Origin of the sequence: Bacillus carboniphilus (assembly GCF_020524035.2) — a bacterium.
In the GTDB taxonomy this organism is placed as follows: domain Bacteria; phylum Bacillota; class Bacilli; order Bacillales; family JAIVKR01; genus Bacillus_CC.
Window position 1 is genome coordinate 1,038,084 of the sequence record NZ_CP129013.1, and the last position, 57,671, is coordinate 1,095,754.

General features: G+C 36.8%; 57 protein-coding genes, 6 pseudogenes and 1 other annotated feature (2 of these 64 cut by a window edge). Of the genes and pseudogenes, 3 read left to right on the forward strand and 60 right to left on the reverse strand.

The window, feature by feature from the left end; translation table 11 throughout:
- From smc to LC087_RS05280, 12 genes and pseudogenes are all read right to left on the reverse strand, one after another.
- A protein-coding gene (gene smc, locus LC087_RS05225; protein WP_443111814.1) for a chromosome segregation protein SMC crosses the window boundary here: on the reverse strand, positions 1 to 190 show its beginning. It extends 2,273 nt beyond the left edge of the window; 190 of the gene's 2,463 nt are visible here — the first part of the coding sequence; the start codon lies at positions 188 to 190; its stop codon lies off the left edge, out of view.
- 154 nt (positions 191 to 344) lie between these two features.
- Complete coding sequence (rnc, locus tag LC087_RS05230) at positions 345 to 1,052, reverse strand: ribonuclease III (RefSeq protein WP_306020238.1); 708 nt, start codon at positions 1,050 to 1,052, stop codon at positions 345 to 347.
- Positions 1,053 to 1,256: 204 nt separating this feature from the next.
- Complete coding sequence (locus LC087_RS05235) at positions 1,257 to 1,490, reverse strand: acyl carrier protein (RefSeq protein ID WP_226538362.1); 234 nt, start codon at positions 1,488 to 1,490, stop codon at positions 1,257 to 1,259.
- A 92-nt stretch (positions 1,491 to 1,582) separates the two neighbouring features.
- The gene (gene fabG, locus LC087_RS05240) at positions 1,583 to 2,323 is read right to left on the reverse strand and encodes a 3-oxoacyl-[acyl-carrier-protein] reductase (protein ID WP_226538363.1); all 741 of its coding nucleotides are present in this window, start codon (positions 2,321 to 2,323) and stop codon (positions 1,583 to 1,585) included.
- Positions 2,323 to 3,263, reverse strand: a pseudogene (fabD, locus tag LC087_RS05245) (ACP S-malonyltransferase). Before fabD ends, fabG begins: the two are co-directional and overlap by 1 nt.
- 37 nt (positions 3,264 to 3,300) lie before the next feature.
- Positions 3,301 to 4,290: a phosphate acyltransferase PlsX gene (plsX, locus tag LC087_RS05250; protein WP_226538365.1), complete on the reverse strand. Its 990-nt coding sequence runs from the start codon at positions 4,288 to 4,290 to the stop codon at positions 3,301 to 3,303.
- Between the two features lie 15 nt (positions 4,291 to 4,305).
- Positions 4,306 to 4,872 (reverse strand): transcription factor FapR, encoded by a 567-nt coding sequence (gene fapR / locus LC087_RS05255; RefSeq protein ID WP_226538366.1) that lies wholly within the window; start codon positions 4,870 to 4,872, stop codon positions 4,306 to 4,308.
- Positions 4,873 to 4,998: 126 nt separating this feature from the next.
- Positions 4,999 to 7,049 (reverse strand): annotated as a pseudogene (gene recG, locus LC087_RS05260) (ATP-dependent DNA helicase RecG).
- Positions 7,033 to 7,923 (reverse strand): L-serine ammonia-lyase, iron-sulfur-dependent, subunit alpha, encoded by an 891-nt coding sequence (gene sdaAA, locus LC087_RS05265; protein ID WP_226538368.1) that lies wholly within the window; start codon positions 7,921 to 7,923, stop codon positions 7,033 to 7,035. Before sdaAA ends, recG begins: the two are co-directional and overlap by 17 nt.
- A 15-nt stretch (positions 7,924 to 7,938) precedes the next feature.
- Positions 7,939 to 8,601, reverse strand: coding sequence for an L-serine ammonia-lyase, iron-sulfur-dependent subunit beta (sdaAB, locus tag LC087_RS05270; RefSeq protein ID WP_226538369.1), 663 nt, complete (start codon positions 8,599 to 8,601; stop codon positions 7,939 to 7,941).
- A 211-nt stretch (positions 8,602 to 8,812) separates the two neighbouring features.
- Entirely contained in the window at positions 8,813 to 10,483 is a 1,671-nt protein-coding gene (locus LC087_RS05275; protein WP_226538370.1) for a DAK2 domain-containing protein, read from the reverse strand.
- A gap of 15 nt (positions 10,484 to 10,498) precedes the next feature.
- A complete protein-coding gene (locus tag LC087_RS05280) occupies positions 10,499 to 10,861 on the reverse strand; it encodes an Asp23/Gls24 family envelope stress response protein (RefSeq protein WP_226538371.1) in 363 nt (120 codons plus the stop codon).
- 387 nt (positions 10,862 to 11,248) lie between these two features.
- Here LC087_RS05280 and rpmB point away from each other — a divergent pair, with 387 nt between their 5' ends.
- The gene (gene rpmB, locus LC087_RS05285) at positions 11,249 to 11,437 is read left to right on the forward strand and encodes a 50S ribosomal protein L28 (RefSeq protein ID WP_226538372.1); all 189 of its coding nucleotides are present in this window, start codon (positions 11,249 to 11,251) and stop codon (positions 11,435 to 11,437) included.
- A 74-nt stretch (positions 11,438 to 11,511) separates the two neighbouring features.
- On the opposite strand, the gene spoVM is transcribed toward rpmB, so the two are convergent.
- A complete protein-coding gene (gene spoVM / locus LC087_RS05290) occupies positions 11,512 to 11,592 on the reverse strand; it encodes a stage V sporulation protein SpoVM (protein WP_226538670.1) in 81 nt (26 codons plus the stop codon).
- 38 nt (positions 11,593 to 11,630) lie between these two features.
- Positions 11,631 to 12,287: a thiamine diphosphokinase gene (locus LC087_RS05295; RefSeq protein ID WP_226538373.1), complete on the reverse strand. Its 657-nt coding sequence runs from the start codon at positions 12,285 to 12,287 to the stop codon at positions 11,631 to 11,633.
- A gap of 104 nt (positions 12,288 to 12,391) precedes the next feature.
- Here LC087_RS05295 and LC087_RS05300 point away from each other — a divergent pair, with 104 nt between their 5' ends.
- On the forward strand, positions 12,392 to 12,571 hold the full coding sequence (locus LC087_RS05300; protein WP_226538374.1) for a hypothetical protein: 180 nt from the start codon (positions 12,392 to 12,394) through the stop codon (positions 12,569 to 12,571).
- A gap of 344 nt (positions 12,572 to 12,915) precedes the next feature.
- On the opposite strand, the pseudogene rpe reads toward LC087_RS05300, so the two are convergent.
- The 14 genes and pseudogenes from rpe to LC087_RS05370 form a co-directional block, all read right to left on the reverse strand.
- Positions 12,916 to 13,564, reverse strand: a pseudogene (gene rpe, locus LC087_RS05305) (ribulose-phosphate 3-epimerase).
- A 6-nt stretch (positions 13,565 to 13,570) separates the two neighbouring features.
- Complete coding sequence (gene rsgA, locus LC087_RS05310) at positions 13,571 to 14,443, reverse strand: ribosome small subunit-dependent GTPase A (RefSeq protein ID WP_226538376.1); 873 nt, start codon at positions 14,441 to 14,443, stop codon at positions 13,571 to 13,573.
- A gap of 24 nt (positions 14,444 to 14,467) precedes the next feature.
- Entirely contained in the window at positions 14,468 to 16,435 is a 1,968-nt protein-coding gene (gene pknB, locus LC087_RS05315; protein WP_226538377.1) for a Stk1 family PASTA domain-containing Ser/Thr kinase, read from the reverse strand.
- On the reverse strand, positions 16,429 to 17,193 hold the full coding sequence (locus LC087_RS05320) for a Stp1/IreP family PP2C-type Ser/Thr phosphatase (RefSeq protein ID WP_226538378.1): 765 nt from the start codon (positions 17,191 to 17,193) through the stop codon (positions 16,429 to 16,431). Before LC087_RS05320 ends, pknB begins: the two co-directional genes overlap by 7 nt.
- A gap of 4 nt (positions 17,194 to 17,197) precedes the next feature.
- Complete coding sequence (gene rlmN, locus LC087_RS05325; protein WP_226538379.1) at positions 17,198 to 18,286, reverse strand: dual-specificity RNA methyltransferase RlmN; 1,089 nt, start codon at positions 18,284 to 18,286, stop codon at positions 17,198 to 17,200.
- A gap of 3 nt (positions 18,287 to 18,289) precedes the next feature.
- Positions 18,290 to 19,639, reverse strand: a complete 1,350-nt coding sequence (rsmB, locus tag LC087_RS05330) for a 16S rRNA (cytosine(967)-C(5))-methyltransferase RsmB (protein ID WP_226538380.1) — start codon at positions 19,637 to 19,639, stop codon at positions 18,290 to 18,292.
- On the reverse strand, positions 19,629 to 20,579 hold the full coding sequence (gene fmt / locus LC087_RS05335; RefSeq protein ID WP_226538381.1) for a methionyl-tRNA formyltransferase: 951 nt from the start codon (positions 20,577 to 20,579) through the stop codon (positions 19,629 to 19,631). Before fmt ends, rsmB begins: the two co-directional genes overlap by 11 nt.
- Before the next feature lie 37 nt (positions 20,580 to 20,616).
- Positions 20,617 to 23,024, reverse strand: a pseudogene (priA, locus tag LC087_RS05340) (primosomal protein N').
- A gap of 2 nt (positions 23,025 to 23,026) precedes the next feature.
- Complete coding sequence (gene coaBC / locus LC087_RS05345) at positions 23,027 to 24,232, reverse strand: bifunctional phosphopantothenoylcysteine decarboxylase/phosphopantothenate--cysteine ligase CoaBC (protein ID WP_226538383.1); 1,206 nt, start codon at positions 24,230 to 24,232, stop codon at positions 23,027 to 23,029.
- A 167-nt stretch (positions 24,233 to 24,399) separates the two neighbouring features.
- Complete coding sequence (rpoZ, locus tag LC087_RS05350) at positions 24,400 to 24,594, reverse strand: DNA-directed RNA polymerase subunit omega (protein WP_226538384.1); 195 nt, start codon at positions 24,592 to 24,594, stop codon at positions 24,400 to 24,402.
- A gap of 1 nt (position 24,595) precedes the next feature.
- Positions 24,596 to 25,210 (reverse strand): guanylate kinase, encoded by a 615-nt coding sequence (gene gmk / locus LC087_RS05355; protein ID WP_226538385.1) that lies wholly within the window; start codon positions 25,208 to 25,210, stop codon positions 24,596 to 24,598.
- A 6-nt stretch (positions 25,211 to 25,216) separates the two neighbouring features.
- Positions 25,217 to 25,480 carry an extracellular matrix/biofilm regulator RemA gene (gene remA, locus LC087_RS05360; protein WP_226538386.1) on the reverse strand — a complete coding sequence of 88 codons (264 nt, stop codon included), beginning with the start codon at positions 25,478 to 25,480 and terminating at the stop codon, positions 25,217 to 25,219.
- Positions 25,481 to 25,550: 70 nt separating this feature from the next.
- A complete protein-coding gene (locus tag LC087_RS05365; RefSeq protein ID WP_226538387.1) occupies positions 25,551 to 26,426 on the reverse strand; it encodes a YicC/YloC family endoribonuclease in 876 nt (291 codons plus the stop codon).
- A 140-nt stretch (positions 26,427 to 26,566) separates the two neighbouring features.
- A pseudogene (locus tag LC087_RS05370) lies at positions 26,567 to 29,240 on the reverse strand (cation-translocating P-type ATPase).
- Between the two features lie 169 nt (positions 29,241 to 29,409).
- On the opposite strand from LC087_RS05370, the gene LC087_RS05375 reads away from it, so the two are divergent.
- Entirely contained in the window at positions 29,410 to 31,116 is a 1,707-nt protein-coding gene (locus LC087_RS05375) for an Rqc2 family fibronectin-binding protein (RefSeq protein WP_226538389.1), read from the forward strand.
- Between the two features lie 20 nt (positions 31,117 to 31,136).
- Here LC087_RS05375 and LC087_RS05380 read toward each other — a convergent pair whose 3' ends face one another.
- The 32 genes and pseudogenes from LC087_RS05380 to sigG all read right to left on the reverse strand — a co-directional run.
- On the reverse strand, positions 31,137 to 31,667 hold the full coding sequence (locus LC087_RS05380; protein WP_226538390.1) for a precorrin-2 dehydrogenase/sirohydrochlorin ferrochelatase family protein: 531 nt from the start codon (positions 31,665 to 31,667) through the stop codon (positions 31,137 to 31,139).
- Between the two features lie 21 nt (positions 31,668 to 31,688).
- Positions 31,689 to 32,444, reverse strand: a complete 756-nt coding sequence (gene cobA, locus LC087_RS05385; protein ID WP_226538391.1) for a uroporphyrinogen-III C-methyltransferase — start codon at positions 32,442 to 32,444, stop codon at positions 31,689 to 31,691.
- A gap of 2 nt (positions 32,445 to 32,446) precedes the next feature.
- Positions 32,447 to 32,662 (reverse strand): DUF3906 family protein, encoded by a 216-nt coding sequence (locus LC087_RS05390; RefSeq protein WP_226538392.1) that lies wholly within the window; start codon positions 32,660 to 32,662, stop codon positions 32,447 to 32,449.
- The gene (locus LC087_RS05395; RefSeq protein WP_226538393.1) at positions 32,659 to 34,272 is read right to left on the reverse strand and encodes a nitrite/sulfite reductase; all 1,614 of its coding nucleotides are present in this window, start codon (positions 34,270 to 34,272) and stop codon (positions 32,659 to 32,661) included. Before LC087_RS05395 ends, LC087_RS05390 begins: the two co-directional genes overlap by 4 nt.
- 48 nt (positions 34,273 to 34,320) lie before the next feature.
- Entirely contained in the window at positions 34,321 to 34,920 is a 600-nt protein-coding gene (gene cysC, locus LC087_RS05400; RefSeq protein ID WP_226538394.1) for an adenylyl-sulfate kinase, read from the reverse strand.
- Positions 34,920 to 35,306, reverse strand: coding sequence for an inorganic phosphate transporter (locus LC087_RS05405; protein WP_306020257.1), 387 nt, complete (start codon positions 35,304 to 35,306; stop codon positions 34,920 to 34,922). The genes cysC and LC087_RS05405 overlap by 1 nt, the downstream gene beginning before the upstream one ends.
- Positions 35,275 to 35,631, reverse strand: a complete 357-nt coding sequence (locus LC087_RS05410) for an inorganic phosphate transporter (RefSeq protein ID WP_306020259.1) — start codon at positions 35,629 to 35,631, stop codon at positions 35,275 to 35,277. Before LC087_RS05410 ends, LC087_RS05405 begins: the two co-directional genes overlap by 32 nt.
- 7 nt (positions 35,632 to 35,638) lie before the next feature.
- Positions 35,639 to 35,947 (reverse strand): inorganic phosphate transporter, encoded by a 309-nt coding sequence (locus LC087_RS05415; protein WP_306020260.1) that lies wholly within the window; start codon positions 35,945 to 35,947, stop codon positions 35,639 to 35,641.
- Between the two features lies 1 nt (position 35,948).
- Positions 35,949 to 36,665, reverse strand: a complete 717-nt coding sequence (locus LC087_RS05420; protein WP_226538396.1) for a phosphoadenylyl-sulfate reductase — start codon at positions 36,663 to 36,665, stop codon at positions 35,949 to 35,951.
- A 195-nt stretch (positions 36,666 to 36,860) separates the two neighbouring features.
- Positions 36,861 to 37,001 (reverse strand): hypothetical protein, encoded by a 141-nt coding sequence (locus tag LC087_RS05425; RefSeq protein WP_226538397.1) that lies wholly within the window; start codon positions 36,999 to 37,001, stop codon positions 36,861 to 36,863.
- A gap of 54 nt (positions 37,002 to 37,055) precedes the next feature.
- On the reverse strand, positions 37,056 to 37,679 hold the full coding sequence (gene pyrE / locus LC087_RS05430) for an orotate phosphoribosyltransferase (RefSeq protein ID WP_226538398.1): 624 nt from the start codon (positions 37,677 to 37,679) through the stop codon (positions 37,056 to 37,058).
- A complete protein-coding gene (gene pyrF, locus LC087_RS05435) occupies positions 37,680 to 38,381 on the reverse strand; it encodes an orotidine-5'-phosphate decarboxylase (RefSeq protein ID WP_226538399.1) in 702 nt (233 codons plus the stop codon).
- The gene (locus LC087_RS05440) at positions 38,350 to 39,285 is read right to left on the reverse strand and encodes a dihydroorotate dehydrogenase (RefSeq protein WP_226538400.1); all 936 of its coding nucleotides are present in this window, start codon (positions 39,283 to 39,285) and stop codon (positions 38,350 to 38,352) included. Before LC087_RS05440 ends, pyrF begins: the two co-directional genes overlap by 32 nt.
- Complete coding sequence (locus tag LC087_RS05445) at positions 39,282 to 40,064, reverse strand: dihydroorotate dehydrogenase electron transfer subunit (protein ID WP_226538401.1); 783 nt, start codon at positions 40,062 to 40,064, stop codon at positions 39,282 to 39,284. The genes LC087_RS05440 and LC087_RS05445 overlap by 4 nt, the downstream gene beginning before the upstream one ends.
- Positions 40,064 to 43,270, reverse strand: coding sequence for a carbamoyl-phosphate synthase large subunit (gene carB / locus LC087_RS05450; RefSeq protein WP_306020266.1), 3,207 nt, complete (start codon positions 43,268 to 43,270; stop codon positions 40,064 to 40,066). The genes LC087_RS05445 and carB overlap by 1 nt, the downstream gene beginning before the upstream one ends.
- Positions 43,249 to 44,346, reverse strand: a complete 1,098-nt coding sequence (locus tag LC087_RS05455; RefSeq protein ID WP_226538403.1) for a carbamoyl phosphate synthase small subunit — start codon at positions 44,344 to 44,346, stop codon at positions 43,249 to 43,251. The genes carB and LC087_RS05455 overlap by 22 nt, the downstream gene beginning before the upstream one ends.
- Positions 44,343 to 45,629, reverse strand: coding sequence for a dihydroorotase (locus LC087_RS05460; protein ID WP_226538404.1), 1,287 nt, complete (start codon positions 45,627 to 45,629; stop codon positions 44,343 to 44,345). Before LC087_RS05460 ends, LC087_RS05455 begins: the two co-directional genes overlap by 4 nt.
- A 14-nt stretch (positions 45,630 to 45,643) precedes the next feature.
- Complete coding sequence (locus LC087_RS05465) at positions 45,644 to 46,522, reverse strand: aspartate carbamoyltransferase catalytic subunit (RefSeq protein ID WP_306020269.1); 879 nt, start codon at positions 46,520 to 46,522, stop codon at positions 45,644 to 45,646.
- A 212-nt stretch (positions 46,523 to 46,734) separates the two neighbouring features.
- Positions 46,735 to 47,280, reverse strand: coding sequence for a bifunctional pyr operon transcriptional regulator/uracil phosphoribosyltransferase PyrR (pyrR, locus tag LC087_RS05470; protein ID WP_226538405.1), 546 nt, complete (start codon positions 47,278 to 47,280; stop codon positions 46,735 to 46,737).
- A 167-nt stretch (positions 47,281 to 47,447) separates the two neighbouring features.
- Positions 47,448 to 48,368 carry an RluA family pseudouridine synthase gene (locus LC087_RS05475; RefSeq protein WP_226538406.1) on the reverse strand — a complete coding sequence of 307 codons (921 nt, stop codon included), beginning with the start codon at positions 48,366 to 48,368 and terminating at the stop codon, positions 47,448 to 47,450.
- Positions 48,355 to 48,834, reverse strand: a complete 480-nt coding sequence (gene lspA, locus LC087_RS05480; RefSeq protein WP_226538407.1) for a signal peptidase II — start codon at positions 48,832 to 48,834, stop codon at positions 48,355 to 48,357. The genes LC087_RS05475 and lspA overlap by 14 nt, the downstream gene beginning before the upstream one ends.
- Positions 48,835 to 49,026: 192 nt before the next feature.
- Positions 49,027 to 49,323, reverse strand: coding sequence for a TraR/DksA C4-type zinc finger protein (locus LC087_RS05485; RefSeq protein ID WP_226538408.1), 297 nt, complete (start codon positions 49,321 to 49,323; stop codon positions 49,027 to 49,029).
- A 102-nt stretch (positions 49,324 to 49,425) separates the two neighbouring features.
- Entirely contained in the window at positions 49,426 to 50,184 is a 759-nt protein-coding gene (locus LC087_RS05490) for a MerR family transcriptional regulator (protein WP_226538409.1), read from the reverse strand.
- A gap of 103 nt (positions 50,185 to 50,287) precedes the next feature.
- Positions 50,288 to 53,060: pseudogene (gene ileS, locus LC087_RS05495) on the reverse strand (isoleucine--tRNA ligase).
- A 43-nt stretch (positions 53,061 to 53,103) separates the two neighbouring features.
- Positions 53,104 to 53,328: a binding site (T-box leader), on the reverse strand.
- Positions 53,329 to 53,427: 99 nt separating this feature from the next.
- Positions 53,428 to 53,919: a DivIVA domain-containing protein gene (locus LC087_RS05500; RefSeq protein WP_226538411.1), complete on the reverse strand. Its 492-nt coding sequence runs from the start codon at positions 53,917 to 53,919 to the stop codon at positions 53,428 to 53,430.
- A gap of 139 nt (positions 53,920 to 54,058) precedes the next feature.
- Positions 54,059 to 54,835: a YlmH family RNA-binding protein gene (locus LC087_RS05505; RefSeq protein ID WP_226538412.1), complete on the reverse strand. Its 777-nt coding sequence runs from the start codon at positions 54,833 to 54,835 to the stop codon at positions 54,059 to 54,061.
- A 50-nt stretch (positions 54,836 to 54,885) separates the two neighbouring features.
- On the reverse strand, positions 54,886 to 55,158 hold the full coding sequence (locus LC087_RS05510; protein WP_226538413.1) for a YggT family protein: 273 nt from the start codon (positions 55,156 to 55,158) through the stop codon (positions 54,886 to 54,888).
- Positions 55,159 to 55,165: 7 nt separating this feature from the next.
- Positions 55,166 to 55,600, reverse strand: coding sequence for a cell division protein SepF (locus LC087_RS05515; protein ID WP_226538414.1), 435 nt, complete (start codon positions 55,598 to 55,600; stop codon positions 55,166 to 55,168).
- 6 nt (positions 55,601 to 55,606) lie between these two features.
- Positions 55,607 to 56,290 (reverse strand): YggS family pyridoxal phosphate-dependent enzyme, encoded by a 684-nt coding sequence (locus LC087_RS05520; RefSeq protein ID WP_226538415.1) that lies wholly within the window; start codon positions 56,288 to 56,290, stop codon positions 55,607 to 55,609.
- 2 nt (positions 56,291 to 56,292) lie between these two features.
- On the reverse strand, positions 56,293 to 57,117 hold the full coding sequence (gene pgeF, locus LC087_RS05525; protein ID WP_226538416.1) for a peptidoglycan editing factor PgeF: 825 nt from the start codon (positions 57,115 to 57,117) through the stop codon (positions 56,293 to 56,295).
- Between the two features lie 77 nt (positions 57,118 to 57,194).
- The gene (locus LC087_RS05530) at positions 57,195 to 57,452 is read right to left on the reverse strand and encodes a YlmC/YmxH family sporulation protein (protein WP_226538417.1); all 258 of its coding nucleotides are present in this window, start codon (positions 57,450 to 57,452) and stop codon (positions 57,195 to 57,197) included.
- A 156-nt stretch (positions 57,453 to 57,608) separates the two neighbouring features.
- A protein-coding gene (gene sigG / locus LC087_RS05535; RefSeq protein WP_226538418.1) for an RNA polymerase sporulation sigma factor SigG crosses the window boundary here: on the reverse strand, positions 57,609 to 57,671 show its 3' end. 717 nt of this gene lie beyond the right edge of the window; only the last 63 of its 780 coding nucleotides appear in the window; the start codon falls outside the window, past its right edge — the gene reads right to left on this strand; it ends in the stop codon at positions 57,609 to 57,611.

Consider the following 57,671-nt stretch of genomic DNA (forward strand, 5'->3'; position numbering starts at 1 on the left):
TATCCTCCATCTTGGTTCCTCTTAAAGACTTAGCGGATTGCTCTCCTAAAACCCAGCGAATACTTTCTGTTATATTACTTTTCCCACTACCATTAGGACCTACGACCGCAGTAACTCCGTTGACAAAGTCAACCGACATTCGTTCGGCAAATGACTTAAATCCGATAATTTCCAAACGTTTCAAAAACAAATTGTACCCTCCTCTCATCACAAATGTTTTATAAATCAGTAAAAAGTGCTAGGAACAACGCATCTGATAGAAAAAGACTACTACAGATGGAGTACTAGCACTTACTCATCATCAACTATTGCATTTAATTCATTATGGTTGTTCAATTCAAAAATTATTGTAACGCTTTTAAAGCTTCTTGTGCCGCCCTTTGTTCAGCTTCTTTTTTCGATCGACCATTTCCTGTTCCAAAAATCTTATCATTAATAGAAACAGTAGAAATAAACTCTCGACTGTGAGATGGGCCTTTCTCTTGAACAATCTTATATTCAATTAAACCCTTGAAATCTCGTTGAATAATTTCTTGAAGCTGACTTTTATAATCCATCACATGAGAAAAAGCACCGTCATCAATTTTAGGAAAAATAAACTTTTCAAGAAATGTCCTAACCTCATCTAGACCTTGATCTAAGTACAGGGCACCAATAAAAGCTTCAAAAACATCAGCCAATAAGGCCGGCCGATTTCTTCCACCGGTCATTTCTTCTCCTTTTCCTAATAGGACTAATTGACCAAAATTAAGAGATTGGGCAAATTCCATTAAAGAAGGTTCACAAACAATTGAAGCTCTGAGCTTCGTTAACTCCCCCTCACTCATAAGTGGGTATTTCTTATAAAGAAAGTGTGAGATTGTCAGCTCTAGTACAGCGTCACCTAAAAATTCAAGTCGTTCATTGTCCTCATAAGGTTTTCTACGATGCTCATTCACATACGATGAATGAGTAAAAGCCTGATATAACAATTTTTCTTGCTTAAAACGAATACCGATAACTTTTTGAAGGTCCTTAAACTTTTCAATTTTCCTATTTTGTCTTTGCCCCATATTTACCTCCATCAAGATATAAATAAAGCGTTCAAAAAGGAGCAAATCAAGAGAGCAATAAAGCGAAAGCTATTATTCAACTGTTATTGTTTCAATCTTTTTGAACAACCTCTTAATATGACTGTTTCATGTTACATATAGTTATCTTTTAAATAAAATGCAAGAATTAAAGAGGATGGTATTTTTACCAACCTCTTTTCTTATTTATGATTGACCTTGTATGTATTTCACTGCATCTCCGACTGTTGAAATTTTTTCTGCATCTTCATCGGAAATTTGCATGTCAAATTCATCTTCAAGTTCCATCACTAGCTCAACTACATCTAGGGAATCTGCTCCAAGGTCATCTTTAAAAGAAGCCTCAGGTGTTACTTCAGATTCGTCAACGCCTAAACGATCAACAACAATCTTCGTAACACGATCTAGTACATCTGCCATCGTACCTCACCTCCCCTCAAGTATTATAAAAGATTTCGAGTAAAAGAACAAACTTTTTCATTCTGTTCAAACCATTATTAATACAACCTCTTTTACATCACCATACCACCATCAACTTGAATTGTCTGTCCAGTAATATATCCACTATTTTCAGATGCTAAAAAAGATACTATATGTGCAACATCTTTAGGATCTCCAAAACGTTTTAAAGGAATTTCATTTAACATTTGATTTTGTACATTTTCAGGTAATTTTTCAGTCATATCAGTAACAATAAACCCTGGGGCAACGGCATTAACAGTAATGTTTCGACTAGCAAACTCTTTTGCACAAGATTTTGTTAAGCCAATAACCCCCGCTTTAGCCGCAACATAATTCGCTTGACCTGCATTTCCACTGATTCCAACTACCGATGCTAAATTAATAATTCTTCCATTTCGCTGTTTCATCATTTGCCTTGCAACGGATTTAATGCATAAGTAAACGCCTTTTAAGTTTGTTTCAATAACGTCATCCCATTCAGTCTCATTCATTCGCAGTAATAAATTATCTCTTGTCACACCTGCGTTATTAACTAGAATATCAATCGTATCGAACTGTTCTTTTACAACCTTGATCATTTCTTTAACATCATTTTCATTCGATACATCGGCCTGAATGGACATTGAGTTACGCCCTAACTCTTTAATGGCATTTACCACTTCATCGGCCTTCTGTTTATTTCCAGCATAATTAACGATTACATTTGCACCTTGGCTAGCAAGCTCCAATGCAATTGCTTTCCCTATCCCTCGAGAGGCACCCGTTACAATGGCTGTTTTTCCGGTTAGCATTAACTTTCCTCCTTTAATTGACTGATTGCTTTAACCATTGATTCAACGTCTGAAACAGTAATGGTCGTTATTTTCCGATCAATTTTCTTTATTAAGCCTGATAGCACTTTACCTGAACCAATTTCCACAAATGTTGTCACACCTTGATCTAGCAAGTATTGAATAGACTGATGCCACTTAACAGGAGAATATAACTGTTCAATTAGCTTTTCTTTTATTTCTACCGGCGTGTTCATTGGCTCTGCAGTGACATTTGAGATAACAGGTACTACTGGATGATTAAACTTTAGTTTATCAATGATTGAAGCATAATTGCGTGCGAAGCAGGCTCCATAAGCTTAGAATGGAAAGGTCCGCTTACGTTTAACATCATCGTTCGTTTTGCGCCCTCTTCTTTAGCCAATTCACAGGCCCTTTCAACTCCTTGTTTTGTGCCCGATATAACGATTTGACCGGGACAATTAATGTTACCTAACTGTACTAAAGAACCTTGCGAAGAAATTTTTTGTACAATTTTCTCAAGAACTTCTTCATGTAACCCTAGCACTGCAGCCATCGCCCCTTCTCCAGCAGGTACAGCTTCATTCATTAAGAGTCCACGTTTTCGAACTGCAATAAGAGCTTCTTCAAAAGTTAAAACACCCGCTGCCACTAATGCTGAATATTCGCCTAAACTATGGCCTGCAACATAATCAGGAAAAATTTCATGTTTTTGTAGCTGTTCAAAAAGTGCAATACTCGTAGTCAACAAAGCTGGCTGGGCATGATAGGTCAACGTTAACTCCTCTTGGGGGCCAGAGAACATCATCTCACTTAATTCAAAACCGAGAAGTTGATCTGCTTGTATAAATCTACCTTTACTATCATTTTCAAAAAAATCTTTCCCCATTCCGACCGATTGAGATCCTTGTCCTGGAAAAACAAAAGCCATTTTAGTCATATCTTAATACCTCCTTCACCCTTTATGCCTTAGTTTTTCATCTTTCATTTACAGCAGACTCGATTAATTCACAAACATTATTAGTTACCATTTCACTTGCTTGCTGAATGGCACTAAACATTGCTTGACCATCCGAGGATCCGTGGGCTTTTATGACTGGGTATTTAAGTCCAAATAAGCCTGCTCCTCCGTATTCACTATAATCTAGTTTCGCCTTTAAATTTTTGAGTTGAGGCTTTAATATAGAAGCGGCTAATTTACTAGGAAGGGAGCTTGTTAGTTCCTCTTTTAACATTGAAAAAATCGACATAGCTGTTCCTTCAATTGCTTTTAAAGCAACGTTCCCAGTAAATCCATCCGTGACTACAACGTCCGCTACACCATTTAGAAGGTCTCTCGCTTCTACATTTCCTACAAAGTTTAAAGAAGATTGACTAAGTAATTCATACGCATTTTTCGTCAACTCGTTTCCTTTATTCTCCTCTGTTCCGATGTTTAATAATCCTATTTTAGGTTGTGCTATACCTCTCACTTTTTCTGAATAGATGGAGCCCATTATCGCGTATTGAAGAAGATGAGAAGGCTTAGCATCTGAGTTTGCTCCAACATCAAGCATCAAAAATCCCTTTCCATCAATGGTAGGGAAAGTAGGAGCAAACCCTGGTCGGTCAATACCTTTAATTCTTCCAACATTGAATAAACCTGAGGCAATTAACGCTCCTGTATTCCCTGCTGAAATGCAAGCATCTACTTTTTGCTCCTTGACTTCTTTTGTGGCTAAAACCATTGACGAGTTTCTTTTTTTGCGGACTGCTTTTACTGGGTCGTCGTTAGAGTCTATTTTTTCATCCGTATGTATTACTTTAATTTGCGTTTTATACTGTTCAGGAATCGAATCATCGATCAATTGTTTATCTCCAAATAGAGTAATTTCAATTCCTTTAATCTTATCAATTGCCTTGATTGCTCCGTCCACTACTGCTTGTGGAGCATGATCTCCTCCCATTGCATCAATGGCGATCTTCATAGCTAACACCTCTTTTTATACTTGGTTCGAACGAAACATTTCAAATGTTCCTTTAAATACAACTTTATTATGTACAAAGCTCTCTACTTGAACAATCGATCTTCCCTTGTTATTTTGGCTTTCAATCACCTTTGCTTTAGCAACTACTTTCTCTCCTTCTTTTACTTGACTAGTAAAATGAATATTTGCTTTAGCTGTTAAAGCAAGCTCATCATCAATCACAGCTACCGCTAACGAGTTTGCTTGTGCAAATAGGTGATGTCCCCTCGCAATTTGATTTCGGCTAAAAACATGTTCTTGGCGAATAGGTAAGATAGAAATAGCCGAATGATCTAATTGTAGGTCAATCATTTCTCCGATTACTTCATCTATAGGAAGTGATTTAACTTGTTCATCCAAGTTTTTCTCCGCAACATGTTTGATTCTTTCCCTTAACTCTGGGATTGAAAGCTCTAAGCGATCCAGACGAATCGTTTGGATACTTACGTTAAATTTAGCTGCCAATTCTTCATCTGTAATAAAAGGTGTTGAATCAATGGTTTCTTTCAATAAATTTTGTCTTTCTTTTTTACTTTTTCTCATAATAATTAGATCACCGTTCGTTTCATATATATTCCAAACTCTTTTATCAAAGAGTAATTATGACTAGGTACTAATAGTAGTATATAATCAATTTGGTTTTTATGCAACATTAATTCTAAACCTCTTTTAATTTAGCTTTTCTTGACTCATCACATCAGACAACTGCATTCTTAATAGGCGATATTCTTCCCCATTCCAAAACTGTTCTTGATTAACTAACATACTCGCATCTTCTCTTGCGACCTCTAAAGCACGATAATCGTGAACTAAATCCGCTACTTTAAAGTCTGGCATTCCACTTTGTTTAGACCCAAAAAAGTCTCCTGGACCTCGAAGCTCTAAATCTTTTTCTGAAAGTACAAAACCATCATTTGTATCACACATGATCCTCATTCGCTCTTTTCCCGTTTCTGATTTTGGATCAGATAATAATATACAATAAGATTGCGCTTCTCCTCTACCTACTCGCCCTCTTAATTGGTGTAGTTGAGAAAGACCAAAACGATCCGCATCATAAATGAGCATAACGGTTGCATTAGGTACATTCACACCTACTTCCACAACAGTCGTTGATACTAAAACATTTATTTCATTGTCACTGAATTTCCTCATAATGCTATCTTTTTCTTCTACAGGAAGTTTCCCATGCATGAGCCCAATGTTCCACTTTCCATTCCAATGCTCATTTAGCAACTGATAAACATCCAAAGCGTTTTGTAAATCCAGTTTTTCTGATTCCTCTATCAATGGACAAATAACATAGGCTTGTCTTTTTTCTTTTAACTCTTTCTCTATAAAAGAGACAACTCTTTCAAACATGTCTTGTTTCGCCCAATACGTATTAATTTTCTTTCTTCCTGCGGGCATTTCATCAATTTGTGAGACATCTAATTCTCCAAAAGCGGTAATCGCTAGAGTCCTAGGAATAGGAGTCGCAGTCATAAAAAGAACGTCTGGAGCCGTTCCTTTAGATCGTAATTTTTTTCTTTGTTCAACCCCAAACCGATGTTGTTCATCTATAACGACAAGGCCTAAACGAGAAAAATTCACTTCCTCTTGAATCAATGAATGAGTCCCAACAACAATATTTATTTCTCCCGTTTGTAACTTCTCTAATATTTCTCTTCTGCGTTTTCCTTTAACTGAGCTTGTTAATAAGCTTATGGTTAGTCCATAATTGTCAAATAACTTTATTAACGATTCATAATGCTGCTCAGCTAATATTTCAGTCGGTACCATCAATGCTCCTTGGTAGTTAGACAAGATGGAGGCATAAAGAGCGATAGATGCAACTAATGTTTTTCCAGATCCTACATCCCCCCTGTAATAAGCGATTCATTGGAAATGTAGATTCCATGTCTTGAAGTATTTCATTGACTACCTTCTCTTGTGCACCTGTCAAACGATAAGGAAGCGTTTGAATTAACTCTTCTAATTTAAGGGTGTCAAATTTATGATTAATTCCATTTATTTTCTCTTTTTCTACCCTCTTAAGTGTATAAATTTTCAGTTGAAACAATAATAGTTCTTCATAGACCATTCGCCGACGAGCCTGTTTTAATTGCTGAGGGTTTTCAGGAAAATGCAAAGATTGAATAGCGTCTCTTCGACTAACAAGCTTATACTTTTGATTAATATTTACTGGTAAGGTCTCTTCTACTTCTTTTCTGTATGTAGAAAGGGCATTTGCAACAAACTTCCTCAACATTTTAACCGTTAAGTTTCCTCTAACATGATAAATGGGCTGCATTTGATCTTTTTTTTGCAAATGACCAAAAACAACTTCATCTGCATTGATCGATTGTCTGTGCCTATCCCATTTTCCTGTTATCAAAAGGGTATCATGAAGTTGAAGTTTCTTTTTTAAATAAGGTCTGTTAAAACTATGAATCGTAACTAAAATGTTTTTAACAAGCAGGCGAAATTGCAACCGTGATTTTTTACGACCATAATAGACAAGAGAAGGCTCGCTATGAACCTTCCCCTTCAACCGTCACTCTTTCTTGATGATTAGCTACCGATAAGTCTTTTTCATAGTATTCGTCATAACGATAAGGGAAATATTCAATTAAATCCTGAATGGTGAAAATCCCTAAACTATTCATGATAGCTTCCGTTTCAGATCCTACTCCTTTTAACATAGAGATAGGTTGATTTAAATTAGATGGTTTGATCATTTAGAGACACTCCGAATATTTTTGCTTCTAATTCTCTACCAGTAGGAGTAGCAGCAAGTCCTCCTTGAGCCGTTTCTCTTAATGCAGAAGGCATTGTTTGACCAATTTTATACATAGCGTCAATCACTTCATCACAAGGGATTCTACTTGTAATTCCTGCTAACGCCATATCTGCTGCTACCATTGCATTAGCTGCTCCCATTGCATTCCTTTTCACACAAGGTACTTCAACTAACCCCGCTACAGGATCACACACTAAACCAAGCATATTTTTTAAAGTAATGGCCATTGCTTCTGCAGATTGGCTAGGTGTGCCACCTAATAATTCAACAAGGGCAGCAGAGGCCATTCCAGCAGCTGAACCAACTTCTGCTTGACATCCACCCGCTGCACCGGATATAGAGGCATTGTTGGCAACAACAAATCCAAACGCTCCCGCAGTAAATAAGAACCTAATCATTTCTTCCCTTGAAGGATTGATTTTTTCTTTGATGGCAAATAATGTACCAGGAACTACCCCAGCTGAGCCTGCTGTCGGTGTAGCGCATATTGTTCCCATTGCCGCATTCACTTCATTGGTTGCAACCGCTTTACTTACTGCATCTAACAAAACATGACCACAAATAGAATTGCCACTTTGAATATATTGTTGGAGTAATACAGCATCTCCACCTGTTAAACCGGAATGTGATTTAACTCCTTGCAGTCCTTTATGAACGGCCTCTTCCATCACGGTTAAGTTTTTGTCCATTTGCTCCATCAATTGTTCTTTTGATTGATTCTTTACTTCACTTTCTTGTTCAATCATAATATCGGATATTTTAAGTTGTCTGCTCTCCGCAAGCTCTATCAACTCTGAAACATTTCGAAACATACCATACCTCCTTAATCAATCAGCAATTTTTGTAACTTGAATAATATTGGGCAACGTTTCTAACTCATTTAAGATTTTATCATCTACATTTTGATCAACTTCGATCGTCATTAACGCCATTTCACCTTTTTCCTTTCGAGAAACCTCCATATGACCAATATTAATTGTATGCTTCGCTAACACATTCGCAACTGCCGCTATTGAACCATAGCGGTCATTATGGACGACTAAAATAGCTGGGTGATTACCAGATAGCCTTAAAAGAAATCCGTTTAATTCAATAATTTCGATCTTTCCCCCACCAATTGAAATCCCTACTAGTTCGATTTCACCTTGATCATCACCTAAAATGACTTTCGCCGTGTTTGGGTGGTCTGTTTGGGCTTCTTCTTTCACGAAGTCAACCTTTATTTGTTTATCTTTTGCCATTTGAATAGATGATTTGATTCTTTCATCAAATGTATCAAAATCAAGGATTCCTCCAACTATCGCGACATCCGTTCCATGTCCCTTGTATGTTTCTGCAAACGATCCATAGAAAGAAATTTTCATCCACTTCGGTTCTCTACCGAATAAACTTCTCGCTACTCTTCCAATTCTGGCTGCTCCCGCTGTATGAGAGCTTGAAGGACCAATCATAATGGGTCCGATAATATCAAAAACACTTCTATATTTCATATTGACACCTCTGTAAAAGGATGTAATAAATCTTATATCTTTATTCAAAACCTCTAATGGAGGGAATTTTAAGAAAAGCTGGCATACAAGTAACAACTTGCTACTATCTGCCAGCTTTCGTTATTTTCTAGTTCAGACGCAAGGTTTCTTGAGGCGCCTTTGTTCTACTGTGAATAAAAATAAGCATGTGACAACCACACATTTTGTTATTTTATTCTACTGCAAAGATGTAAGAATATAAAGGTTGTTTCCCATCATGTATCTCAATTTCTATATCTTCATATTGGTCATTAATAAAGCTTACGATCGCATCAATTTCTGACTTCTCAGCTGATTGACCAAATAAAATCGTTACTATTTCCGAATCCTCATCAATCATATCCGATAATAATTGTTTAGCTGTTTCTATGCGCTCTTTAGCTGTCGTAACAATTTTCCCGTCAAATATCCCCATATAATCATCTTTGTTTATATCTATTCCATCTATATTTGTATCTCGAACCGCATACGTAATTTGACCAGTCTTGACGTGCTGAAGAGCACTTTCCATTGATGATTTATTGTCATCAATACTAACCACAGGATTAAATGACAATAATGCCGACATCCCTTGAGGAACCGTCTTAGATGGAACGACAACGGCATTTTCTTCTACAACTGAAGCCGCTTGTTCAGCAGCCATGACAATATTCCCATTGTTAGGAAGGATGATGATGTTTTCAGCATTTACATTTTTTACAGCGGCGACAATGTCCTCCGTACTCGGATTCATCGTTTGACCACCTTCGATGACGTAATGTGCACCAATACTTTTAAACAACTCTGCTATTCCTTCACCCATTGCTACAGTAACAATACCGAATTTTTCCTTTTCAGCAGGAGAAACAGGTTGCTTTTGAATATGTGTATCTTGATCGTCTAAAAGGAGCTCTGCATGTTGCTCTCTCATATTTTCAATCTTCATTTTGATTAAGCTTCCATACTGCTGTCCATAAGATAATACTTGCCCTGGCTCTTCTGAATGAATATGTACTTTAGCAATTTCATCGTCTGATATGACTAACAAAGAATCTCCATAAGAACTTAAATCTTCACGGAAATTTTCCTCATTAAAAGGTTTTTTCTCGTCTTCAAATCTGACCATAAATTCTGTGCAATAGCCGAATTCAATATCCTCACTGCTCATATGACTCTGAACATTTTTATGATGTTCTGCATTAACCATGTCTGTCATAGAAGGACCAGAAGTAGATAATGAAATTCCTTCTCCCTTAAGTTCCGCTAAAAAGCCTTCATAAACATAAACTAATCCTTGACCTCCACTATCAACTACTCCAACTTCCTTTAATACTGGAAGTAAATCTGGTGTTCGATTAAGGGCTTGTTTCGCTTCTTTTAACACTTCTTCAAGAAATAAAACAAAATCTTGCTCAGCTTGAGCGATTGTCACAGCCTTTTTGGCTGCATCTTTAGCAACTGTTAAAATCGTCCCTTCCACTGGTTTCATCACGGCTTTATAGGCAGTATTGACACCATGCTGTAATCCTTCAGCAAAATCTTCAACAGTTAATGTTTCCTTTGTTTCAATCGCCTTCGAAAACCCTCTGAAAAGTTGGGATAAAATAACACCTGAGTTCCCTCTAGCTCCCATCAACAAACCTTTTGCCAGAGAAGCTCCAACTTTTCCAGCATGATTAGTTGATAAGTTTTGTACTTCTTTAGAGCCAGAGGTCATTGACAAATTCATATTTGTTCCTGTATCCCCATCAGGTACTGGAAATACATTTAAAGCGTCTACGATCTTTGCGTTGTTGGAAAGATGATTCGCACCATTGATAATCATTTTTGCAAACTTCTTTCCATCAAGTTGAGTTAGTGCCACAAATCTTCCTCCTAACTATGGGTTCATTACACGAACACCTTGGACATATATATTTACTGAATCAATAGATAACCCTAAAGTTTGATTTAATGTATACTTTACTTTTGTTTGTACGTTATTTGCTATTTCTGAAATTTTTGTTCCGTAACTAACGATAATATACATATCAATGTGGATTTCATCATCTATTTGACGTACAATAACACCTTTACTAAAATTCTCTCTTCCTAGAATTTCTGTAAAGCCATCTTTCAGTTGTTTTTTTGAAGCCATTCCAACAATTCCATAACACTCGACAGCTGCGCCTCCAGATACAGTGGCTATGACTTCATTTGAAATTTCAATATGTCCATTTTCCGTTTTTAATTCGATTGACATAGTGGTTCCCCCTTTATAAAAGTGAAACATCCGTCATGTTAAACAATAAAAGATAAAATTATGACTAAAGCCATTTTACTACAATGTTTACCTTATTAAAAGCAAATGATAAAAGTGCATGCTCAATAACGGTGTTTTATTAGCACTGTTATTGAAAAGGTAAACCAATCTTTCATTAATTTCAGTCTATTCATAAGAATAAGCTCTAAACAATAGGGCCCCTAATATAATAAAACGAATCTTATCTTACATGTCAAGATTAAATTCTTGAAAGACAATCTAAAAGCTGTTGCAAATCCAGTCTACCTATGGTAAGTTATTAAAGTATCTTTTTGATTAGTTTACTTAAAAAGAAGATTTATATGTAAAGAGTTAGGAGGTTCACTTATGGCTCGTAAATGCGTAGTAACAGGAAAGAAGACAAGCTATGGTAATGCGCGTTCTCATGCTATGAATGCTAACAAACGCAAATGGGGTGCGAATGTACAAAAAGTTCGTATTTTAGTTAACGGAAAGCCTAAAAAAGTTTATGTTTCTGCACGCGCTCTTAAATCTGGTAAAGTTCAACGTGTGTAACTAAAAACAATTTAATTGTATATTTCCACTAACAATACATGAACTGTAAAAAAAGCACCGTAACGGTGCTTTTTCTAGTCTTTTTTAAAAGAATTTAACATCACCTTAATAATGCCGCCTAAAAACTTCGGTAGTTTAATTGTATAAAATTTCATCCTTTCCCTCCTCTAGACGAAAACATACCATTAATTAATCATTCACATTGATCCTTACTCTTTATAACCATTAATATGCCAGATTCAAATGAAAAAGTACCAATAGGATTGATGAGTTCATTACTAATACATAATGTCGAGCCATAGTGAATATGACAATTATTTAAAGGATACTTAAATCCCGAAAGGGTTAAACCCTTAATATCTTTAAGTACTGGTAAGAAAGAAACGTATGCGTGCTTGTCTTTAGCCAATTGGTACACACCAGGATTATATAATTCAATTTGATTATTACGGTCAATAATTTTTGTTTGAACCCCCTCTTTAAGAGGATGGAGAAGCAATTGAAGACTTCCTAAAAAATGATCTAGCCTTCCACCAGTTACGCCAAAAATATGTATTTTATCAACTTGACTATGGTGATTGAGGGCCCATTCTAATGCAATCTCAGTATCTGTTTTGTCTTTTATCGCAGGAAAAACGGATATATCTTTAGATTTTTTTTCCACTTTTTTTCTCTCATTTTCATCTATTGAATCAAAATCACCGACTGCTTTATTAGGAATGATATTATCTTCTAATAAATATAAGACCCCTCGATCAACACCCACCCATATCGCATCTTCTGAATGATAATTATGATAAGAAGGGTGTAAATCTTTTGGTCCTCCTGCCACGATGTTAATGATGGACATATAAACAACAACCCCTTGACTTTGTGTTATATATATATTTACAAATTTAACATGCATACTAGCTAGTACATAAAAGCCATCTTATATAGAGGAGGGATATAAAAATGATTTCTTTCTCTAAACAAGATGAGGTAATTGTAGAACAAGCGTTAAGACTGGCTAGTATTAATAGTACAGATTATCATGAAATTGAGCAATATCAACGCGTTTTAAAAAAATTTGCACAACAAACCGACTCCTTAATTGCTGAAGAAGACGGATTTCGATTTGACTATGATGATTAGAAAAGCGGAAGCGGACGGTTAGCGACGTGGGGGCTTGAGCACTCCGCATGAGATAAAGGAAACACGAAATGCCGAAGGCTTCGATGTTGACTTATCGTAGAGAGGAGAGCGAAAACTTACGAGTCGCTGTGCGCTGGAGCTAGACAATTAGAAAAGCGGAAGCGCCTTGCACAACCTCGACAAGCATAAGACAGGTATAAAATGAAGGTGTTCTTTACCTTCATGCATACATGGCTTATGACCTCGAGAGGTTAGGCGCTGGAGCTAGACAATTAGAAAAGCGGAAGCGCACGATTAGCGACAAAAAAGACTGCCTAAACAAATTCAGGCAGTCTTTTTCGTATTTAATAACCTCTAATATCTTCAATCGCTTTCCTTCGGTCTGCCTGATTATAAATAGCAGACCCTGCGACTAGTACATTTGCCCCGGCTTCAATACAAGTTTTAGCCGTGGTTGAATTAACCCCTCCATCAATTTCAATTTCTAATGAAGGATTATATTGCTCAGCTAATGATTTTACTTGACGTATTTTTGGAACAACACTCGTAATAAACTGTTGACCTCCAAAGCCAGGATTAACCGTCATCAATAGAACCATATCAATATCGCCAATAATATGCTTGATCATATCAACAGGTGTATGAGGGTTTAGTACAACACCAGCCTTGATGTTATGAGATTTTATTTGTTGAATCGTTCTGTGCAAGTGACGACATGCTTCTACATGAACAGTGATATAGTCAGCACCTGCTTGAACAAACTCGTCGATATAATGTTCTGGGTTTTCAATCATTAGGTGAACATCAAGTGGTAAATTCGTTACTTGTTTTGCTGCATTAACAATAAGAGGACCAATTGTTATATTTGGTACAAAATGACCATCCATAACATCAATATGTATATAATCAGCACCTCCTCTTTCTACATCTTGAATTTCTTCCCCCTAATTTTGCAAAGTCTGCTGATAAAATAGAAGGAGCAATTTTTACCATGAATCCTTAATACCTCGGCTTTCTTTCGTTAATTTCATCTAAAAACTCTTTGTAATGCTGATATCGAAATTCGGCAATCTCTCCATGTTCCACAGCGCTTTTTACCGCACATTTCGGTTCGGCTGTATGGAGACATCCTCGAAATCGACATTCTGCACTTTTTTCTTTTATCTCAATAAAATAATCTCCTAGTTCTTCCTTTGTAATCTCTTCAAAATCTAACGAACTAAATCCAGGAGTATCTGCCACTAAACCATCATTAACATTTAATAGCTCTACATGCCTCGTCGTATGCTTTCCTCTCCCTAAACTTTCTGAAATCGTATTCGTTTCAATGTTTAATGTAGGATTAATGGCGTTTAACAAAGATGATTTGCCAACACCGGACTGACCAGCGAAAACGGATATTTTATTTGAAATAAAAGCTTTTATCTCTTTAAGAGACTGTTCTTCTCGAACAGATGTTAAGATCACATTGTAGCCAATCTTTCTATATTCTTCAACGACCTCTTTTATTGTATCATTTTTCACTAAATCCATTTTGGTGACACAAATAATTGGCTTAATATTGTTTGATTCTACTAGAACAAGAAATCGATCTAACAGTTTACTACTAAAATCTGGTTCTAGAGCCGAAAAGACTAATATCGCTTGGTCAACATTTGAAATAGGAGGTCTAATAAGTTCATTTTTTCTAGGTAAAACCTCCATTATATAGCCACTTAGATCATCCGCCTTTTCATAAATTACTTCGTCACCAACTAGAAGAGTCGTCTTGTTATTTCGAAACACACCTCTTCCACGACAACTAATAACGCCTTTACGATCTAGAACATAATAAAATCCGCTTAAAGCTTTTATAATTTTACCAGTCGGCATAATTTCCTCCTTTCTATTAAGAACTTATTCAGGATATGGAACCTCGCCCTCTTTCAGCAATTCCTCATCTAGGTAGATTTCGTACTTCCCTACCTGTCCAGGCTCTATTTTAAATTCAACTGTTTCTGATACGTTACCACTTATTGGTTTGCTTAAATAAGGAGCTGAAAAATCACGATTTGAATCTTCAACCAATATTTTCAAAATAGCCTCTGGACGTTCCTCAGTAGGTACAAATTCAACAGGAAATTCCTTTGTCTCAGTTTTTGCAACTAGCTTAGGACCTAAAGAATAAGTTACTTTGATTGTTTCTCCTTCATAGACCGTTTTGTTTGGAGATGGAGTTTGACTAATGACTTGTCCTTCTGGTACTTTCTCAGAATAATCTTCTTCCGACTCCAGTTCTATGTCTTTCCCCTCAAGATAGCTTTTCACTTCATTTTTCGTATAACCCGTTAAATCATCCATTTGATAGGTTTCCAAACCACTACTTACAACAAATGTAATCGTTGTCTCATCTGGGACTAGCTCTTCATCCTTTTCAAGAGACTGTTTCAAGATCGTTCCTGCTTCTTGATCATTTGATTGCTCTTTTGAGTTCACGGTGAAACCTGCTTCCTGTAACTCTTTTGCCACTTCATTATAGTTTTCACCAATATAATTTTCTAAAGTATAGGTTCCTTTTCCGAGACTAACGTAAATATTTACGAGTGAGTCTTCTTTCGCGCTACTTCCTCCTTCTGGATCAGTCTTAATCACATACCCTTCTGGAATTTCATCATCTTCGAGTTCTTTTTGCTCTCCAACTTGAAAGTCAGCAGCCTCGAGCAGTTCAATCCCCTCTTCTAACTTTAAACCTGAAATGTCTGGCACTTCAATATCTTCAGGCATAAATAGTGAAGGAAAGATAAATAAAGCTAGAATAATCGAAAGTACTAAGACGAAAAACGTAGATACGATAATTTTTGGCCATCGATTCTTCTTTTTCTTCAGCTTTTTAGTGGTGTTTCCTTGATTGTTTTTTAGATCTTTTTGTTTTAGTTTATTTGGTGTATGGACAAGAGTCTCATCATGTTGATTTTGTTCAATTAGCGAATCTGATATAACAGGAATAGCTTTCGTTTTTTCATGATCATGTTCAGGAACTGTAAAGCGCGGTTCATATAATCGATCTCCATCTAAAGCAGTTTTAATGTCATCTCCAAAATCAGCAGCAGATTCATAACGATGAAAAGGATCTTTTGCCATCGATTTTAATACAAGGTTTTCCACACTTTGAGGGACTTGCGTGTTCCACCTTTTTATTGATGGTGGCTCAGACTGCAAATGCTTTAAGGCAATCGATATTGCTGATTCCCCGTCAAATGGAAGTCTTCCTGTTAGCATTTCAAATAAAACAATTCCTAAACTGTAAATATCTGACTTATTCGTTGCAAGACCACCTCTTGCTTGTTCAGGCGACAAATAATGAACAGAGCCTAATACGGAATTCGTTTGGGTAATTGTCGTTGAGCTTAGAGCAACAGCTATCCCAAAATCTGTGACTTTAATGTTCCCATGTTGATCTACTAATATATTATGTGGCTTAATATCACGATGGACGATCCCATTTTCATGAGCATGATTAATAGCGGATACAATTTGTTCTTGAATATGTAATGCTTCCTTTGGATGTAGTGGGGCATGCTGAGCTATGTATTGTTTGAGCGTTTTACCCTCTACATATTCCATAACAATATAGTATATATCTTTTTCTTCACCAACGTCATAAATACTAACAATATTAGGATGGGCAAGACTTGTTGCAGATTGTGCTTCCCGTCTAAATCGACGAATAAAATCATTATCATTGACAAAATCAAACCTTAAAATTTTAATGGCCACATTCCGATCTAAAATAACGTCTCTTGCTAAATAGACGTTAGCCATTCCGCCTCCACCAATAACTTCTAATATTTTATAACGACCACTTATTCTTTTTCCTATCAACATAGCTCTTCACTCTTTTGTGTCATATTTATTTCATGTTTATACAACACAACTGTAATATTGTCTTCTCCACCTTGGTCATTAGCAAGGGTCACTAAGTGGTCCGCTTTTTCTTGTAAAGACCAGGAAGAAATTAATACTTTTTCCATTTCTTCTGTCGTTATTTTATTGGATAAACCGTCTGAACAAAGAAGAAGAAGATCTTCTTCTTCTAAACAGACTGTTTTTAAATCGATATCGACTTGTTCATTTGTACCTAACGCTCGGATTAAAATATTTTTTTTCGGGTGGTGATCGGCATCCTCTTGTGAAATTTGTCCAGATTTCACAAGTTCATTTACTAATGAATGATCTTCGGTTATTTGTGAGAAGCCATCTTTATTTAATAAATAGCATCTGCTATCTCCAATATGGCCTACTGTTACAAACTGGTTTGCAAAAAGAGCCCCAACAAACGTTGTTCCCATACCTTGACATTCCGAATGTGCATTTGCATGTTGATGAATGGTTAAATTGATGTCCGATATTTGCTGTTTCAACCAATTTTCTGCTTCCTCAGGGGTAGTGATGTTTGTTTGATTGTTCCATCGTTCTTTAAACTGTTCTACTGTCATTTGACTTGCTTTATCACCAGCTAAATGTCCACCCATTCCATCTGCAACGACGGCTAATAAATGATTTCTTTGATTAACAAAAACACCAACACTATCTTCATTATGCGTTCTTACTTTTCCTTGGTCTGTAATATGAACAACGTTCATCAAATCACCTCGTCTCATCTTGACGTTCTTTGGCACGTAATTGCCCACAAGCTGCATCAATATCATGCCCTTGTTCACGTCTAATGGTTACATTAACTCCTTTGTCTTTTAACGTTTGAGCAAAGAGAAAAATTTGGTCTTTAGGTGTCCGAACGTAATTTCGTTCAGGCACATAGTTTACAGGAATTAAATTGACATGACACTTGATATGGCCAATTAATTTTGCAAGCTCTTCGGCATGCTCAACTTGATCGTTTACTCCTCCAAACAAGCCGTATTCAAAAGTTACTCTTCTTCCTGTTTTATTTATATAATACTCGATTGATTTCATTAAGTCAGGTAATTTATATGCTCGATTAATCGGCATCAATTTTGAACGGATCTCCGTATTTGGAGCGTGTAACGAAACGGCAAAATTAATTTGCATTTGCTCGTCTGCAAATTGATATATTTTTGGAATAATTCCACTCGTTGAAACGGTAATGTGTCTTGCTCCAATATTTAATCCTAAATCATGATTAATAATCTTTAAGAATGACAACATTTCTCCATAATTATCAAAGGGTTCACCAATCCCCATGATGACAACAGAAGAAACACGTTCATTTGTTTCATCGAGCGCTTGTTGAACTTTCACGACTTGAGCAACTATTTCTCCAGCCTCTAAATTCCGTTTTAGTCCCCCTAGTGTGGAAGCGCAAAACGTACACCCGATCCGACAGCCAACCTGGGTAGTCACACAAATCGAATTCCCATATTCATGTCTCATTAAGACGGTCTCTATTGTATACCCATCTTGCAACTCAAACAAAAATTTCATCGTTCCATCGTTTGAAGTTTGCTGAATAACCGTTTTTAACGTCGTTAAAGAGAAAGATTGTGCTAATTGCTCCCTTAACTTTTTAGAAAGGTTCGTCATATCTTCAAAAGAGGTCACTCTTTTTTCATAAAGCCATTCAAAGATTTGTTTTACTCTGAATGGTTTTTCTCCTTTTTCTACTAACCATTCCTTCATTTCATCAAGTTGTAATGAATAGATGGATGGATTCTCAGTTGCTTCTGTTTGCTTCTGTTTTTTTGTTTGATTATCCATTTTCTACACCTTCTTTCTAAGGGATGCTATATAAAAACCATCTGTCCCAAACAAATGAGGCAACATTTGTAGCTCACCCTTATTTACAAAAGGTTTTACTTTATTAGGAAGTCTGTCTACTAACTTTTCATCTTTAAAGAATTCTTCATGCTCAGTTAAAAAGTGTTCAATTACTCGATGATTTTCTTCTTTATCGATTGTACATGTACTATAAACGAGTGTGCCTCCTTTTTTCAATAGAGGGGCGACAGATGTTAAAATTTCCTGTTGAATTCGTGCTAGTTGCACGATATCATGTTCTGTTTTCGAATATTTTATATCTGGTTTCCTTCTAATCACACCTAACCCTGTACATGGCGCATCCACTAAAATACAATCAAATGTTTCCGGTGAGAAGAGGTCTGATAACTTTCTTGCATCATGATTTTTCGCTTCAATATTTGTTAAACCTAATCTGCTTGCTTGTTGGTCAATAAGTTTAATTTTATGTTCATGTAAATCAAAGGCATGAACGACCCCTGTGTTGTTGAGTTGTTCGGCAACATGTGTTGTTTTTCCACCTGGAGCTGCGCAACTATCTAACACTATGTCTCCTTCTTTTACGTTTAACGCTAATCCTACTAGCATTGAGCTTTCATCTTGAATGGTAAACATTCCATCTTGAAAAGCATTCGTATTCGCTAAATTTCCTTTTTCTGCTTCAATTGCTAGGTGAGGAACTATTTCTCCAAAAGAAACTGTTACTTGCTCTTCTTTCAACAAGGTTTCTATTTCCTCTCGTGTTGTTTTCAACCTGTTTATTCTTGCCGTTTGCTTAGGATATTGTAAATTAGCGAAGGCGATTTCCTTTGCCTCTTCAAATCCAAAGTGATGAATCCAACGATTAATTAGCCATAATGGGTGACTCGTTTCAACCGCTAACCTCTCAGCATCATTCTCGATGGATGATAAGGGTGGCATACCTTCTCTTTGTACAGATCTCAATACGCCATTGACAAAGGAGGCAATTCCTTTATGACCTCTTTTTTTAGCAAGTTCGACTGCCTCATGGATAACCGCACGATCAGGGATACGGTCGAGAAACTTCATTTGATAAAGGGACAATAATAGTATAGCCTCTACCCATTGTTCCACTTTCTTTTTTTTAATAAATGCACGTAAATAAAAATCTAGTCGTCGTTTGTTTTGCAATGTTCCATAGACCAATTCTGTTAGTAATCCTTTATCTTTCTCTCTTACATCATACTTTTTAATCAGTGAATTCAAAAGCAAATGACTATATGCCTGGTTTTTCTCAATAGATAGTAGTGCTTCTAAAGCTACTTCCCTTACAGTTACTTCTTTATTCCTCATTGCCTTCTCCTAACTTCATACCTGCTTTTAAATTAGTACCTCTTAAAAAGTCTGTCACGTTCATTTTTTTCTTCCCAGCTGGTTGTAGTTTTTTCACTAAAATCCCTGTCTCATCTCCTGTTGCGACGACAAAACCCTCCTGATCCACTTTAACTACTGTTCCAGGATCTTTCTTCTCTGCATTCTTGACTTTATCTCCCCACCAAATTTTAAGTGGCTGACCATTTAATGTTGTATAAGCAACCGGCCACGGATTTAATCCCCTTATATGATTGTAAATATCTGACCCCTTTTTATTCCAATTTATCTTTTCATCTTCCCTTTTTATGTTTCTAGCAAAAGTTGCTTGAGAATCGTCTTGAGGAATCGGCGTAATTTTTCCTTCAAGTAGTTTAGGTAACGTTTCTTGTAAGAGGCTCGCACCAGCCACACTTAATTTATCATGCAACGTTCCGACCGTATCTGTTTCTTCTATCGCTACCTCTACTTGCGACAAAATATCTCCAGCATCTAACTTTTCAACCATATACATAATGGAAATACCTGTTTTTGATTTCCCTTGAATAATTGAGTAATGAATTGGAGCTCCTCCTCTTAACTCTGGTAAGAGTGAAGCGTGAACATTAATACAACCATACTTAGGAGCATCTAGTAAGTCATTCGGTAAAATTTGTCCAAATGCAGCTGTAATAATGATATCTGGCTCTATGCGCAGAAGCTCATCAAGATCCTTTTTATTCCTCACTTTTTCTGGTTGGTACACTGGAATTTGATGCTTTAAAGCTTCCACTTTTACAGGCGGAGGTGTTAAGACCTTCTTTCTTCCTTTTATTCGATCAGGTTGCGTAACAACCCCCACTACCTCATACCCTTCATTGATTAACATTTGTAAAACAGGAACAGAAAAATGTGGGGTTCCCATAAATAATACTTTCGTCACAAAATCACCCTTTAATTCTCATATATTGTTACGGTCATTACAACATCACATTTGGATGTAAATCAATCGATACTACAAGATCATCCTTCTTATTAGTTGATTGATATTTATTTAAAATCGTTTTAAGCGTGTCATTTAAATTAGACTCACGCTTGTATTTTATCATGCATTGATAGCGATATCTATTGTTGATCCTAGGGATAGGTGAGGATGATGGGCCTAAAATGATTGACTGGTTGGTTAATGAAGTCTTTACATACTCAACCACCTGATTAGCAACCTCCGTAACCTTCAGCAAATCATAGTGAGAAATGGTGATCAAAACTAAATAGTAGTAAGGCGGATAGGCATGCTCTTTCCTCATTGCCATTTCGTAATCAAAAAATCGTTGGTAATGATATTGACTGGCAAGCTGCACACCATAATGTTCAGGTGTATAACTTTGAATGATTACTTCTCCAGGCAATTCGTGTCTCCCAGCTCTCCCGCTTACTTGCGTTAATAATTGAAAGGTTCTTTCAGCCGCACGAAAATCAGGTAAGTAAAGCATCGTATCAGCTGATAAAACTCCTACTAATGTAACATTAGGAAAATCGAGTCCCTTCGCGATCATTTGCGTTCCTAGTAGAATATCCGCATTTCCTTCTCCAAACTCATTTAAGAGTCGCTCATGAGAGCCTTTTCGATTCGTCGTATCATTATCCATTCGAATCACTTTTGCTTCGGGCAATAGTTTATTCAATTCTTCCTCGACACGTTGAGTACCAGTTCCAAAATATCGCATATGCTCACTTGAGCACTCGGGACATTTAGAGGGGACTGGTTTCTCAAAACCACAGTAATGACACTTTATATGTTGACCTTGACGGTGATAAGTTAAAGAAATATCGCAATGAGGACAATTTAAGACTGTCCCGCAATCTCGGCACATCATAAAGGATGAGTAGCCTCTTTTATTTAACAATAAAACTGACTGCTCTTTTTTTCTCCATTCTTTGTTTCAACTGTTCAATTAAGTCCTTGGCAAACATGGAGCGATTGCCATTACGCAGCTCTTCTCGCATGTCAACAATTTGAACATCAGGCATTTTACGATTGTTGACACGTTTTGTCAAAGGTAATAGAGTGTAAACATTCTTTTTTGCTCGAGCAAATGACTCTAGTGTCGGAGTCGCACTTCCTAGTATGACAGGACATTCATGGTACTTAGGCTCGAAAAATAGCGACATCTCTTGCATGGTAACGAGGGTTTTCTCCTTGTTTATAGGAGCTCTCATGTTCTTCATCAATAATAATCATCCCTAGATTGGAAAATGGAGCGAATATCGCCGATCTCGCCCCTACCACTAGCTTTACCTCTTTACGATAAATCTTTCGCCACTCATCATACTTCTCACCGGCTGACAACCCACTGTGAAGGACCGCCACTAAAGAACCAAATCTACCTTTAAAACGATCAACCATTTGCGGAGTTAAAGAGATTTCAGGAACTAAAACGATGGCTTCCTTCCCCTGCTTTAATACATGTTCAATAGATTGCATATACACTTCTGTCTTTCCACTACCCGTTACACCATATAACAAAAACACTTTATGCAACTTTTCGTTCACACTTTGAGCGATTGTTTGATAACAATTGGACTGCTCTTCTGTTAACGGGAGAGGTTTCGTTTGTTTTATTGAACTCTTTGCATACGGGTCGCGATATTGTTCCACAATATCTTCTTGTAAAACCCCTTTATGAATGAGAGAACGTGTCACAGTTGAGGGGATATTTAAGTTTTTATGTAAAGTTGTTGCTAAAATAGGAGATGGGTTCGTAATAAAAAATTCAACCACCCGTATTTGGTTTTTAGCATTCTTTTTTACGTCATTTACTAAGATATCTTGAAGGTCTTCTTTTGATTTAGATGGAAACAAATAAGTCAAATATTTTTTATTTACTTTTTGAGAAACATTATAAACAACCTCTATAACATCATCTTTAATCAGCTTTTGTGCAGTATACCAGCTTGAAGATTCAATCAGCTTCTTAAACGGAGTCGTTTGATTAGGCTTGAATAGAGGTTGCAGATCTATAGGTACTTCATCCTCTTTATTTACGCGAATAACTTTTTCATACTTAGCTTTCATTGCTGCAGGAAGCATCACTTGAAATGCAGAAATTTTAAAGCAAAGGGTAGTTTCCGTCAGCCAGTCACCTAGTAACATAAGCTCTTCGTTAAGGACTGGTGTTACATCTAAAAGCTCTGTAATCTCCTTTAACTTTTTAAATTCAGACTCTTTTTTGCATTCGATGATGAAGCCTTGAACTTTCCTTCCTCCAAACGGAACAATGACTCTCATCCCTCGCTCTATAACCCTTTCCCATTGTTGTGGTATTAAATAATCAAAGCCTCTGTCTGTTTGCTTTAATGGAACATCTACGATTACACTTGCAATCATTTTTATACACCCATCATAAGCGTTGTTATTTCTTGCAAGATCACTTCTGCTACTCGAGATTTATTCATCATAGGAAGAGAACGTACTTTTCCTTGTGAAGTAAATACTTCAACAATGTTTGTGTCTCCTTGAAAGCCAGCTCCCTCTAATAAAATATTATTTCCTACAATCATATCGAGATTTTTCTTTTTTAATTTTCTCATTGCATATGTTTCGAGCTGTTCTGATTCTGCCGCAAAACCAACAAGAATTTGGTGCTGTTTATTTCGTCCTAATTCTAGCAATATATCTTTTGTTCTCTCAAATGAAATAACGAGCTCGTCATTTGATTTTTTCATTTTATGTGTATACGTCTGCTTCGGTTTATAATCAGCTACCGCTGCCGCCTTTACAACAATATCCATTTGATGGAACCTTTCCATGACTGCATGAAACATTTCGTCTGCGGTTTCTACTTTTACTATATTTATTCCTTGAGGCTCATCTAACGTTGTTGGCCCTGTGATTAACGTAACGTGCGCACCCATTTTAGCCGCCTGTTTTGCTAGAGAAAATCCCATTTTCCCTGTTGAATGATTCGTAAAATAACGGACTGGATCGATGCTTTCTCTTGTGGGACCTGCAGTTACAAGAACCTTTTTACCTTCTAATGGAGTAGGTTTACCTTCCTGAAAAAAATCGTTTAAATGTTCCACAATTTTTTCTGGCTCCTCTAATCTTCCTTTTCCAACATAGCCACAAGCTAAAAAACCTTCACTCGGTTCAATAAACTTAACACCATCTTCACATAATCGATGTAAATTTCTTTTGACAGCCGAATGGTTATACATATTCACATTCATAGCTGGAGCTACCCAAATAGGAGCCTCCGTGGCCAATAAGGTTGTAGTAAGCATATCGTCCGCTATTCCATTTGCCATTTTTCCAATCACATTAGCAGTTGCAGGAGCAACGATCACTAAATCTGCCCAATCTGCTAAATCAATATGTGCAATTACACTCGAATCTTTTTCGTCAAAGGTGTCCGTAAACACATCATGACCAGATAGAGCTTGAAAGCTTAATGGATTGACAAACTTTTGAGCAGACTCACTCATGATTACCTTCACTAATGCACCGGCTTGGGTTAATTTACTCGTTAATGCAACGGCTTTATAAACAGCTATTCCACCACTGACACAAAGTAAAATATGTTTATCTTTAAGCAATCTTTTCACTCCTTTATCGAAGTCTATATGTATGAACTGAAAACTTGTATGTTATAAGAAGTACCCATTCTATAAATAAAGTGCCAAACACCTTTTATACACAAGGGGCTAGGCACTTTTTGATACAATAATAAAATCTTTCATTTTTTATATTGGGGTATACTATTTTATTTTGTTTCAAAAAATAATAATCCCGAGTCAATTTCCTCTAATGCTCGTCCAACATATTTATGAGAAACAGGTTTATGAATAAGCTGGTCGTCATTCATTTGCATCTCTCTAGCACGTTTAGCAGCTACAGAAACAAGCGTATATTTTGAGTCTAATTTTTTCATTAAATCATCGATTGATGGATAAAGCATGCTATTCCACTCCTACCATTTTTTTATAAGATGCTTCCACTCGTTCGCGGCGACAATGCTCTGCGACAACTATAGCCTTAATTTTATCACAAGCGTTCGATATTTCATCATTAATAACTACGTAATCGTAAGCATTCATTAAAAATATTTCATCCCTGGCCTTATTCATACGATTTTCTACAAGCTGCTTTGACTCTGTACCTCGGTTAACTATTCGGTCTTCTAATTCCTGAAGACTAGGAGGTGCTAAGAAAATGAAGAGACCTTCTGGAAAGGCTTTTTTCACTTGCATGGCTCCTTGAACTTCAATTTCCAGAAAGACATCCTTTCCTTCGCTTAATGTTTTTTCAACATAATCTACTGGAGTTCCGTAATAATTCCCTACATATTCAGCCCACTCTAAAAGCTTATTTTGTTTTATTAAGCTTTCAAATTGATCACGCGACTTAAAAAAGTAGTCAATACCATCTACCTCTCCCTCGCGTGGTGTTCGGGTCGTCATAGAGATCGAATAGTGAAAATTTGTATCTTCTTGTGAAAACAGTTCTTTCCTTACTGTTCCTTTTCCAACACCTGATGGACCTGATAAAACTATTAATAATCCTCGTTCTTTCATAATTTCCTACCCTTCATCTGCTAAATCTTCTTTATTAAATAATCGTTGAGCTACTGTTTCAGGTTGCACTGCAGATAAAATAATGTGATCACTATCCATTACAACTACAGCTCGAGTTCGTCTACCATAAGTAGCATCAATCAGTCTACCACTATCTCTTGCATCTTGAATAATCCTTTTAATTGGAGCGGATTCAGGGCTTACAATAGAGATGATTCGATTAGCGGATACAATATTTCCGAATCCAATATTGATTAGTTTAATACTCAATTTAATTCCCCCTAAGCTTGTATATTTTAGCTTATCCTCAAATCTTCACCTATAAACGTGCATGGGGAGTTCACTCAATATTTTGAACTTGCTCCTTCAACTTTTCAATGAGACTTTTTATTTCTAATACTTTTTCAGAAATGCCGTAATGATTGATTTTTGAGCCAATCGTGTTCGCTTCACGATTCATTTCTTGAATGATAAAGTCAAGTTTTCTTCCAATTGGATCATTGACTGTTAAGGTTTGTGTAAATTGATTAATATGACTCTTTAACCTTGTTACTTCTTCTGTAATATCCACTTTATCAGCAAATAGAGCAACTTCTGTGAGCAAGCGATCTTCTTCAACATGCCCTGATACCAGTTCCTTAACACGTCTTTTTATTTTTTCATAATAATGCTTTGTCGCTTCTGGAACAAGTTGCTCGATTGATTTAATTTCTTCCATAAGATTCTCCAACAATTCTCTCATTGCTTGATAAAGTTGCAACCCTTCTGTTGCCCTCATATTGACTAACCGTTCTACTGCTTGTTTAACTCCCGTTAATACTAGCTGTTCGACCTCCTGGTCAACATCTGGAGTTTCAATTGTTTCAAAAGCTTCATCTAACTTTAACATTTGCTCTAAATGAATTTCATTTTTGAGGTTAAACCGCTCATTTAGTTGTAAGAGCGATTGATAGTATTGATCCAATAGGGACCAATTGACTACAAAAGATTGAGAAACAGGCGCTTCTCCCTCTACTGTTATGTATACTTCTAATCTTCCTCTATGAATATATTGAGATATGAGTTTCTTTATTTTATCCTCAAAGCTAACTAAAGACCGAGGAGATTTAATACTGGACTCAAAAAAGCGATGATTAACTGATTTCATTTCAATATGTACGGTTAATTTTTGATTACTTACAGTTGAGCGTCCAAACCCTGTCATACTGTTTACCAAACAATCACTTCCCTTTATGTCCGTGTTCAAAAAGTCAAAAAATCATATCCTGATACTTTTTAAACTTCCTCTAAAGACAACGAAAAAGGTAATAGAACATCCTTTCTACTACCTTTTCAAATTATATCACATTTTTTTTTTTATTTTCTTGAAAAAAGTGAGCCTGCTAATAAAAAGGTTGGGATTGCTGCTAAACCGATCACTAGCAACCAATCTGACGACTTAATTGGAACAGTGTGAAAAATAGATTGTAGCGGTGGGTAATAAACAACGATGATCATGGCTACAAGAGAAGAGACAACCGCAACATTTAAATAAAAATTACCGAACGGGTTTCGTTCAAATATCGATTTTTCAGAGCGACAGTCAAACACTAAGATGAGCTGGGCTATCACAAGAATCATAAAGGCAACTGTTTGAGCATATATGAGTGGCTTATTAAAATGACTGTACATCATGATGAAACCAATCAAAGTAACGGATCCGATTAAAAAAACCTCTTGAAAGGATCTTCCAACCTAACCCTCTAGCAAAAATTCCTTCATTCGGGTTCCTAGGACCTCTTTTCATTACGTCTTGTTCTGGCTTATCTAAACCTAAAGCCATCGCTGGAAGACCATCTGTCACTAAATTTACCCAAAGAATTTGAATAGGGACTAAAGGAAGTGGTAATCCTAATATCATAGCAAACAGCATAACAAAAATTTCTCCAACATTTGATGCTAATAAATAGCGGATAAACTTCCTAATATTATCGTATATATTTCTCCCTTCTTTAATAGCGTCCTTAATGGTCCGAAAATTATCATCTAAAAGTACAAGTGAGGAAGCTTCTTTTGCTACATCAGTCCCGCTGATCCCCATACTTATGCCAATATCCGAGGCTTTTATAGCTGGAGCATCGTTTACACCATCACCTGTCATAGCAACAATATGACCTTTTTTTTGAAAGGCTTGGACAATTTTTAGTTTATCCTCAGGTGATACCCTTGCAAAAACAAACGTTTCATCCACTATGTCACTTAGATCATCGACCGTCATTTTTGATAAGCCTTTCCCATCAACCACCCTGCCATTAGGAGGAAGGATGTTTAATTGTTTGGCAATCGCTCTAGCTGTAACGACATGATCACCTGTAATCATCACGGTTTTAATCCCCGCTTGTTTACACTCATAAATAGAAGATTTCACTTCAGGACGAGGAGGATCTAACATTCCTTGTAAGCCGATAAAAATTAAGTCCTTTTCTATGTTTTTTTCAACGTTGCTCGGCTCTCTCTCTATTGGTTTAAAAGCAATTGCAATTGTTCTTAATGATTTTGATGCCAAAATATCGATCGCTTCTTTTGTTTTGTGAAAATGAGTTTTTGTTAGTGTTTGATTACGATTATCCCATAAAATTGATTTACAATGGTTTAATAGTAGGTCAGGAGCTCCTTTCGTCACAACAAATTTATTTCCTTTTTGATCTTTAACAACAACGCTCATCATTTTCCTAGTCGAATCAAATGGGATTTCCTTGATGATATGGAATTGCTCTTTTAATGTTTCTTTTAAATAACCAGCCTTCATACCAGAAACGAGTAATGCCCCTTCTGTTGGATTTCCATCAACGATAAAACGTCGTTCTTCTCTTTTTATTTCTGATGAATTGCATAACATCCCAAAAGATAATAATTGTTGAAGCGAACGGTTATTTTTAGGGTTTATCTTTTCCTCGTGATAATAAAAACCCCCATTAGGCTCATAACCTGAGCCAGTTACGTTCCATGTTTTCCCTCCCACCCATAGATGAGTAACCGTCATTTTGTTTTGGGTTAACGTGCCCGTTTTATCCGAACAAATTACAGAAGCACAACCTAACGTCTCGACCGCTGGCAATTTCCTTACAATCGATTTTTTCTTGATCATCCTTTGTACCCCTAATGATAAGGCAACGGTGACGATTGCCGGTAATCCTTCAGGGATTGCTGCCACAGCTAAGGAAACGCCTGCTAAAAACATTCGATACATATCATGCCCTTGAATGATTCCAATGGAAACAACCAGAACCGTTAAAAGCAATGCAATGTAGATAAGAAACTTCCCTAATTGTTCTAATCTTTTTTGCAAGGGAGTCATTAAAGCCGTTTGTGTTGAAAGTAGATCAGCGATTTGCCCCATTACCGTTTCCATCCCTGTTCTTACAACTACTCCTAAACCTGAACCTCTTGTCACTAACGTCCCCATAAACGCCATGTTTAGTTGATCACCTATTGGAATATGTTCATCTGCTAGGGTACAGACTCTTTTTAATACAGGTACAGATTCTCCTGTTAAAGTTGATTCTTCAATTTCAAGGCTTGTACTAGATAAGAGTTTGACATCTGCGCCGATTCGATCTCCACTCGTAAATTTTACAACGTCACCTTTTACGAGTTCCTTAGATAAAATCTTCATCCATTTCCCATCACGCAATACGTGAACATGGGGTGCAGATAATTCCTTCAAGGCATCTAATGACTTTTCAGCTCTTCTTTCTTGAAAAAAACCTAAAAAAGCATTAATCATCACAATCGCAATGATCGCAATTGCATCTACATACTCACCTAAAAGACCGGATATAATGGTTGCCACAAGCAAAATAATGACCATAAAATCTTTAAATTGACTAATAAATAAGGATATATAAGAAGTTTTACTCTCTTCTTTTAATTCATTACTACCATATTTGTTTCTCCTTACCTCTACTTCATTTTCTGAAAGCCCATGATTAACATCTATATGTAACTTACGGGAAATCTCATCGATGTTGTAGTTATGCCACCTTTCCATCTATTCAACCCCATTCTCTCTATATTTCGAACAACTACTTATCGTAAACATATTCATCCTTGTCCATAAAAATGCTATCAATTCTTTTAACAAAACCCGTAAATTGTTATGATAGAAAAACGGAAGTATTTTAAGAACATGAATCTAACTATTAAAGAGGTTGTAATCGATGGCGTATGATGGAATTTTCACTTATTGCATGATTAATGAGCTGAAGCAGCTTAAGAACGGTAAAATCACAAAAATATACCAACCATTTAAACACGAAGTTATTTTACATATTAGAAGTAATGGAAAAAACCAAAAATTATTACTATCGGCTCACCCAAGCTATTCACGAGTGCATTTAACTAATGAAACTCTTGGAAATCCCGAAGTTCCTCCGATGTTTTGTATGGTATTAAGAAAGCATTTAGAAGGAAGTGTGATTGAAGAAATTGAAGGTCATGAATGTGAAAGAATGATCTTTATCACCGTTCGCTCCAGAAATGAAATTGGTGACATTACTTATAAACGTTTAATCATTGAGATTATGGGAAGACATAGTAACATTATTTTAATGGACATCGACAAAAATATAATTATTGATGCCATTAAGCATTTATCACCTGCCCAAAACCGATATCGCACAGTCTTACCTGGACAGCCATACGTTTTGCCACCAAAGCAAGACAAGTTGGACGCTTTTCACATTTCAGAAGAAGATGTTCTTCGAAAACTCGATTTTAATTCTGGTAAATTGGCGGATCAAATTGTGCAAAAGATTGGCGGAATTTCTCCTTTATTAGCGAAAGAGATGGTATTTAAAGCAGGAATTGCCAATCGTGCTACCTTGCCGAAAGAAGTGTGCTCCCTTCTTGAAAAAATAAAAGATAGACAAATGAATCCCACCATTATGATTAACAAGGAAAAAGAGTTGTTTTACTTGTTTCCTTTAGACCATATAAAAAGTGAGACGAAATCATTTGACTCGTTGAGCGAAATGCTTGATCGATTTTATTTCCAAAAAGCGGAACGAGACCGAGTCAAACAACAAACACATGACATTGAAAGGTTTTTACTTAACGAGCGAAAAAAGAATAAAACAAAATTAAAAAAATTGGCGAATACATTAGATTCAGCTAAACAAGCAGATCAATATCGACTGTTTGGCGAGCTATTAACTTCCCATATTTATGCGTTTAAAAAAGGCGATAAAAAGGTCACGGTTAGCAACTATTATGAAGAGGATAATTCCTCATTAACAATTGAGATAAATCCTTTAAAATCACCGTCTGAAAACGCCCAATTTTATTTTCAAAAATATCAAAAGGCAAAAAAATCAATATCAATTGTGAAGGAGCAAATTGAACAAACGAACATAGAAATTGAATATATCGAAGGACTTCTTCAACAATTAGAATCTGCCTCCGTAAAAGATGTAAAGGAAATAAGAGAAGAATTGATTGAAGGTGGTTACTTTAAGAAAAAACAATCAAAGCAATCAAAAAAACGAAAGCAACAAGCTCCCGTATTAGAAAAGTATTTGACGAGCAATCAAGAAGTCATTTTAGTAGGCAAAAACAATAAACAAAATGAATATTTAACAAATAAATTTGCAAGTAAACGTGATCTTTGGTTTCATACGAAAGATATACCCGGCTCCCATGTTGTCTTAAAGAGTGAAAATCCTAGTGAAGAGAGTATTATGGAAGCCGCTCAACTTGCCGCTTACTTTAGTAAAGCGAAAAATTCAAGCAATGTCCCTGTTGATTATACGCTCATTAAAAACGTCAAAAAACCAAATGGAGCAAAACCTGGTTATGTCATTTATGACGACCAGCTAACGATTTATGCGACTCCTGATGAGGACAAAATATTATCTTTGAAAAAGTAATTTATCACAAAAATCCCTGATTATTTAGGGTCAACAGGGATTTTTGTTTGACTGCTACTAATAAGCATTCTCTTTCTCACTTGGTGTTTTTTAGAGAGTGCTTCAATCTCTTCTTCTGACAAACGCTTGATTGTGTCATTGCACATTTTTTTTGCCCATTTTGGATCCGCTCCAAATGAACAAACCGACACTAAAATATTTTCTTTGCTAGCTGAAGCTGGAAAGATGACATTCCCTTGTTCGTAATATGAAACCACATTCACTAGTTGATTTGGGGTGCATTGATCCGCAATTTGTTTGTTTACGTTTTCTTGATCTGTGGCTGCAATAACTAAAAAAGCACCTTCTAAATCTCGTTTCTGAAAATATTTTTGATGCCACGTTAGTTTCTTTTTATCCTTCCATTTTTGTATTTCCTCCGTTATCATTGGGCTAACGACGGTTATAAGCGCTTCCTCCGCCAACATGTTTTTGATTTTTCTCTCGGCAATAGCGCCCCCTCCAACAACGACCACTTTTTTGTCTTTTAATGATAAAACAATACTAATCATAAATCGCATCCTTTCAAATCTTTACAATACCTCTTGTTTAAATGCTAACCAGTTGATCTTTTCATGAAATCGAACAACCTCACCAATTACAACAATACTCGGGCTTTGGAAGTTTAAATGATCCCCCTTTTCACAAACTTCTTGGAGAGAAGAGATCACCGTTTTTTGATGTTTATAAGTCCCCCAATGAATAACAGCTAAAGGAGTAGAACTATTTTTTCCACTCACCATTAATCTTTTACAAATGTCTATAAGGTTCGTAATCCCCATGTAAATCACTAAAGTGTCGACAAAAGCGGCCACATATTCCCAGTTTAATTCTTTTTCACCGTCTTTTTTCATATGACCGGATATAAACATCGTATTTGAACTAAACTCTCGATGGGTTACTGGGATACCTGCATACAAAGGAGCGGCTAAACCAGAGGTGATGCCTGGGACAATTTCAAAATCAATTCCAGCTTGAGCTAGCTGCTCTGCTTCTTCCGCCCCACGACCAAATACAAAAGGGTCTCCCCCTTTTAACCTCGTGACTTTTTTTCCTTCCTTAGCAAACTGAATTAATAATTGATGAATCTCTTCTTGTTTCATTGAATGATTATTTGGTTGTTTCCCACAATATATGGATTCCGCTTCTTTTTTTGCATACGACAAAATTTCTTGATTCACTAACCGATCGTACAAAATGACATCTGCAGATTGAATACACTTAACAGCTTTTAACGTAAGTAGTTCGGGATCTCCAGGACCAGCTCCAACAAGATACACATACCCCACCATCATCCCTCCAAGAAACTAGCAGCTAAAACAAAACCTGTCGTTTTTTTAGCGTTCTTCTTTTCATATAAAACAATTTCATCAATTTGAGGTACTGATATATAGTACTTCTCTAATTCTATATCGACTTGTTTAAACGCTATTTCGTCCGTGTCTGCTATAATGATGACAGGAACCAATCCTTGCTCACACTTTACTTCAAATCGATATATATTCATACTAAAAACCATTGATTAAACGTTTCTTGTATGGAATCGACACCCACTCGATCAATATATTTCAAAAAATTCTCACCTGTCTTCTTCTGATCTTTAAACTGATTTAATAAGTAAACTAATGCAGACAATAATTGATCGGCTTCAACTTTCCCTTTTAATTTTTGATTAAATTCCCCTCCATTCTCCAAGGTCCCACCAATATAAATTTCAAATGCCTCTACTAACCTCTTATCCTTTGTTTTAATCTTAATTCCTTGTAGCCCAATATCAGCAATTTGCCTTTGGCCACAAGAATTTGGGCAACCGACGATATGTATCCGAACAGGAACATCTAAGGAAATTCTTTCATCAAGAGACTTCGCAAGTTCCCTCATTCTTTCTTTCGTTTCAACTAATGCTAAATTACAATATTCAATGCCTGTACATGAGACTGCATACCCCATAAATATAGGAGGCTTAACTTTATATTTATTTCGAATAATAGGTTCTTCAAGCAATTGATCGATATTTTCATTTTTTACATTTGGGATAATTAAATTTTGAGAGTTGCAATGCCTCAGTTCACCATCCCCATACTTTTTAGAAATATTTGCAAAATTTTGGATATCTTCCCCTCTCAAACGACCAACAGGAATATTCAATCCAACATAAGATAAACCTTCTTGTTTTTGTGAATGAACACCGTAAAAATAACCTGCATTCCAGCCTTTTGTTTCATCTTTTCCTAAAGTCGGGAACTCCCCAACATACTCTTCTAATTTATCTTGAAATTTTTCCTTTCCCCAATCCGCAACTAAAAACTTGAGCCTCGCTCGATGTCGTTTTTCCCTGTATCCATAATCTCTAAAAATTGTTGTTACTGCTACAGCTACATCTTTCACTTGTTCAGGTAGAACAAACATATTCAGCGTTTCAGCTAAATAAGGCTTCGATGATAGCCCTCCTCCTACCTTAACGTGAAAACCAACCTTTTCCTCACCACTTATTTTTTTTGTAGCAGGTATGAATGATAAACAATTGATTTCTGCATTAGATGCATTATACACATTAGAGCTAATGGATACTTTATATTTTCGAGGGAGGTTTGAAAAATCAGAATTTCGCTGGAACAACTGATAGATTTCTTCAACAATCGGTCTTGTATCTAACAATTCGTCTCCGTCAATTCCCGCAAGTGGATTTCCAACAATATTTCTAGTAATATCGCCACAAGCTCCAGCAGATGATAATCCGCCTGACTTCAATCGGTTGAAGATGTCTGGAATGTCCTCGATTGTCAACCAATGAAATTGAACCGCTTGCCTAGTAGTTATATCATAAACACCTCGGCCGTAGTCTTTGGCAATACTTGATAAAACGATCGCTTGATTATAAGACAAAACCCCTGAGGGAATGTTTACTCTTAGCATAAAGTAACCGTCTTCTTTCGGTCTCTGCAAATAGAGCCCTGCATATTTAAACAAATCCCACTCTTCTTTCGGAATGGAATCAAATCCTTCTTTTGCATACTTAGGAATGTCATTATATATTTCCAAGCCATCTTTTTTTAGCTTCATTTTTTCTACCTTATTAAGGTTAGGCTGGTTCTCCCATTTTTTTATATAAGTCATAAAAAGTGCCCCCTTTTTATTCACTCTCTATAAATATATGGCTCAGTTTTAAATCATATTTTTATTTTTCAAATATTTTAGTATTTTTTTAACTGATTGATTAATACTCTCTCTCTCTGTGTCTACTTTAATTTCCGGGTTTAACGGTTTCTCATACGGAGCGTCAACCCCCGTAAAGTCTTTAATTTTTCCATTCCTAGCTTTTTCGTACAATCCTTTAGGATCCCGATTTTCACATTCCGATAAAGAACAATCAACAAAGACTTCAATGAATTCATTCATTTCTAACAAGCTTCGAACTAATTTTCGATCTTCTTCATAAGGAGAAATAAAAGCAGTTATAACTGCTACTCCTGCGTCTACTAGCAACTTACTAGTCTCACCAATACGACGAATATTTTCTTTACGATCTTCTTCGGAAAAATGTAAATCTTTATTGAGTCCATGTCTAATATTGTCACCATCTAGGACGTAGTTCAAAATCCCCTCATCAAACAGACTCCTTGAAATTTCATTTGCTAAAGTAGATTTACCAGAACCAGATAACCCTGTAAACCATATTACAAAGCTATGGTGACCTAGCTTCTCTCTCCGTTCTTGTTTTGTTACTAATGCTTGATGCCAAGTTATTTCTTTAGACAATGTCATCACCTTTTAAGAATTTTTAATGCCCTTTTCCATAAAATCCATATGAGCGGTAATAGGAGGATTACCCATAGTAAGTGATAAGAGTTTATCCATGCTTGAAAAATAATGAAAGATAATACGAAAGAAAAAAATGGAGAAAGTAGCCATACTCGAAAAACTTGGCGAACGATTTTTTTCTTAAAAACGTCGCTTCCTTCCTTAGATGCTCCAAGCCCAATTAAAGAGGAAGTGGTTATTTGTGTCATTGGGATGGGAACACCAAAGAGGGAACATATGAGTACAAGAGAACCACCTGTTAAAGAAACGAGTAATCCCTGTAATTTTGAAAATTCTACAATCCTTTTTCCATTCGTTTCAAGAACTTTTTTTTCCGAGTAAAATAACACCTAAGGCTATAAAAAATCCACCAATCCACTTTCCTTCTCCTTCAGTAAATAATCCTACACCTACTATAGGTCCTACCGCATTGGCCACATTATTCATCCCTGCTGCAAAGGCTTCTAAAAATCCTGCACCAATTAATAAATAGGTTAATCCCTTCGCTTTCTCTAATGCTGCGAGTCGATCTTGATGCTTTTGTAAAAAATTATTAACAAAATAGGCTAAGAAAAATGCAATCAAAGGAACTAGAAACCATAAGGAAATGATCCCTATAAGCGGTACAATATAAACTGAGCTTAGTGAAGCACCTACACCAACAACGGCTCCCACCGTCACTTCACTTGTCGATAGGGGGGATTCCTAATAGGTTGGCAATAAACAACGACATTGTGGCAGAAAGCAAAATAACGATAACGATCTTAATCGTTAAGAATTGTGGATCAATAAGCCCCTCACCAATGGTCCGGATTACTTCCCCCCCACCTATTGTCGCCCCTAGATAAATAGCAATTGCACAAATGAAAAGGGCATGAATGTTTCGATTAATTGCTTTAGATCCGTACGCCACTCCCATGGAGGCTGCGGCTCCGCTTGCACCTATATTTAAAGCAAAAAAACAACTGATTATAATTGCAATCCATTCCATATTATGACCTTCTTACGTTCTCATGTAGTCCGCATTCAAGTTTGTCTTTTCCTTTCCACCTTCCTGATCGTAAATCTTCTTCTTGACAGGTTGGAGACGTACAAGGGAAACAACCAATACTTGGATAACCTTGATCATGTAATTTATTGTATGGTAAATGATTGTTATGAGCATAGCGCCATATTTCTTTCCAGGTCCAATGTGCAATAGGACAAATTTTAATTTTTTTAAATTGATGATCTTGGTTTATAAACTGTATATGCTCTCTCGTTAAAGATTGTTCCTTTCGAAGACCTGAAATCCATGCATATTTATTTTGTAACGTTTTTCTTAATGGATCTACTTTACGAAGGTGGCAACATAAGGAAGGGTTTCTTTCCCAAAGTTTTTCTCCATATTGATTTGCTTGTTCCTCAACAGATAGCTCAGGTTCGATTAGTTTTATAACTAAGTAAGGGTATTTTTCTTTTACAGAGTTAATAACATCGTAGGTTTCTTGAAAGTGAAGGTGTGTATTTAAGAAGACAACCGTAGCAGAAGATTCAACTTTCGTTAGTAGATCGATTAAAACAATTCCCTCTATGCCAAAACTACAGGCATAAACAATTGCATCCTTATCATAAGTCTCAAAAGCCCAATTTAATACTTGCAAGGCTCCTTTTGTCTCATCTTTTTTATCGAAGGTAAGTTCCCCAATTTCATCTTCGTACGTTAACATCTCGATCCTCACACCTCCTTTCTTAAAATTTTGAGACAAGTTCTTCACCTAAAAATATTGAAGGCGACACCCCTTACTTCGCAGGGAGGTGTCACCTTTGATTCATTTGGTTTAAGTGTAGTATAAATTCTTATTTATCTGAAATTTTACACAATTTACTTTAGGATGTCAATCCGATTTTTCAGATAGGAATTATTAAGACTGTTTTTTTCTAAATTCAATTCCCATAACCCCTACTAGACAAAGGATCACTGATAAGTCATTAAATGATTTAACTTTTAAAAAATAGACTCTAAGAAAAGTTACGGTCATAACCTCATCAATTAAATTTGACAATGAAAGCCCTCTAGTGAAAAGACTAGAGGGCTAAATAGATGTTTAAAAAAGGACCTATAACCAGATATGTTCGTTTGTTGGGTCTTGCTTCCAAAGCATTAACCTGTCCACATCTTTTTCTGCAATCGTTTCTTGCTTCTGGGCTACCTTAAGTAAAGAATCAAAATTGCTTAACGAATAATAAGGAATGTTCGCCTCCGCAAATGCTTGATTTGCTTTTTCTAAGTTGTAGCTAAAAATCGCGATTACTCCTAGGACGTCTGTTCCTTCTTTTTGCAAGGTTTGGACCGCATTTAAAGAGCTTCCCCCTGTTGAAATTAAGTCTTCAATTACGACTACTTTTTGTCCTTTTAGGATTTTCCCTTCAATTTGTTTTCCTTTTCCGTGGCTTTTAGCACTCCCTCTTACGTAACACATTGGTAAAGTAAGTCTTTCACTTACGAAAGCGGCGTGTGGAATTCCTGCAGTCGCCGTCCCTGCAATCATCTCAGCTTCAGGAAACTTTTCTTTTACCATCATTGAAAGCTTGTCGGCAATAAATGATCGAACTTCAGGGTAAGACAAGGTTAAGCGATTATCGCAATAGATCGGTGATTTGATTCCACTAGACCAAGTGAATGGGTCGTTTGGCTGTAGAGCAACAGCTTCAATCTCTAATAATCGTTTCGCTACTTCCATTTACGCTTCCTCCCATTGTTTCTTAATCTCTAAATAGGCTGTATAAGGATCATCTGAACGAGTGATACTTCTTCCCACGACAATCGCCGTTGAACCAAGTTTTTTAGCCTCTTCAGGAGTTGTCACTCGTTTTTGATCATTTTTTTGATCTGTTGATAAACGTATCCCTGGAGTTACCGTTATGAAATCCTCATATTTAATAAGAGGTACCTCATGAGGGGAACATACGACTCCATCCAAGCTACTTTCATACGCTAATTGAGAAAAATGTTTAACTGATTCTTCTAGAGATTTTTCAATTAGGAGTTCTTTATGAATCATTTCTTCATCGATGCTCGTTAGTTGTGTAACAGCAATACATTTCGGCGTATTTTCTTTTCCAGAACCGATTTCTAATCCTTCTTTTGCTGCCATCATCATTTCTTTTCCACCTGTTGCATGAACATTGACCATATCGACACCTAAAGAAGCAATTTGTTTCATGGCATATTTCACGGTATGAGGTATATCGTGTAATTTTAAATCTAAAAAGATTTTGTGTCCTGTTTCTTTAAGGTGATATAGAATGGCTGGTCCTTCCTTATAGTATAATTCCATCCCTACTTTTACATAAATCTTTTCATGATCAAACCTTTGTAAAAAAGATTGCGTATGTTGTATGCTTGGAAAATCAAGGGCAACGATTAATGGATGTTCGTTCATCTTTCCAGTTCCTCCCAACACATTGGTTAATATGATCGAAACCTAACTCTTTCACTCTCTTTGGCAAGCTTTCTATTAATTCTGGGCAAACGAATGGATTGACGAAGTTTTCTGTTCCAATCGCAACCGCACTTGCTCCGGCATAAAAATATTCGATAACATCATCTACCGTTTGGATACCACCCATTCCTATGATTGGAATCGACACTTTTTGACTTACTTCGTAAATCATTCGAATAGAAACTGGTTTAATAGCAGGTCCAGAAAGTCCCCCTGTTTTATTGGCGATGATTGGCTTAGCTGTTTTTATATCCAACCTCATTCCAAGCAACGTATTAATCATCGTTAATCCATCCGCACCAGCCTCTTCAACGGCCATCGCAATATCGACAATGTTAGTGACATTCGGAGATAACTTTACGTATACAGGTACAGACGAAACTTCCTTCACTTTCTTTGTTAAATTAGCCGCCATTTGCGCATCTGTCCCAAATGCAATCCCACCTGTTTTTACATTAGGACAAGATATATTTAACTCGAGTGCTTTTACATTGTTTTGCTTACTAATTTCACGAGAAATCCCTACATAATCGGCTACCGTTGATCCAGCAATATTTGCAATGATCGGCACATCATACTGAGCGAGCCTAGGAAGCTCTGTTTCTATCACAACCTCAAGTCCTGGGTTTTGTAAACCAATCGCATTTAACATCCCCGATGAGGTTTCCGCTACACGCGGAGTTGGATTACCAAAGCGTGGCTCCAATGTCGTCGCCTTAATCATGATTGCACCAAGCAAGGATAAATCATATAAATTTGCAAACTCTTTACCAAAACCGAAACAACCAGAAGCAGGCATGATCGGGTTTTTCAGCGATAATCCTGGCAACTCTATATTCATCATCCGTAAATCACCTCTCCTCCACGGAAAACAGGACCATCTGAACAAACTTTTTTATAAGCTGTATCACTTGAATCACTATTCACTTTACATACACACGCTAAACAGGTTCCAATGCCGCAGCCCATTCTTTCTTCGAGTGAAATAAACCGTTTATGATTAGAAAAGGTTTCTTCAATGGCATGAAGCATTGGCGTTGGACCACATGTGAAAATAACATCTGAATCCTTGATGTTCTTTCTCATAACGTCGGTTACAAATCCTTTTGTCCCTTCCGTTCCATCAACAGTCGTTACAAATGTTAAACCTAACTGAGAAAACTCCTCTTGATAAAAAGATACGTCTCGAGATTGAAACCCTAATACATGAGTGACCTTTTTGTTTTGCATTTTAAACTGTCTAGAAAGTTCGTAAAGGGGAGGGACGCCAATTCCTCCACCTACAATCATCACCGTTTCATGGTCCTCTACCTTCTCAATCTCAAATCCATTTCCTAAAGGTCCTAAAACATCGACTTTATCTCCGACGTGTTTTTGACTTAACCTTTTCGTTCCCTCTCCCTGAGCACGATAAATCAGTTTCATCCAACCTTCTTGTTTATCAAAGCTGGAAATGCTAATCGGTCTCCTTAATAATAGATCTGAGCTCGAATCGACCTTGATATGAATAAATTGACCAGGTCGCTCGATTTGCTCTACCAACGTTCCTTTTAAGGTAAGCTCCCAAATGTGATCAGCTATTTTTCTGTGATTATCAATTTCCATCCATTGTTTAGTGATCATCAATCGCTCACCTCAACACGCTCTAGCTGAGTCATCGCTTCCGTCGTAAAGGACATCGTTTCAAGTACACGTAAAATTGCTTTGGCGGTATCAAGTGATGTTAAACATGGAACACCATTTTCTACCGATTCACGGCGAATTTTAAACCCATCTCGTGCTGGCTGCTTTCCTCTTGTTAACGTGTTTATTACAAACTGAGCTTTACCATTTCGAATTACATCTAATAAAGTTTTCTCACCACTACCAATTTTATTTACGACACGAACGGGAATATTCGCGGCTTTTAAATAATTGGCTGTTCCTTCTGTTGCTAGTAACTGATAACCTATATGATGGAATCTTTTTGCAATTAAAATCGCATCTTCCTTATCTTTATCAGCAACCGTTAACAACACTGATCCATGTTGTTTAATTTGAATTCCTGATGCGACTAAACCTTTGTATAAGGCCTTTTCTAATGTGACGTCTTTTCCCATTACTTCTCCTGTTGATTTCATTTCAGGACCTAACGTTATATCGACTCTGCGAAGTTTAGCAAACGAAAAGACAGGAACCTTGACAAAGACGCCTTTACGTTCTTTCACCATGCCATTTTTATAGCCTAGGTCTGTTAACGACTGACCTAAAATGACTTTCGCTGCCACGTTCGCCATTGGCACATTTGTAATTTTGCTTAAAAATGGAACTGTTCGACTCGACCTTGGATTCACCTCTAATACGAACAATTGCTCTTTACATAATACAAATTGAATGTTTAATAGTCCAACAATGTTTAATCCTCTAGCGAGCCTTTCCGTATAATCAATTAAGTGTTGCTTAATGCTATCTGATAATGTTTGTGGTGGATAAACGGCGATCGAATCACCAGAATGTACCCCGGCGCGTTCGATATGCTCCATAATTCCTGGAATGACTACTGTTTCTCCATCAGAAATGGCATCTACTTCAATTTCTTTTCCTATTACATATTGATCTATTAAAACCGGGTGCTTCGGGTTAATTTTCACTGCATTGTTCATATAATGAATGAGCTCTTCTTCATAATAAACAATTTCCATCGCGCGTCCCCCTAAAACATAAGAAGGTCTCACTAGGACGGGATAGCCTATATGATTGGCAATTTCAATCGCTTCCTCTTGAGAAACCGCCGTTTTTCCAAGTGGTTGAGGAATGCTAAGTTCATTTAAACTATGTTCAAATCGATCGCGGTCTTCAGCACGATCCATATCTTCTAAACTCGTGCCTAAAATGGTCACTCCCCGTTCTTGTAGTTCGCTTGCTAGATTAATAGCCGTTTGACCGCCAAATTGAACTACAACCCCAAGTGGCTTTTCTAAATCCACTACATGCATGACATCTTCAATGGTTAAAGGCTCAAAATAAAGCTTGTCAGAAATACTAAAATCGGTTGAGACTGTCTCTGGATTATTGTTAATAATTATCGCTTCATAGCCCGCTTCTTGTATCGCCCACACCGCATGAACAGTAGAATAGTCAAACTCAATTCCTTGACCGATTCGAATCGGACCAGAACCAAGGACGATTACTTTTTGTTTAGAAGAAGAAATGGATTCGTTTTCTTCTTCATACGTGCCGTAAAAGTATGGAGTAGTCGAAACAAATTCTGAAGCACACGTATCAACCATTTTATAGACTGGCATAATTCCGCTTTTTTTACGGAACTCATATACTTCTCTTTCTTCCATTCCCCACAATTGACCGATCGTATAATCGGAAAACCCAAGTTCTTTTGCCTCTATTAGAACTTCTACATTCCTTTTGTTTTCCAATAGAACTTTTTCAAAATGAATAATTTTTTCCATTTTCACTAAGAAAAAACGATCAATTTGACTATAGTTATAGATATCTTCTACTGTGTATCCTCTTCTCATGGATTCCGCAATATAAAATAAGCGCTCATCGCCCGCTTTTCGGATTCTTTTTTCAACGATTTCATTCTCAAATTGTTGAGCATTTTTTAGTTCGATGTGGTGATAATCGTCTTCCAACGACCGAACCGCCTTAAGCAACGATTCTTCAAACGTACGGCCGATCGCCATTACTTCCCCTGTAGCTTTCATTTGTGTCCCTAAACGGCGATTTGCAGACTCAAATTTATCAAATGGGAAGCGAGGAATTTTGGTCACGATATAATCCAGTGCAGGTTCAAAACAAGCATAGGTCATTCCTGTTACCGGATTTTTCATTTCATCTAGTGTTAATCCTACCGCTATTTTCGCTGCTAATTTAGCGATCGGATAGCCGGTTGCTTTTGACGCTAAAGCAGAAGATCTGCTTACACGAGGATTAACCTCAATGACATAATAAGAAAAGCTATGAGGATCAAGAGCGAGCTGAACATTACATCCGCCTTCAATCTCGAGCGCGCGAATAATTTTTAGCGAAACGTTCCTTAACAGTTGATATTCACGATCCGCTAATGTTTGACTTGGAGCGACCACAATCGAGTCTCCCGTATGAACTCCGACTGGATCAATGTTTTCCATATTACAAACGACGATTGCATGATCTTGATGATCTCTCATCACTTCATATTCAATTTCCTTAAAGCCAGCTATACTCTTCTCAATTAGGCATTGGTGAACAGGGCTATTTTTTAAACCACTAACAACGATTTCATTAAGTTCATCCTCGTTTTCACAAATCCCTCCACCTGTCCCCCCAAGAGTATAAGCAGGTCTAACGATGACAGGATAGCCTATTCGTTCAACAAATGTCTTCGCCTCTTCAAGGTTGTGAACAATTTCACTCTCAGGAACAGGTTCATTTAATTCGTTCATTAACGACCTAAATAAATCTCGATCCTCTGCTTTTTCAATAGCCGATAATTTCGTTCCTAAAATTTCGACCGAGCATTCTTCTAACACACCCGCCTTTGATAAATCGACCGCTAAATTTAAACCCGTTTGACCACCTAATGTTGGTAGCAAGGCATCAGGTCGCTCTTTTCTTATGATTGTACTTAAAGACTCCACCGTTAAAGGTTCAATATACACTTTGTCCGCCATCTCTGTATCTGTCATGATCGTAGCAGGGTTGGAATTGACTAAAATAACTTCATATCCTTCTTCCTTCAATGCTAGACAAGCTTGCGTTCCAGAGTAATCAAATTCAGCAGCTTGCCCGATAATAATAGGACCAGAACCAACGACTAATATTCTTTTTATATCTGTACGCTTTGGCATGATTGATTCCCCTTTTCTCTCATTAAGTTTAGAAAGTCGTCAAATAGTTCATTTGCATCTTCAGGACCAGGCGATGCTTCAGGATGATATTGAACAGTAAACGCTGGATAGAAGCTATGTTTTAACCCTTCAATGGTTCCGTCATTTAAAGCTAAGTGAGTAATGGTTAAATCCGTATCTTTAATTGAATCTTTTTGGACGGTATATCCATGATTTTGAGACGTTAAAGCAACTTTATTTGTTTTCAATTCTTTTACTGGATGATTCGAACCACGATGTCCAAAAACCATCTTTTCTGTATTCGCTCCGCATGCTAAAGCAAATAGCTGATGTCCTAAACAGATACCGAACAGAGGAACCTTCCCTAAAATTCCTTTAATCATTTCAACTGCTTCTGGAACATCTTTCGGATCTCCAGGTCCATTGCTTAGCATCACTCCATCAGGGTTTAACAATAAAATTTCTTCAGCCGTTGTGTGATAAGGGACAACAACTACGTCACAGTTTCGTTTATTTAACTCTCGTAAAATGCCATGCTTCATCCCGTAATCAACTAACACAACTCGATCTCCTCGCCCTGGACTTGGATAAGCTGTTTTTGTCGATACTTGGCTTACTTGATCAGTCCTAAGAGAGTGGTCTTTCAACTCTTTTACAATTAACTGAACATCTTCCTCAATTGAACAAATCACCCCTTTTAACGTACCAAATTGACGTATGATTCTCGTTAACTTTCTTGTATCAATCGAACATATACCTGGTATGTCCTTTGCTTTTAAATATTCATCCAAACCAAATGAACTTCTAAAATTCGAAGGAGTGTCACAAACTTCCTTCACAATCATTCCATTAATAGAGGGGTTAATCGATTCAAAGTCATCTCGATTAATTCCATAACTACCGATTAAAGGGTATGTTAACGTGACAATTTGACCGCAGTAGGAAGGGTCAGATAAAATTTCTTGATAACCTGTCATTCCAGTATTAAATACAACTTCACCAATGGTCTCTTTTAAGCTTCCGAACGCCTTACCAACAAACACTTCGCCATTTTCTAATACAAGCTGTCTTTTCATTCTACTCTCTCCCCTTTTCTCCATACAACTTCCCCATTCACCATCGTTAAAACGGGCCATCCTTTTACTTCCCAACCTGTAAAGGGTGTATTTTTCCCTTTTGAAGCAAACATACTAGGGTTTATTTTTTTACTTTCATCTAAATCGATTAAGGTTAAATCAGCCAATTCACCTTCTTGTAATCGGCCAAAAGGAAGATTAAAATTTTGACTAGGCTTTATTGTGAGCCAGTCCACAAGCTGTTTTAGTGTCACCTTATTTGTTGCCACTAAATGCGTATATAAAAGTGGAAAGGCCGTTTCTAATCCGACAATTCCAAATGGAGCGAGCTCCATTCCCTCCTCTTTTTCTTCTAAACTATGAGGAGCATGATCTGTCGCGATAAAATCAATGGTTCTATCTAATAATCCTTCAAAAAGAGCCTCTTGATCTTCTTTACTTCTAAGTGGAGGATTCATTTTAAAATTCGCATCAAGTCCTGGAATATCCTCTTCACAAAGCAACAAATGATGAGGAGTCACTTCAGCCGTTACGTTAATTCCCGCTTTTTTCGCATCTCGCACGACTCTTACCGATTCTTTCGTACTAATGTGACAGACGTGATAATGACAACCTGTAGCTTCAGCTAGCAAAACATCTCGAGCAATTTGAACAGACTCACATATGGATGGAATTCCTTTTAATTGGTGTTTTTTTGAAAAATGACCATCATGAACGCATCCGCCATATATTAAACTGTTATCCTCACAATGAGCAACAATCGAATATCCATGCTCTGCCGCTTTTTTCATCGCTTCATACATCACTTGAGCCGTTTGTACTCCAACTCCATCATCTGTAAAAGCAAATGCACCTGCTTCTTTTAACTCTTGAAAATCCGTAATCGTTTTTCCAACTTGTCGTTCTGTAATGGAGGCATAAGGTAGAACTCGTACATGAGCCGTTTCTTCAATTCGTTTCATTAACCAATCGATCGTTTCTTTGCAATCAGGTACTGGACGAGTATTAGGCATCGCCGCAACAGTGGTGAATCCACCTTTTGCTGCTGCTTTCGTACCTGTTTCAATGGTCTCTTTATGTTCCCCTCCAGGCTCTCTTAAATGAACATGAACATCCACAAGGCCAGGGATGAGTAGCTTTCCATCCGCTTTTATTTCCTTTGCTTCTTCTGCTTGGACATTTTTAGCTATTTCCGCCACTTTATTCCCCTTTATTAATACATCTGCTCTTGTTAATTCCCCTTCTGTCGTTAATACGATTGCTTCCTTAATGATGGTATTCATGATCAATTCCCCCCTTATAAATGATGAAGTGCTCTTTTAAGTACAGCCATACGGACGAAAGTACCATTTCTTTTTTGCTTAAAAATTCTTGATTGTGGTGCTTCTACTAGATCTGAATCTATTTCTATCCCTCTGTTAAAAGGCCCAGGGTGCATAATGATGCTCGAATTTTTCATTTTCGATGCTCTTTCTTTTGTTAATCCAAAAAAATCTAAATACTTGATTTGAGTGGTTCCATGTTCATGTCTTTCCCGTTGAATACGTAACATCATGACAACATCAGATTGAGAGATTGCTTGATCTATAGAAACATACTCACCCAAAACAGAATCATCAATCCATTCATCAGGAGCGGCTAACAGCACTTGTGCGCCAAGTCTCGTTAACGTTTCAGCATTAGACCTTGCCACTCTGCTATGACGAATATCTCCTATAATAGCCACTGTTAATCCTGATAAGGACCCAAACTCTTGTTTCATCGTTAATAAGTCTAACAATGTTTGTGTAGGATGATGTCCACATCCATCTCCCGCATTCAAAATTGGAATAGAAACATGATCAATTATTTCTTGGAAGTAGTGATCTTGAGAGTGACGAATGACAAGTGCGTCACTGCCAATTGCTTCGATTGTTTTGACGGTGTCATACAAGGTTTCGCCTTTTTGAGTGCTAGAATTAGAATCTTCTAGATTTAATACATTCAACCCTAGTTTCTTCTCAGCCACCTCAAAACTAAAGCGTGTTCTCGTGCTAGGTTCGAAAAATAAATTGGCAACAAATAACGAGTTTTTTGACTTCCAGCCATCCCCTTTTCGATAAGCTTCTGCATCAATTAATATTTGGTCAATTTCTTCGATTGTTAGTTTAGACATTGTTAATAAATGTTTTGTCACCTTTATCACTCCAACATTTAGATGTAAAAAAACCTCTTTGTGAGGTCTACAAAGAGGTTTTCTAAAAAAGATACACTAAGGATAAGTTCAAAACCCATAAGGAAGCAGTCTCATTTTCCTACACTTTTTCCCATAGTTGTTGAACACACACAAAGTATCTTTATACAGAATCCTCTTCGAAGCCTCTCTGGACCTCGTTAAAAAGGACAATATTAAGTTTTTTCATGAATCGTTACTTGGTCAAGTTCATCGACTTCCTTAAGTTCAACGACGATTTTTTCCAAACTAGAAGTCGGAATATTTTTTCCTACATAGTCTGCTCTAATAGGGAGTTCTCGATGTCCTCGATCCACCAGTGCTGCCAGCTGAATTTGCGATGGTCTTCCAATATCCATTAAAGCATCCATTGCCGCACGCACCGTTCTTCCCGTATATAAAACATCATCAACAATAATAACTGTTTTATCATCAATTTCAAAAGGGATGTTTGATCCGTTAACAACCGGTTGTTGGTCGCTCGTTTTTGTAGTTAAATCATCTCTATATAACGTAATATCGAGTTCACCTACACCGATTGAAGATCCTTCTATTTGTTCAATCCGTTCAGACAAACGTTTAGCTAAGTATATGCCTCGTGTTTTAATCCCAACAAGAATACAGTCTTGAATCCCTTTATTGTTCTCGATAATTTCATGAGCAATCCTCGTTAAACCACGGCGAATCGCACTTTCATCTAAAAGCAATGCTTTTTGAGACATCATGACCACCTCATTTCTCTCAAATAAAAAGCCTTTCTACCGTTGGGCAGAAAGGCGCAGGAAAAGTATACATACACCACTATTAGATGCATGTTAAACGCTCCTTTTCAGCCTCACGGGACTGTGTTAAAGGCTATTCAATTAAAAGTATTATGGCAGAAAAATAACTAGAAGTCAACTCCGTTTTTCAATTCAGAAATCAGTTTCGTCATCTCTTGTGGCATTTCAGCTTCAAATTCAAGATACTCCTTTGTTTTTGGATGAACAAAGCCTAGCGTAGCTGCATGTAGAGCTTGTCCTTCTATAGCTAAAGTGTTTCTCGGACCATATTTAGGATCACCAGCTAATGGATGACCAATATATTTCATATGAACCCGTATTTGGTGGGTTCTTCCTGTTTCCAGCTTACATTCTATAAAGGAATAGTTTCCATACCGTTCAATCACATCAAAATGTGTAACTGCATCACGGCTATATTCATTTGTGACAGTCATTTTTTGCCTGTCTTTAGGATCTCGACCTATTGGCGCATCGATCGTTCCTTGATCGTGAGCGATGTCTCCATGCACGATCGCCAAATATTTTCTTGTGACGGTTTTAGCCACTAATTGTTTGACAAGCGACTCATGAGCTAAATCGTTTTTAGCCACCATTAATAAACCCGATGTGTCTTTATCAATCCGATGAACAATGCCTGGCCTCATAACACCATTAATCCCGGAAAGATCGTTACAATGAGCCATTAATCCATTTACTAACGTACCAGACGAGTGACCTGGTGCAGGATGAACAACCATTCCTCTAGGTTTATTTACCACTAAAACATATTCATCTTCATAAACGATATCAAGATCCAATTTTTCTGGTAATATCTCAAGTGGTTCAGGTTCTGGAATCGTAATAGTTACTTGATCCCCTGCTTGGCATTTATAATTCGTTTTAGGAAGAGCACCATTAACGGTAATATGTCCCTCTTTAATAAGAGATTGGACAAAGGTTCTTGACCATTCAGAATTAAATTGAGCAAGGACTTTGTCAAGCCTCTGTCCTTTCTCCTCAGATAAAACGGTTCGTTCAATTTGATTCATGAAGCTTTTTCTCCTTTTGTTTTCTCTCATCTAGAATCATTTGTATAAGTAATAGTCCGACTCCAATACATAATGCCGAGTCTGCAATATTAAATATGGGAAAATTATAACTAAAAATATAGGTATCAATGAAATCCACTACTTCTTTACGCACCACACGGTCGATAAAATTCCCAATGGCTCCACCTAACATAAAAGCTAACGCCAATCTCATTAAGAACTTTTGTTTTGGCGTCTTTCTTATGTAATATATTAAACCGATAACGACAATAACGGTGATGATGTAAAAAAACCACATTTGTCCTGATAGAATTCCCCAAGCAGCACCTGTGTTTCGGTGAGATGTTATGTATAAAAATTGATCAATGATCGTAATTCTTTGTCCTAAATACATGTTTGTATCAACAATCCATTTCGTGATTTGATCTAAAGCAATAATAAATAGAACAATCAAAAAAACTAGCACTCACTCTTCCCCCCTAAATTGATCATATTACCTTTATATGTATCTTTATTGTTTTTAAATTTCTTTAGTAATCCTTTTGAATTTTAGCACAACGGGTTGGTGACGTAAAGGTGAAGACGCCACAATAAAAGGTAGCGCCTTTGTGTCAAAATATTCTGCTTTTTCATCCGATAAATACCTTTTATAATTTATTTATATAAGTTTCTTCGAATAAAATTGACTAAAAGACACATCATTAACCGTTCGAGCTGTAGGACAGCTATTCATACTCTCTATGGGAATAAAATGACTCGTTTCTTCACATATCCCATAGCTCCCTAATTCTATTTTCTTCAACGCTCGATTAACATCTTCTAACTCAGCCTTAATAAAATAGACAATTTCATCATAATTATTTTCTTGTCGTGTTGGATGGTATAGTAACCATTTTTCTAATTCTTCCTTCGTTTTAAGCAATTCAAATTGAATTTGTTCTACGGACACAACCATTTGAACAGCTCCTTATTTTAAGAAGTGTACAGATAGTGTGTCCGTTATTTCCACACCTCAACCTATAAAGATTTTCCTGTGAAAGAACACGCAAATTCATCTTCAGTCCTTAGCAAATTTCTTGATCGCATCTTCTAAAAATTGTGCGGTTCCATCCGCAATTTTATCGTAGTAAGCCTTAAACCTTTCGTCTTCTACATACATCTGAGCTAGCTGTTTATGTGCTTCCACATTATATTCATGCCAATAAAATAAAAGCCATCGCTTGTGTAATTCAGTCACTTTTTGAGCAATCTCACCTTGCGGGTCACCTGTTTGAACAGCTTCTTTTAAAAGTTGATTTAACTCCTGTTCAACATCTTTATGATCTTGATATTGCTCTTCGGTCATTTGTTTTAATTTTTGATTTGATTTATTGATCGTTTCATTCCCGTATTTTTCTCGAATCTCTTTTCCATAAGCTTTCTCATTTTCTTTTATTAATTCGTTTTTAAACCCTTCAAATCTTTCCTCGTTCGTCATCTCTATTCTCCCTTCTGAAGCTTCAATCGTTCTTTCGACATTTTTTATTAACTCGTTTATCCTCCTTTTTTCGTGAAGTAACTGCTTATGATGCTCTTTCAAAGCCGTAAGATGGTCAAAAGAAGAGGAGTAAATAATTTCTTTAATTAATTCGAGCTTTAAACCCATTTCTTTATAAAATAATATTTGTTGTAGTAAGTCAACTTGTTTTTGGTCATATTTTCGATAACCAGAAGAACTGATTCGTGCTGGCTCAAGTAGACCAACTTCATGATAGTAACGGAGCGTTCGTGTGCTTACACCAGATAAGGATGCTAATTCTTTGATCGAAAATTCCACTCTTTCACCTCCTTATCTTTATCATAAAGGTTGACGTTACGTGAAAGTAAAGAAATTAATTTAAAAAAGGAGCCCTTTAAAAGGCTCCTCCATCTTATATTTATTATCCTTCATGGTAGTGCTCTGAAACGATCGATGCACATCTGACGCAAAGACTTGGGTGTTGTTTATTTTCACCAATGTCTTTTTTGACAACCCAGCACCTTTCACACGTTTCCCCTTCTGCTGGGCTGACAACGATTTTCAATCGATCAAAGTCTTGTGTTCCATGTGGTGCATCTTCCAGCTTTCCTGCTAGATCAAAATGTGACACGATGAACAGTTGTTTAAAATCTTCATTCATCGAAGAAAGCAATTGATACACTTCTTCATTTGCATAAAGCGAAACTGAAGCTGTTAATGATTTTCCAATTATTTTTTCACTTCTTGCCACTTCTAATGATTTTAGCACATCGTCACGAACGGACATAAACAAGTTCCACTTTTCCTCTAACTGCTCTGCTTCAGCGATTTCAACAGTTTCAGGCATATCCACTAGTTGGACACTTTTTTCCTCAACAGAATCAATATGACTCCATACTTCATCAGCCGTATGAGGTAAGATTGGCGCTACTAGCTTCACTAACGCTAATAAGCTTTCATATAAAACCGTTTGGATCGCTCTTCGATCTTCTTGATCAGCCGCTTCAATGTATAAAATATCCTTGGCGAAATCTAAATAAAATGAGCTTAGCTCAATCGTACAGAAGTTATGAACAGAATGGTAAACCGTAGAAAATTCATAGTTTTCATAACCCCTTTTAGCCTTATCAATTAATTTGTTGAGCTTAACAAGCATTATAACGGTCTACTTCGCGTAAATCTTCCAAAGAAACTTTATGAGTAGCTGGATCAAAATCAGCTAGATTACCCAACAAGAAGCGGAACGTGTTACGAATTTTACGATACACTTCGGTTACTTGCTTCAAAATATCATCTGAAACACGAACATCGGCTTGGTAGTCAACAGAGGATACCCATAGACGAATAATATCCGCTCCTAATTGCTTCACGATCTTCGATGGAAGAATAGTGTTCCCTAATGATTTACTCATCTTTCTTCCTTGACCATCTAAAGTAAAACCGTGACTTAAAACTGCTTTATACGGAGCTTTTCCTGTCACAGCAACCGCCGTTGATAACGAAGAATTGAACCAGCCTCGGTATTGGTCAGACCCTTCTAAATAAAGGTCAGCAGGTCGTTGAAGCTCTTCTCTAGCATGACAAACGGCTTGATGAGACGAACCCGAGTCAAACCACACATCCATAATATCTACTTCTTTAGTAAATAATCCGTTTGGACTATATGCATCGGTAAACCCTTCGGGCAACAAGTCTTTGGCCTCTTTTTCAAACCAAATGTTTGAGCCATGCTCTTTAAATAAGGCTGCGACATGGTCGATCGTTTCATCCGTAATAATCGGCTCCCCATTTTCTCCATAAAACACTGGGATAGGAACGCCCCATGCTCTTTGACGGGAAATACACCAATCTCCTCGGTCACGAACCATATTATAAAGACGAGTTTCTCCCCATGAAGGTAGCCAAGTAGTTGCTTTAATTTCCTCTAGTAACTGCTCACGGAAATCCTTAATAGATGCAAACCATTGCGCAGTGGCACGGAAAATCGTTGGCTTTTTCGTACGCCAGTCATGTGGATAGGAGTGTTTAATGAAGCTTAACTTTAACAAAGCGTTTACTTCTTCAAGCTTTTCTGTAATTGGTTTATTGGCTTCATCATAGAATAAACCTGCAAATCCAGGAGCTTCTTCCGTCATATAACCTTTTTCATCGACTGGACAAAGAACTTCTAACCCATATTTTTGGCCGACAATAAAGTCATCTTCACCATGTCCTGGTGCGGTATGAACACAGCCTGTACCAGCATCTGTTGTGACATGGTCTCCTAACATTACGAGTGATTCACGATCATAAAGCGGATGTTTCGTTGTGATTTTTTCAAGATCTTTTCCTGATACCGTTGTCACTTCTTGATACTGATCCCATTCTAACTCTGATGCGACAGTTTCAAGTAACTCCGTTGCAACAACAAATCGCTCTTCACCTACTGAAACGACGCTGTACGTTAATTTAGGATGAACCACAATCCCTAAGTTAGCAGGAATGGTCCAAGGAGTTGTCGTCCAAATAATGATTTTATCATTTGTTGTCAATACACCTTTTCCATCTACAACCGAAAAACTAACGTAAATGGAAGGAGAACGTTTATCATGGTATTCAATTTCGGCTTCTGCTAAAGCAGATTCACTTGATGGAGACCAATAAACAGGTTTTAATCCTTTGTAAATATACCCTTTCTTCGCCATTTCTCCAAACACTTTAATTTGTTCTGCTTCATATTCAGGGTTTAGCGTAACATAAGGGTTTTCCCAGTCTCCTCTTACACCTAAACGTTTAAATTGTTCTCTTTGCCCATCGATTTGTTGCCATGCATATTCTTCACATAGTTTTCTAAATTCGGCAACACTCATTTCTTTTCGTTTCACTTTTTTCTTTTTCGTTAATGCAGTCTCAATTGGCAACCCATGCGTATCCCATCCTGGGACATAAGGAGCATGAAAACCACTCATGGATTTATAGCGAGTAATGAAATCCTTTAATATTTTATTTAATGCATGACCCATATGAATATCGCCATTCGCATACGGCGGTCCATCATGAAGAACAAATAATGGACGCCCTTTGGTACGATCCATCACTTTTTCATAAATTTCTTGTTGGTTCCATCTTTCTTGAACCTCAGGCTCACGATTAGGAAGATTTCCTCTCATAGGAAAGGCCGTTTTTGGCATGAGTAACGTATCTTTGTAATCCATCTTAATTCCTCCAATTTTAGAACATAAAAAAACCTTCTCATCCCAAAGGGACGAGAAGGTTGCTCGCGGTACCACCCTTATAAATATAGAAGACAGGCCTCTATACTCACTCAGACATTCGTAACGTGAATGAATCGCTAATACTTACTTCTTTCAGTATTAGAACTCAAGGGTGATTTTCACTTAATCACTTATGCCAAGCTCTCACCATTCTTGACTCGCTTTAATAAGTTTAAGATTAAATTACTGTCCCCATCATCGTAATAGATCGATATTAACACTCTTTTATTTAACGTATTATATGTGAAAACACTCGTAAAAGTCAAGGGTCCCTTTAAACGGTTGTTCAAAAAGTCATGCTATATTATTATGACTCTTCGTATACAGGTTCTGCTTCAAACTGCATGAGGTGATCCCAGTCATCGTTTTTCAACATATCTAATTGAGCCTCAATCAGCATTTGAAACCTTGTTCGGAACACTTTTGATTGCTTTTTCATTTCTTCAATTTCATAAGAAATTTTTCTTGATTTAGCTAACGCCTCGTTAATAATGCGATCTGCGTTTTTTTCTGCTTCTTTTACAATTAACTTCGCTTCTTGTTGAGCTTGACGTTTTACGTCTTCAGCCGTTTCTTGTGCAATCAAAATAGATTTGTTTAACGTTCCTTCAATATTGTTGAAGTGTCCTAACCTCTCATTTAATTCACGTAAGTTTTCTTCTAATTCCTTTTTTTCACGGATGACCATTTCATAATCTTTAATAATTTGACTAAGAAAGTCATTTACTTCATCTTCGTCATAACCACGAAACCCTTTTGCAAATTCTTTATTATGTATATCAAGCGGTGTTAAAGGCACAACGCCACCTCCAAATTTAATCTTAATAGCTTAATTCTACGCACTCTTATTATAAACGATAATTCGACTAAAATATTTAATATCCTGCAAAACAGCGATATTTTTTGTTTAAAAGAGAAATTAGGATGCTTACCTTTCTTTATTTCAGTAATCCCACAACCATCTTAACTTTCCCGTTTTTGGTCTTCCCATTCAATTCGGTAATTTTACTGCGACCTAAACCTCTGATCGAAAGCATATCATTTTCCTCTACTTCTATATTTACTTCTTCCGTTTCTGTCCAGTTCACTTTCACCTTTCCAGCTTTTATATAAGCTTGTGCTTTCTGTCTTGAAAGATTGTAAATAGATGATAAAACAACATCTAATCGTAATGAAGAGACAGTTACACCTTTTTCATCCCATTCTGTCTTTGGAATGTTTAATTCGTCTGTAAACACTTTTTTTAATTTTACTTTATACTTGCCTACCTCGTTCAAATTCATCGGTAAGTATGCGTCTAATTCAAGACCAGTAATAAATTGGAGTTTAGATTCCGTTTTTAAGATGTCGCCAAATTTCTCTCTTTTTAATCCGAGGCTTAGCAACGCTCCTAATAAATGACGATGTTCTAACTCCACGAATTTATTTGGATAGTCTACTTCAAAAAGGGCTATGGAAAAATCATCTTTTGATGGTTCCAAGTAAGAAGGAAAAATAATGGCTCTCTTTCGTTCTGCTTCATTGTACCCACCGTAAAAACGAACCTCACAATCATCATTTTTTCCGATAAGAGCTTGGACAATTTTTTGTTCTCGCGGGTTTAAAAAATCCGTTAGCTTTATTTGGTGGCGCTCTTCCGCTAGCTTTTTCCACCCAAGAGCGCGATCAATAAAAGGACGTTCACTATATCGGAAGTGTTGATAAATAGATTTCATTTTTTCCTCCTTATTATATCGAACAAAAAAAGGACTTTTACAGTCCTTTATTATAAAACTCTCGAAAGATTATTAAATACTACTGCAAGACCTTCCGTTGCTAATTGTAACGTAATTAGGGCAACGATTGGAGAAATATCAATCATGCCAATCGGTGGGATAAACCGTCTGAATGGCTCTAAAAACGGTTCGACGATCGAGCCTAAAAACTGTCCGATTGACGATTCTCGCGCTCCAGGAAACCATGACATAAAAATATAAATAATGACACCATAGCTGTATATTCGAATCAAGCTTACTATAATATTAAATAGCAAATCCATTTATTCATTACCACCTTTGCTTCTCTTCTTCTTGTATGTAATCGGTAATGGAACCTGCCACTTCCACATTTTCTGGGGTACATAAGAAAATATCGACTCCAATGCGTTGAATATCTCCGCCAATCGCATAAACCGTACCACTTAAAAAATCCACGATTCGTTTTGCTTGATCGTGCTTGATTCGTTGTAAGTTGACTACGACGGCGCGACGATTTTTTAGTTCATCGGCAACTTCTTGTGCTTCTGCATAAGATCTAGGTTCACTTAACACTACTTTAGATGATTTTTGCAGACTTTGCAAACTTACAACATTTTGTTTGTTGCTTTTTTGTTGATTCAATTGTCCCTCATATTCATCTTCTTCATCGATGTATTCTTCCACATATTCATACTCATCATCATCTAAAGCAAAAAAACTTCTAAACTTATTACGCATACTCAAGTGTTCTCACTCCTTTCGTTCATTTCCAACTAACGATGAACCAATGCGAATCATCGTGGCTCCTTCTTCAATAGCGATCTGAAAATCATTGGACATTCCCATAGACAGTTCTTCACACGGGGCATAAGGTAAATGCAATTGTTGCACTTCATTCTTTAGGCTCGTTAACATTTGAAAACATGAGCGTATCCTTTTTTCATCATCCGTATAAGGTGCCATCGTCATTAATCCGACGATCTTAATTTTAGAAAAAGCTTCTAGTTCTCTAATGAAGGGCACTACATCCTCTGGTTTAAGTCCATGTTTACTCTCTTCACCAGATGTATTGACTTGAACAAAACATGGTACCTTTTTAGTTGAACGCTTGTTAATTTCTTTTGCTAAAGATAAACGGTCTAAAGAGTGTATGTAGTCTACATAAGGAAGAACATCCTTCACCTTTCGCGATTGAAGAGTACCAATAAAGTGCCATGTCACTTCTTTACCTAAGTTCTCATATTTTTCATGAAGTCCTTCAACTCGATTTTCTCCAAGGTGGGTAACCCCTAGGTCAACGGCTTCCTTAGCCGTTTCCTTTGAAACATATTTGGTTACAGCAATAATGTTTATGTCATGAATACTACGACCCATTTTAGAGCATGTATCTTCTATCTCTTTTTTTAGTTGTGATAAGTTCTTTTCGACAGACACTGTCAAATATCCTCCTTATATCCAATAAAGCTCATCATTCTTCCTGTTTTTCCTCCATCTCTTCGATGAGAAAAAAACAAGTCTGACTTACAGCTTGTACAAAGGGAGGAAGAAAAAATATTCTTTTCTTTCACTCCTTCTTCTACTAACTGCAATTTATTTATTTTACTAAGGTCAATTGCATATTGTCCTTTTGTCACTTCTTTTGCATATTGTTGGGCAGGTGCGTGAACTGTTTTCCCTACGGAAGTAATCACGCGGTCATCCACTATGTAGCAACAACCCTTTATCGATGGACCGATAAACACGTATATATCGTTTAACGAAGCTCCTTCTTTCATTACCCATTCCGAAACGATTTTTCTGGAAATCTTCGCTGCGGTACCTTTCCATCCTGCGTGAATAAGCCCTATTAGCTGTTTTTTTGGATGATAATAAAATAAAGGGACGCAATCAGCAAAGCATAACGTTAACATCAAATTTTTATCATTTGTATACATTCCATCGGTTGAAGAAAGTGCCGATTGCTCGTCAAAGACTCCCTTTTGTAAATCAGTAACTGTTACTTTTTCGATGTGATCTTGATGAGTTTGCTGAGCACATACCCAATTCGAGAGAGGAAACTCAATCGCCTCTGATAAAACTTGACGATTGTTCCTAACCGATTGCTGTTCATCTCCTACATGAAGACCTAAATTTAAAGAATTAAAGTCGCCTCGACTTATCCCACCTCTTTTTGTAGAAAAACCCGCAACAATCGAGGGATTAAGTTCTTCAAGGAGAGGAATAGACATATATAAGTCATTCCTTAATTGAAAAGGTTCCATAACCATCATCTTCCTTTTCGACAGGATCATGTTTATATTTTACCACAATTCGCGGTATGGGTTTAATACCAATTTGATTAATCGTCTATTAACTCCACGTCTAAATTCATTCTAACAAGAACAACATCTTCTCCTACCTTAACAATATTGTTCCAAGGTATGACAATTTCTTCATTTTTGTTCAAGAAACCGAATAATTTCCCTGACCCACCTAAAATAATCGCTTGGATTTTTCCGTTTGTTACATTTATATCGAAGTCATCTATATTTCCTAACTTTCTACCATCGGAAACATTCACAACATCCTTTGTTTGAAAATGAGATATGTTCATCATATAAAATCACCCTTTCATCAATGTTGATTTTAAGAAAGATGCAGTACTTATCCTTATATATGTATGTATGGTTTTTATATTAGAGAAGTAGTAATTATATGAACAAAAAAAGAAATCCTAGCTAATATCACTAATAGGATTTCCCTTTACTTAAATTTAGTTTTGAATATTTTTATTCATTTGTTTAATGGCTGCTTTTTCAAGTCTCGATACTTGCGC

Bases quoted from the DNA above. Each gene is read 5' to 3' on its own strand.
- pyrR (WP_226538405.1), bottom strand. From the start codon at position 47,280: ATGTCTCAAAAAGCATTGCTTTTAGATGAAAGTGCGATTCGCCGTGGT.
- LC087_RS05505 (WP_226538412.1), bottom strand. From the start codon at position 54,835: ATGAAATCTATTTATCAACACTTCCGATATAGTGAACGTCCTTTTATT.
- LC087_RS05445 (WP_226538401.1), bottom strand. From the start codon at position 40,064: ATGATCACTAAACAATGGATGGAAATTGATAATCACAGAAAAATAGCT.
- LC087_RS05390 (WP_226538392.1), bottom strand. From the start codon at position 32,662: ATGAATATATATCGATTTGAAGTAAAGTGTGAGCAAGGATTGGTTCCT.
- rpoZ (WP_226538384.1), bottom strand. From the start codon at position 24,594: ATGCTTTATCCATCAATCGATGATTTAATGAAAAAATTAGACTCAAAA.
- LC087_RS05300 (WP_226538374.1), top strand. From the start codon at position 12,392: ATGATTTCTTTCTCTAAACAAGATGAGGTAATTGTAGAACAAGCGTTA.
- LC087_RS05395 (WP_226538393.1), bottom strand. From the start codon at position 34,272: ATGACTTATATAAAAAAATGGGAGAACCAGCCTAACCTTAATAAGGTA.
- cysC (WP_226538394.1), bottom strand. From the start codon at position 34,920: ATGACATTGTCTAAAGAAATAACTTGGCATCAAGCATTAGTAACAAAA.
- carB (WP_306020266.1), bottom strand. From the start codon at position 43,270: ATGCCAAAGCGTACAGATATAAAAAGAATATTAGTCGTTGGTTCTGGT.
- LC087_RS05295 (WP_226538373.1), bottom strand. From the start codon at position 12,287: ATGTCCATCATTAACATCGTGGCAGGAGGACCAAAAGATTTACACCCT.
- LC087_RS05280 (WP_226538371.1), bottom strand. From the start codon at position 10,861: ATGTCAATCGAATTAAAAACGGAAAATGGACATATTGAAATTTCAAAT.
- LC087_RS05380 (WP_226538390.1), bottom strand. From the start codon at position 31,667: ATGATTAGTATTGTTTTATCATTAAAAGACAAAAAAGTGGTCGTTGTT.
- fabG (WP_226538363.1), bottom strand. From the start codon at position 2,323: ATGCTAACCGGAAAAACAGCCATTGTAACGGGTGCCTCTCGAGGGATA.
- pyrE (WP_226538398.1), bottom strand. From the start codon at position 37,679: ATGGAAGTAGCGAAACGATTATTAGAGATTGAAGCTGTTGCTCTACAG.
- LC087_RS05485 (WP_226538408.1), bottom strand. From the start codon at position 49,323: ATGGTTGTGTCCGTAGAACAAATTCAATTTGAATTGCTTAAAACGAAG.
- rsgA (WP_226538376.1), bottom strand. From the start codon at position 14,443: ATGCCGACTGGTAAAATTATAAAAGCTTTAAGCGGATTTTATTATGTT.
- LC087_RS05320 (WP_226538378.1), bottom strand. From the start codon at position 17,193: ATGAACGTTGTTCATATTACAGACCAAGGAAAAGTAAGAACGCATAAT.
- rsmB (WP_226538380.1), bottom strand. From the start codon at position 19,639: ATGAGGAATAAAGAAGTAACTGTAAGGGAAGTAGCTTTAGAAGCACTA.
- plsX (WP_226538365.1), bottom strand. From the start codon at position 4,290: ATGAAGATCGCCATTGATGCAATGGGAGGAGATCATGCTCCACAAGCA.
- LC087_RS05420 (WP_226538396.1), bottom strand. From the start codon at position 36,665: ATGTTAACGTACGAAGATGAAATTGGGGAACTTACCTTCGATAAAAAA.
- LC087_RS05235 (WP_226538362.1), bottom strand. From the start codon at position 1,490: ATGGCAGATGTACTAGATCGTGTTACGAAGATTGTTGTTGATCGTTTA.
- sdaAB (WP_226538369.1), bottom strand. From the start codon at position 8,601: ATGAAATATAGAAGTGTTTTTGATATTATCGGACCCATTATGATTGGT.
- pyrF (WP_226538399.1), bottom strand. From the start codon at position 38,381: ATGAACGAACATCCATTAATCGTTGCCCTTGATTTTCCAAGCATACAA.
- LC087_RS05375 (WP_226538389.1), top strand. From the start codon at position 29,410: ATGGCGTATGATGGAATTTTCACTTATTGCATGATTAATGAGCTGAAG.
- sdaAA (WP_226538368.1), bottom strand. From the start codon at position 7,923: ATGTTTCGAAATGTTTCAGAGTTGATAGAGCTTGCGGAGAGCAGACAA.
- gmk (WP_226538385.1), bottom strand. From the start codon at position 25,210: ATGAAAGAACGAGGATTATTAATAGTTTTATCAGGTCCATCAGGTGTT.
- LC087_RS05415 (WP_306020260.1), bottom strand. From the start codon at position 35,947: ATGGAATGGATTGCAATTATAATCAGTTGTTTTTTTGCTTTAAATATA.
- LC087_RS05440 (WP_226538400.1), bottom strand. From the start codon at position 39,285: ATGATGAATATAGAGTTGCCAGGATTATCGCTGAAAAACCCGATCATG.
- LC087_RS05510 (WP_226538413.1), bottom strand. From the start codon at position 55,158: ATGGATTTGCTATTTAATATTATAGTAAGCTTGATTCGAATATACAGC.
- LC087_RS05475 (WP_226538406.1), bottom strand. From the start codon at position 48,368: ATGAATCAAATTGAACGAACCGTTTTATCTGAGGAGAAAGGACAGAGG.
- LC087_RS05455 (WP_226538403.1), bottom strand. From the start codon at position 44,346: ATGAAAAGACAGCTTGTATTAGAAAATGGCGAAGTGTTTGTTGGTAAG.
- spoVM (WP_226538670.1), bottom strand. From the start codon at position 11,592: ATGAAATTTTATACAATTAAACTACCGAAGTTTTTAGGCGGCATTATT.
- rnc (WP_306020238.1), bottom strand. From the start codon at position 1,052: ATGGGGCAAAGACAAAATAGGAAAATTGAAAAGTTTAAGGACCTTCAA.
- rpmB (WP_226538372.1), top strand. From the start codon at position 11,249: ATGGCTCGTAAATGCGTAGTAACAGGAAAGAAGACAAGCTATGGTAAT.
- pknB (WP_226538377.1), bottom strand. From the start codon at position 16,435: ATGTTGATAGGAAAAAGAATAAGTGGTCGTTATAAAATATTAGAAGTT.
- LC087_RS05460 (WP_226538404.1), bottom strand. From the start codon at position 45,629: ATGAATACCATCATTAAGGAAGCAATCGTATTAACGACAGAAGGGGAA.
- pgeF (WP_226538416.1), bottom strand. From the start codon at position 57,117: ATGGAACCTTTTCAATTAAGGAATGACTTATATATGTCTATTCCTCTC.
- fapR (WP_226538366.1), bottom strand. From the start codon at position 4,872: ATGAGAAAAAGTAAAAAAGAAAGACAAAATTTATTGAAAGAAACCATT.
- rlmN (WP_226538379.1), bottom strand. From the start codon at position 18,286: ATGGATAATCAAACAAAAAAACAGAAGCAAACAGAAGCAACTGAGAAT.
- LC087_RS05530 (WP_226538417.1), bottom strand. From the start codon at position 57,452: ATGATGAACATATCTCATTTTCAAACAAAGGATGTTGTGAATGTTTCC.